The organism is Burkholderia sp. 22088 (genome assembly GCF_052045915.1).
Lineage (GTDB): Bacteria > Pseudomonadota > Gammaproteobacteria > Burkholderiales > Burkholderiaceae > Burkholderia > Burkholderia cepacia.
Map to the genome: position 1 here is coordinate 1 of NZ_JBQEPY010000034.1, position 46,250 is coordinate 46,250.

The following is a 46,250-nucleotide window of genomic DNA, read 5'->3' on the forward strand; positions in this document are numbered from 1 at the left end:
ACAAGTTGCGACTGCGCATGTCTGGCCGTGCCTTCGATTATGGCCGTGGCACCCTGGAGCACATGATTTCCTTCGCCGATCAATGCTTCTTCCAGTGCCCCGCCAAGGACGAAGTCGCCGAGCATTGGGGGGCGATCAACCACGTATATCGCACGGAATTCGGTGTCGACCCGCGAGAATGCCAACCCCGTCCGCAATGCGTCGAGTGCAATCTCGCTTCCGTCGACGGCGAATAGCATCCGCCGTGGCACGTGCTCGGCAACCGACGCGAAACCTTCCGGAACGATGAGCAGCGGGCACCCGACGAGTTTGCCGAGCGGGCCGGAAACCGTCCCTTCGACCCATCCGAGCAAGCCATGATGCTGACGTGCACCGACGATCATGAGTTCGGCCTGCCAGGTTTGCGCGCTGTCGGCCAGTGCATTCACGACATCCCCGCCATGGGCGGCCAGGTCGACGACTTCCGTGTCGATGACGAGGTCGTCGCGATCCAGTGCGGCTTTCGCGCGCGACAGCGCATCAGAAGCATCCCTGAGCAATTCGACGCGCGCGGATTCGAGGAACGCCATGGTTTTCGATCCGAGCGGGAAGAGCGTTCTCGGATTTTCCGCAACGCTGACGATGTGCACCGCTGCATTCGATGGGGAGAGCGCTTTGGCATACGCGAGTGCATGGGCGGATGCGGTCGAACCGTCGACGGCGATCAGCACTCGCTGAGGAGCGCGGATGGCCTGGACGGGTGACGTGCTGGTGTTCATGAATGTCTCCCTATGGCGACTGACGTTCTCGTACACGGTAATTTTTCGCACGGGCGGTTTCTGACAGGTTGACCTTCGTCAACTACTGTAGGCGTTCATTATTAGTGCTAGCCGCGTTCAGAAACGTTGCTAGCGGAAATTCTCAAAGAAGCCTTGGCGAACAGGGGCTTTTTGAAGTTTTCTGGCGGCGGCTTAGCCGTTGCGTTTCTGCAACAGAAATTTGGCCAATGTTCACTAACGTTGCTAGCACGTTGCATGTGTTCTTTAATACTGCTAGCAAACGTTTCGCGTAGATTGATAGGAATCCATATGGCTTCGATCGACGAGCGGGCCGCTCGAGCAGCGAAGATTGCGTCCGTGCTTCGACCGCTTGGCAACGGCGTGCTTTCCCGACAGCAGGCTGAACGAGCAGCACAGCTATTAGGCGTTCACTGCACCACCGTATATCGCCTGCGTCGACGTTTCCTCGCAGATCCGGTCGCCAGCACATTAGAGCCAAGGCAGCCGGGTAGGGCGACCGGGGGCAGACTGGACGCCGCCTTCGAACGCGTCAGCGACGAGGCTGAGCACGAATGGCTCCTGAATTAGCGCCACCTTGCGTATCCTGCAACTGATCTTGTGCTTGAGTGTTCTGAACGACGCCGATGTCACTGCATCACGGTGGAAGAGGGAGTGGCTCGATCCGTCAGCCGACTACTGCCGGGTGCACCACAGCCTGCTCGAGACTGTTCCACAATCGATTTTTGCCAGAGCTCCGAATTTCGACGCCGCGCTGCGGGCGATATCACGTTATCGATGCCCACCGCTCAGGCTGAGCAAAACATTGCGCTAGCAGTATTAGTGAACATTGCTAGCACTCCTTTGGGCGCGGCTAGCATTGATTGTGAACTTCTACAGCATCTGTTCGAGGAACGTTGTTATTTCGGCGTCGCTCCAAAGCTCGCCGGTATACCACTGGTCGGATCGATTGAACAGGTCGAGGCAAAGGTCGAAGATCAGTGGCGCATCGAAATTCGCCCGCGAAAGTGCCACCGCCTCTTCATGAAGGGTTTGTCGTGTCCCAGAGGAATTGAGCAATTCCGCGTCAAGCCCCGGGGCGTCGTCGTCTTGCAGGCAGAAGAAGTGCACATCGCTGACGAGTCCGCGTATCACCGCGGGGGCAATGAACGAGTCATAGCGGATCCAGGTGCCTTCGCGGATCATCGCGTCGAGCTCGGGTAGTCCTGCCGCCAGCAGCGCGTCTCGTTGTTGCGCGTTCTGGTAGAAGTCGTTGATAGCATCCCAGTGAAAATCCGCGTGCACGAGCGAGTACGGTCGGATGCCGTGCGTATGCGCAAATTGCTCCCACACTAGCAGTGCCCAGCGATGATCGTCCATCAGCCAGATGTCCTGGCTCAGCGCGACAAGATAGTTGTCGTCCGGCTGCAGTTGCGCAATTTCGCTTGCGTCCATCTCGTTCCTCGGCCGTTGTGGCGCATCATTGGGCATCGATCTAGCGCCGTGGTGTTCGCTTTCGCAGCAACTCAGATGAGAGCCAATGCGTACATTGGTCGCACCGTCCCCTATTCGATGGGTTGCCGTTGAGGTGCAGATCCCGAATCGCCTCGTTCCGGCATAGTTCTGCGATCGCGTCGCGAACCGAGGTGAGCTCTTCTAGCGTATCGGTCATTGCCCCGGCGCGTCCCGCGCTTGGGCCGCTGGCCTCGAGAGCGACCCGCAGCCAGGTCTGGTGGACCGATGTGGCAGCATCGATGGCGGTATCGAGAAATCTCTCGCTGATCAACGCCATCGCGCCGGTCGACCGCTTGCGTTCGCCCCACAGTCCCGGGTTGGATGCGAACTGGGGTCGCATTGGCGACTAATGCAGAGCGACAGAAGTCGGCTCCAACGCAGTCAGTACTATGCGCCGAAGTTGGGCGGCCGTGGGCTGCGAGCATCGCAGTTGTCGATGAATTTCCGCAACGGTTAGATGACCGAAGGGCTGACGAAACTCGACGCGGCGGGCATCTGCGTCGTGTGATCAGGGAGAACAGCTCTCGGTTCAGTGGCACTTAGTGCTACACTTGCAGTTCGGAGAGCTTTGTTTGGCTACGTTACTGATAAGGGAGTAAAGCGTGGTTTCAATGCACAGCAAAAGGTCACCCGTTATCGAAGCCAAGAGCGAAACGACCAAAGGTCTGCACAAGACAGGTGTACTCGATCAGATTACGCTACGCGAATTCGATCCGCTCTGGCTACCACCGATAGAGCCATTGGAGCCGGCCGAGATCAAACGCATCCGTGAAGGTGCGCATGTCAGCCAGGCAGTTTTCGCGCGCCTGCTCAACACCAGTCTTTCGACAGTTCAGAAGTGGGAGATCGGTCAAAAGAAGCCTGCGGGCACAGCACTCAAGTTGCTGCATCTGGTTCAGAAGCGCGGCCTAGAGGTTATCGCGTGATCGCGGTGCTCCGGCAACACCCGGTCAGGGCGCAAAAGTACAATCCGACCTGTCGCAATCGGGTTCAGCCTGTTGGTGTATCAGCACTTGTCCGGCGGCTCGCAAGAATGGGTGAAATCGCATGAATGCCGATATTCTAAAGAGAGTGGTACGAGCCATCGCCGATGGTTCACAAACGGACCTAGACCGGCTTGCCGGCAAGATCGTCGAAGCGGAACGCAAGACCGGGCACGTCCGGCTTGCCGAACAGCTTGAGGCTATCCTGAAGCAGCCAAAGCCCAAGCGGCCAGCCGCGCCGCTGTCGACGCCCGACATCGACCGCACGCTTAAAGAGCTTCCGTTAAGCCGCCGCCATGGCGAGACGCTGGCTACTTTGGTACCGCACGATCAGCTTGAACATCACATGGTGCTTCCTGAAGTGGTCGAGCAACGCTTCGCGCGCATCGAAGCGGAGTACGCTGCTCGCGATCGGCTTCGCACCTTCGGGCTCAAGCCTCGCAAGACTGTATTGCTCTACGGCCCTCCGGGCTGTGGCAAATCCCTAGGCGCCAAGCGGCTCGCTTGGAACACGGGTTTGCCGCTGATGAAGGTGCGCTTTGATGTTCTGATCTCTTCGTTCTTCGGGGAGTCGGCTCAGAACCTGCGATCGATCTTCAGCAGTGCCCGAGAGAAACCATGCGTTCTGCTGCTCGACGAATGCGACTTCATCGCGCGATCGCGCACGGCCTCCAAGGACATTGGCGAAGTTTCACGCATCGTCAACTCGCTGCTGCAATTGATGGAGGAGTACGACGCTCCTGGCTTGCTTGTGGCGACAACGAACTTGGAGTCAGCTTTGGACCCTGCGCTTTTCAGGCGCTTCGACGATGTCTTCGCCATTCCGTTGCCAGGCCCAGCGGAGATTGAAAAGCTTCTGAAGCTGACGTTGTCCAGTGTGCGGCTGGACAGTCCCATCGCCTGGGAGCCACTAGTAGCCAAGCTAGAAGGTTCATCGGCTGCGATGGTCGTGAAGGCGGCGCAGGATGCCGCGAAGGCCGCCGTGCTGGCCGGCCATAGATCTTTGTCGCAAGACAAGCTCCTGAAGGCTGTTGACGAACTGCAACGGCACGACGCGGCGCAGAGGGCGTAATCAATGCCAGCAGCACACAACTTTGAACACCTTCCGCTGCTCCTTCGCTACCAAGGTAAGGCGCGACTGCGCGGGGGCGGCGACCCCTCGCCGCAAACGCTCGCCAACAAAGGTGTGCAGCGCCAAGCGCACAGCGTCGTGCTTGAAACTGCGGCCCAAGCGATCAGCGCGAATTGGCAGGCGCGCAAGGCACAACGCCAAGCAGCTGGGGAGTCCTTGCCGGACATCCCCGCAGGCATTCCCATCCTATTGCAGATTGACACCGGCCTTGACCTCGATGTCCTGCGGGCCAAGTTTGAATTTGAGATCGTCGCGGAGCAAGAAGAGGGCTATGTGATCGTGGCGTCTGAAGACATTCAGCTCGCCGCGTTCCGGGCAATGGTCCAAGGCTTCGCCGTCACAGTACACGGCTCGGCGACCATCGCCCAAGTCCACACGCTGTTCGATGATCCCGACCAAACAGACCGGCTGGGTCGCATCCTCTCCGAACATCTCATGGCGTCGTGGGGCAATATCGACGACGATCAGCTCTACATCGTCGATATCGGCATCGCCTGCGCCGGCACTCAGGAGATTCCGGCTCGCCCCACCCGCGGCAAGCGGGCGACGGACGCGCAATGGGCGGCCAAAGAGTTCGAGTGGTCGGAAAAGCGTACCAGCGCCTATAACGAATGGGACGACATCAAGTTCGAACGAGAAACTTCCATCCAGAAGTTCACCGAGTTTTACCAAGCGGAAATTCTGCATCTTATCGACAGCGCCGACTTCGATGCAGGCGTTCTTCCTGACAGCTTCACGGTCCGGCTGAAGATCTCGGGGAAGGGGCTCAAGGACTTCGTTCTCAACTACCCCTACATCTTCGAGGTCGTCGAGCCGGAAGACATCGCACTGCCCCAGAACCAGATCCAGCAGGGCGCACAAGCGGCACCAGCTGTAACGCCGGTCGCGCCCGATGTGGACGCGCCCGCCGTCTGCGTCATCGATAGCGGTATTCAAGAAGCCCACGTCCTGCTTCAGCCCGGCATCGATCAAGCCACTTCCCATTGCTTTCTGCCGGGCGAGGCCCCGACGGCCGTCGCGGATGAAGTCGCACCCGGCGGACATGGCACACGCATCGCAGGTGCCGTGCTGTACGGCGAGGACGTGCCAGCCGAAGGTGCGCCTCAGTTATCGTTTTGGATTCAAAACGCCCGCGTGCTGGACGCACAGAACGCGATGCCTGTCGAGTTGTTCCCTCCGGAGGCACTGCGCAAGGCCGTAGAGCGCTTCAACGACGGCCCTCGCCAAACCCGCATATTCAACCACTCGATCAATGCGCGTGGCTACTGCCGCACGCGCTATATGTCCTCCTGGGCCGCAGAGATTGATCAGTTGTGCAACGAGCGGGACATTCTCGTTGTGCAAAGCGCCGGCAATCTCCCGCTGCAGGGCACGTCCCCCTTTTTGGGGATCGCCGACCATCTGAGTGCAGGCCGGGACTACCCCGGGTATCTTGAAGAAAACGCGGCCCGCGTTGCCAATCCCGGCCAGAGCCTGCAGGCGCTGACGGTCGGGTCAATCGCTTACGACACCGCCGAGCTGGGTGCATGGCGGACTTTCGCCACGCAGCCCGCAGGCCCCTCGGCGTTTTCGCGGTCTGGTCCAGGCATCTGGAACGTCATCAAGCCCGAAGTCGTCGAGTACGGCGGCGACGCCGTTCGGACGAACAACGTGCCGCCTGATATACAAGCCGGCGGCCGCATCCCCACGGCTTGTCCGAACCTCGTCCGGTCAACGTTGCATGGGCCCGGACCCGCAGCCGATCGCGACGCCGCGGGCACATCCTACGCGGCACCCAAGGTGGCGCGCATTGCGGCCCAGATCCAGCGCGTATTGCCCCTGGAACCGGCGTTGCTGTATCGCGCCCTCGTCGTGCAATCGGCGCAATGGCCGGCTTGGGCTGAAGACCTCTTGACGCGTCTGCGCAATCCATCGCCGGACATGCCCCAAGCGGAAAAGCAGGCCTTGTTCGCCGCAGCGTCAAGCGCCTTCCGATGCCTCGGCTTTGGCATACCGGACGAAGGGCGGGCCACCACGAACACGGATCATCGAACGACGCTCATCACGAGCCGCGACACTGAGATTCACGCGGGCGGATGCCACATTTATCAGGTGCCGATTCCGGCCGAATTGCGCCAGCAGGCCGACGATTTTGACATCCGCATCGATGTGACGCTTTCCTACGTCGCGCAGCCGCGGCGCACGAGACGCAATCTGCGCCGCTATCTCTCGACATGGGTTGATTGGAAGGCCAGCAAGCTGGGCGAGGGGCTGCGCGACTTCCGTGTGCGTGCCATGAAGAACGCGACGAACGATGAGGCACCGCTGCCTGGCTCGACGCTGCCCTGGGTGCTGCACGACAAGCCGCAGGACGGCCTAATTAGGGACTTCAAGCGCAACAGCGGGACAGTGCAGAAGGACTGGGCCGTCGTTCGCTCGAACAGCTTGCCCGACCACTTCTGCATCGCGGTGGTCGGCCATCAAGGCTGGAGCCATGACCCGGACTCGACTGCTCGCTACGTACTCGCCGTAACCTTTGAAATCTTGGGAAGCGAAATCACGATATACGAACCGCTGCGTGCGGCGATCGCTGAACTTCAAGCTCAAACCGAAGCCGAGATCGAGGCCGACGAAGTACAAGTGGAAATCGAAGCGACCGAATGATGCATGCCCACGCCTGATTGGCCAGGTCGATTTTCATGCGGCGCAGCAGATGTTGCCGTTCGCAGTTTCTGCTAACAGTGACCACAGATACTGCTAATGGGTAAACTCGTGGTAGCGCCGTCAGCAAAGGCTGAGAGCGATGTTCCTTTCGTGTCCGCACGCGTTGCCGGAATGCAACAAAGGGGGGATGTATGTGCGAAGATTTTGCTAATGCACCTTCAAGAGCTTGCAATGTCGGATGTGGCTCACGGGCGGCGCAATGATGAAAGTCGCTCGTGACGAGAGCATGGTGTGCACGTAACCGATGATCAACAACTTGGGTGCATGCGCAACAATATACCTCTCGTCAAAAGGACGGAGGTGCGACTTTAATGCCTGTTTTCCGGGGTGGGGGAGGTTGTCGACATTGAGCCGTGGTGCACGCCCATGTCGCGCTTCAACTCCATCGTTTGGAATTCAGCGCACGTCGACGAAATACCTCGCCAGCGACCTGCCGCTGCTCACTTCCTCAGCTTGACGTTCGCCGCCCCGCATTAGCGGAATTAATGGACACGATTAGCGCACGAACGGACACCATTAGCGGTATCTACGAACTTCAACACCAGTATGCACGTCGCCGCGCTTTCGCGCGTGCGAGGTGCATCGTGTGGGGCCTCGGTCAGGCTCGTCCATGCAATCTGCATGCCCCGTATCGACGTCTGAAGTGACATTTTTACTTCGCGAACGTTGACGACTTTGCTTTGGCCGACGGCTCGACGACGATCAGGCGAAGCAGATGAAAGTCGATCCCGATCCGATCGTCCGGCATTTGGCGCTGTCTCCGAACGACCGCCTCGAATCGGCGCGCGGTTCGGCAATGGACCGCCGACAGGACATCGTACATCAGCAAAACTCTGGCAGTTTTTGCAGATGCGTTGTCATCTTCCACAAATTCATGCTGGCTGGATGTCGATAAAGTACGCATCACGCAGACGCTTCAAAGCACCGACGTGCCGGGTTCCCGTGCTTCGAGCCGGTAGTGAACAAGCGTTGTGCGATGTCGATGGCCCCGATGCGTCATGAACCCATGATGCAGCGCTTCGAGCGCTGCTCAGCACCATCGACGGATTGCCGAGAGATCGACCGTAAGGTCGGGTCAGATTGGGGAGTCAATCATCATGAAACTTGTCATTTCGAAAGTCGCAAAGGCAATCGTGTCCGCGTGCGCCATTCAGAGGGCCGACGTCATGGTCTGCAATTCGGCGGGACAGCAGATCCCGTACGTCATGTTGTTCACCATGTATGGCTTCGTCTGAGCGCGGCGCCACGGCTTCACAAGGAAGGAGATTCTCATGCGCACGACAATTGCAGCGATACTCTGGTTCGTCACGTGCATCCCGTTTGCCGCGAGCGCCGGTGTAGTCGATGCGGGCTGCGCCGCGGCCGTGGTCACGAGCGGAAAGACGCGCGCCGAAGTGCGGGCCGAACTCGTTCAGGCAGAACGCGACGGCTGGATTTCGACTCACTCGCCCAGGCAGCGGACCTATCCGCCCGATATGGCGCAGGCTCGCCGGAATCGGGATGTCCGCGATGCAGGCGCGGTGGCGACGCCATCCTTGCAGGCGTCGAACCAGCAGCCTTGAACAATGACCCTGGCGTCCGCATGCTGGTGCTGCAATATCGCTGCATCGTCATGTAGGCTCCAGGGCGAACCACGCTCAGAACTTATGTCGTATAGCGAGCCGATAAACCATCTGGTGGTTATTCGACGAATCTCCGGAGCCGCCGATGTTGGCGACGGCTGGCGCGCCCGTCGACGATGTGCCCGAAGCGCGCTGCCAGCCGCCGGAGAAGTACACGTCGGTACGCTTCGACAGCAGATAGTCCAGCGTGAACGCCACCTGATTGTAGTGCTGGTTGCCGACGGCATTGCCTTGTGCCGTCGTGACGCTCCGCGCGTTCATGTAGTCGTACGCGACGCCGACGAAAAAGACCGGCGTGACACGGTAGTTCAACCCGATGTCGTAGTTGTTGAAGACGGCGGTACCGTTCATGAACCCCGCACCGAGATTGGCGTATTGAACGTTCGAATACGATGCGCTGATCGTCGCGTTTCCGATCGTGTAGGCCGCCGCGATGACGGCGTCCTGATAGGCCTGCGCGACCTGATAGGCCGAGTTCAGAGAGGAGGCCAGCAGATTGAAGCCGCTTGCATAGTTGGTGAACCATCCGTTGCCTGGCGTCGAGGTCGGGTGTTTGAAGTAATCGAACGCCGCGCCGATCTGAAGCGGACCGTGTGTGTAACCGACTCCAAGCGAATAGCCCGACATCGACGTGAAGTCGCCGGGTACGCCGCCAAGGCTATATTCGACGCCAAAGGAGAAGCCGCGGAAGTCCGGGCTCATGTAGCGCACGGAGTTGTTGAATCGCACGCTGTTGCTGGTGTTGTCGAAATCTCCCGGATGCGCGCTCGGCAGGTCGCCAACCGCCGCGGATCCGGCAAGAAACTCGGGAAAATACCACACCATGTCGTATTGACGGCCGGCGGTGAGAGAGCCGTAAGTGTCGCTGCTCAGTCCGACGAAAGCCTGCCGGCCGAACGCCGTGCCGCCCTGGGCAAACTGTCCGTTGTTCACGTTGATGCCGGACTCGAGCGTAAAAATCGCCTTGAGACCGCCACCCAGGTCTTCCTTGCCGGTCAGCCCCCAGCGGCTGCCGTCGATGCCGTCCAGCGAGTCCATGTAGACGGCTTTGCCGCCGCCTACGTTGGTCTGGTAATGAATGCCGTTGTCGATCTCGCCATAGAGTGTGACGCTGCTCTGGCTATGCGCGACGGAACTGGCCAGCCCCACGAGCGAGCCGACAATGATTTCGATTTTTTTGGTTTTCATGAGATCTCCGCAATCAAAAGGCCATACAAAAGAACGGTTCACTTGACGTTCATCGATTCAGCGAGCGGTACCGGTCAGGCCGAAAAGGATTTCTTCAGGCCGTTCTTCGTCAGGCCATAGCAAGCGCCCATCAGCGCCACGCAAGCCGCTGCAATGAGGATTGGCGCGGCTGCCACGCGAAACATCGCGTCGACGCTCCAGTTGTTCGCGTACAGGACGCCCGCGAGGTAAGTGCCGCCCGCGGCGCCGAGCCGACCGAATCCGTAGGCCCACGCGACGCCCGGGGCGCGCAATTCCGGGCTATAGAACAGCGTGCACAACGCGATCGCGCAGGTTTGTCCGCCGCTGATGCAAAAGCCGCAAAAGAAGATCGTCGTGAGTAAAGCGAGATGCGATGAGCCGATCGCGATGGAGATTGCGTACATCGACACGGCGCCGCCGACGTAGACCGCGGACAGAATTCTGTAAGGGCTCGTGCGATCCATGATGGGTCCCATCAGCAGACTGGCCACCATGCCGCCGATGATCACGGTGATGGTCGCCCAGACCACGAGCGCGGGTGGGAACGAGATGGACGCGAGAACGGTCGGCAGCCAGCTCTGCAGAAAATAGAACGCGGCCAGGTTGATGGCGAATACGGCCCACAGCAGGAATGTCCCCACGCGGAATTGTGCGGAGAACAACCCGAGCACACTTGCGTCTGCCGGCTTCTCTTCGTGAGTGACCAGTTCGCTGTCCGCTTGCAGCGTGAAATCGGGAAAGAGGCGCTTGGTTGCACGAAGCAATTCACCGGGCTGCGCGTTTGCCGACAGGTAGGCCACGGATTCTGGCAGCAGCGGGACGAGCAACACCGTCAAGCCGACTGCCGCGAGCCCGCCCAGCCACAGTGGGCCTTCCCAGCCGAACCGCGGGATCAACGCGCTGCTGCAGATGCCCGCGAAGATGAACCCCAGCGCATATCCCATGTAGACGAGAATGACGAAAGTCGCGCGGGTTCTCTTCGGGCTGAATTCCGAAACGAGGCCCACCGCGCAAGGCGTGGCCGCTCCGAGCCCGATGCCGGTGAGGAACCTCAAGGCGATCAGCTGCGGCACGCTGGTGGCAAAGACGGTCAGGACGGTGAACAGGCCGAAAGCAGCGGTTGCCACGAAAGCGATCTTCTTCGTGCCGAAGCGTCGGGTCGCGAACGGAATGCCGAAATTGCCGATCAGCAACCCGAAGAACACCGCTGAAAAAATCGCGCCGAATACCGCCTTGGGCAGTTGCCATTCTTTCGCGAGAACGGGCACGATGAAGCTGATGACCTGGGTGTCGAAGCCGTCGAAAAGCATCAGCAGCGCGCAGAAGGCGACGATGAAATACTGCCTCCTGCCGATTCTGCGACTGTCGATGATGTCGTAGACGTTGATTTTCCGTATTTCCACATCGTTCTCCTCGCGTTAAAAGAAAAGGTTTTACTTCGGGTATTGCATTTTCTTGCCGGGGTAAAGGTGGTGGCGCGAATGGGCGAGCATTCGGTGCCATTAAAATGTGATTGAAGAATCGACGATTAATGCGACGAATACTTGATTAATTTGCGAAGCTGATTGTTGATGCAAATGCGGCGGCCCGGCGGATTCGATCGACGATCGTGCCGTCCCGTCCCGAACGGGGCAAGCGCCATGCACAATGGTGCGGCGCCATCGTCCGTTCAGTATTGGTGTGAAAGAACTGTCTCGCTTGATTTATTATTCCGTCGCTCCGTATTTCATTGCATTTGAAGAAATCCGGGGCGCCGGGATCGTGAAGTCATCTTGATTGCACGGAGAAATATTGCCGCAGTCCAGGCAGTATTTATTATTCTTGTGTTGCCGCGGCGGTGCTCCGTTCGGCAGATTGTGCGGTGAGAGCGGTCGATCGAAGCGTAATTCGCGGTCGGTGGCCCGCTGAACTTCGCGGTGCCGTCCACGCCGATCTGTTCGACGCCATCGTGGGGTTCGCCCGGCTCGTCGAGCGTGCACGTGACGCGCCACAGCCCATGTACGAAGCACAATCGGGGCCAAACCGGACTGCATGGGCATCGACACCGTCGAACCGCTCACGCGCGAGCCCGGACGTCGGGCGTCCGGGAAGGGGCGGTCTCGCGCAATGAAGTCGTGGCGCCATTCCAGCGTGGCACGTGATGCGGCTGTGCCTGCTTATGCTTCGCATCGTTCGCCACAATTTCAACATGTCGCTAGAATGCCCGATATGAACCGTTACGTTAGCCTTCCTGATTTTGCGGATCCGGACGCGATCGATCGGCCGGCGGTAGCGATGTGCATGCACGTCGACGAGCATGCTGCCGAAATTCCGGTTCACAAGCATCAGAAGGGGCAGCTGGTGCTGGCGTTGCACGGCGCCGTGACCTGCCGGGTCGCGGGCGCGTTCTGGATCGTCCCGCCGCAATGCGGCGTCTGGATTCCCGGCGAGATGCCGCACAGTAACCATGCGACACCCAATGCCCGGCTTTGCTATCTGTTCGCCGAGCCCGGTGTCGTCGACTTGCCGACGGAGTGCTGCACGCTGTCCATTTCGCCGATGCTGCGCGAAATGATTCTGCATCTGGCCGGTGCGCCGCTCGACTACGAGCGGGGCGGCCATACCGACCGGCTTGCGCGCGTGCTGTTGCATGAGCTGACGTTGATGCCGGTCGAGCGCCTCTATCTGCCGGTTACGGATCATCCGCGCATCCGGCAGATGGCGGACGCATTGAACGCCAATCCCGGCGATCGCAGCACCGTCGCGCAATGGGCGAAGCGTCTCGCCATGAGCGAGCGTTCGCTGGCAAGATTCGTCGTCAGTGAAACGGGACTGACCTTCGGCCGCTGGCGGCAGCAGTTGCAACTGCTCGTTGCGGTGCGCGAGCTTGCCGGCGGCGCTTCCGTGCAACGCGTGTCGGACGAGCTCGGCTATGAGTCGGTAACCGCCTTCATCACCATGTTCAAGAAAGCGCTCGGGCATTCGCCAGGCCGCTATTTCGCCGCGCTGGCTCGCACGCAATCGGAGGCCGGGCTCGCGCCGGCGGCTGCGACCGAGATGGACGACCGAGCGGATGGCGCAGCGGACGTTGTGGGCGATGCATGAAGCCGCGCCTTCGCCCATTTTCCCGTCCGTGACGCCGGGTTCTCCATGCGAGACCGCGCGCATCGAATAGAAATGCTGTAGATCGCGCATTCCGCAGAAGGCACTGCAGCCGATACCGCTTTGGCGGCCTTCAATACGACCACACATTCTGCGGCATCCCCCGTAATCTTTGCGCACTCGCCACTGAACTCGCATTGCTTTTACGGAGTTGCAAGATGACCGACTTATCGACGGGGACACCCTCGATCCTTTCCCTGGGCCAGACGAAAGTCGACGACGACCCACTCGAAACCGCCGAATGGCTTGATGCGCTCGATGGCGTGGTTCGGCATGCCGGTGCCGAACGGGCTCAGTACCTGTTCGATCGGCTCGCGGCCCACGCGTCGTCCAACGGTATCGCAACGGCGCGCCTCAATGTCACGCCCTACGTGAATACGATCGCCGTCGCTCAGCAGCCGCCGTATCCGGGAGACTTCGATATCGAAGAAAAGCTTGCCGCCGCGCTGCGCTGGAATGCGCTGGCCATGGTCGTGCGGGCCAATCGCGCCTACGGTGAACTCGGCGGGCATATTGCCAGCTATGCGTCGGCGGCCGACCTGTTCGAAGTGGGCTTCAATCATTTCTTTCGCGGCGCGAACGATGCCAACGGTGGCGATCTCGTCTATTTTCAACCCCATTCCGCGCCGGGCGTTTACGCGCGGGCTTACCTCGAAGGTTTTCTCGACGAAGCGCATCTCGAGCATTACCGACAGGAAATCACCGGTGCGGGCCTGTGTTCCTACCCGCATCCGTGGCTGATGCCGGACTTCTGGCAGTTCCCGACCGGCTCGATGGGCATTGGGCCGATCAACTCGATCTACCAGGCGCGCTTCATGCGCTATCTGCAGAACCGCGGACTGCAACGCACGGAAGGCCGCAAGGTGTGGGGCTATTTCGGCGATGGCGAAATGGACGAACCCGAGGCGATCGGCGCGCTGTCGCTGGCCGCGCGCGAGCGGCTCGACAATCTCGTGTTCGTGATCAACTGCAATTTGCAGCGGCTCGACGGACCGGTGCGCAGCAATGGCCGCATCATCGACGAACTCGAGGCGCAGTTTACGGGGGCGGGCTGGAACGTCATCAAGGTGTTGTGGGGTTCGGACTGGGATCCCCTGTTCGCACGCGATCGCAGTGGGGCGCTGTTGCGCGCGTTCGCGCACACCGTGGACGGCCAGTTCCAGACTTTTTCCGCCAACGACGGTGCCTACAATCGTGACCGCTTTTTCGGTCAGAACGCCGAACTGGCCGCACTCGCCGCGCATCTGAGCAACGACGATATCGACCGCCTGCGGCGCGGCGGCCACGATGTGCGCAAATTGCACGCTGCCTACGACAAGGCGTCGAAACACAGCGGGCAACCTACGGTGATTCTCGCGAAGACGATGAAGGGCTTCGGCATGGGCTCGATCGGCCAGGGGCGCATGACCACACATCAGCAAAAGAAGCTCGACATCGAACAGTTGAAGGCGTTTCGCGACCGCTTTCGCCTGCCGCTCTCCGACGACGATGTCGAACAACTCAAGTTCTACAAGCCGGACGAAAGCAGTGCCGTCATGCAGTATCTGCACGCGCGCCGTGCGGCGCTGGGCGGCTACCTTCCGCGCAGGCGCACAGCGGCGTCGCACGCGCCGGCCGTGCCCGCGATGTCGTCGTGGGGACGATTCGCGCTCGATACCAACGACAAGGAAATGTCGACCACGATGGCGTTCGTGCGCATGCTCGGCAACCTGTTGAAGGACGCCGAGCTGGGGCCGCGTGTGGTGCCCGTCGTCGCCGACGAGGCGCGCACCTTCGGCATGGCGAATCTGTTCCGGCAAATCGGCATCTATTCTCCGCTCGGTCAACTGTACGAGCCGGAAGACATGGGTTCGATGCTTTATTACCGTGAGGATACCGGCGGCCAGATTCTGGAAGAGGGCATCTCCGAGGCGGGCGCGGTGTCGTCGTGGATTGCCGCGGCGACGTCATACAGCGTGCACGATCTGACGATGCTGCCGTTCTATATCTACTACTCGATGTTCGGTTTTCAGCGCATCGGCGACCTGATCTGGGCGGCTGCCGATCAGCGCGCGCGCGGTTTCCTGATCGGCGCGACGGCCGGCAAGACGACGCTCGGCGGTGAAGGTCTGCAGCATCAAGACGGCACGAGCCACCTCGCGGCCTCGACGATACCGAACTGCCGCGCGTACGATCCGGCCTTCGCGTACGAAGTGGCGATGATCGTCGACGAGGGCATGCAGGAGATGATCGCGCGTCAGCGCGACGTCTTTTACTACATGACGGTCACCAACGAAAACTACGCACAACGTTCGTTGACTGAAGCGGATCTCGATCGCGTCCGTAGCGGCGTGCTCAAGGGGATGTACGTGCTGGAGCCCGCACAGATCGAGATCGCGCAGGTGCAGTTGCTCGGCTCGGGCGCGATTCTCGGTGAGGTCCAGGCCGCGGCACGGATGTTGAAAGACGACTGGAATATCGACGCGGCCGTCTGGAGCGTGACGAGCTTTACCGAATTGCATCGCGACGGCGTGTCCGCGGAGCGTGCGCAGCGGCTACTGGATCACGGCGAGCCTGCGGTGGCCTACGTGACGGCCGCCCTGGGCGCCGCACGTGGACCGGTGATCGCCGCGACCGACTATGTGCGCGCCGTGCCCGAGCTGATCCGCGCGTATGTACCGTCCCGCTACGTCGTGCTCGGCACCGACGGCTTCGGGCGCAGCGATACACGTGCGGCGTTGCGTGCGTTCTTCGAAGTGGACCGTGCGTCGATCGTTATCGCCGCGCTGAAAGCACTCGTCGACGAGGGCCGGCAGGACCCTGACGTCGTGCGTCAGGCGATCGACCGATACGGGCGAAGCGGAACCGGGCTGACCGAACCCTGGCTGGTCTAGCCCGTTGACCGGTGAGCGTCGTGCGAGCGGCGCGCGAAGTGGCTGCTCGAAGGCCTTGCGCGTCCATCGGTCCATCGCGGGAAATCCGATCGAATCAAGTGCGTCCGACCTGATGAAGAGGGGGCGTTGACTGTTGAAATGCTTGCTGTTGGAGACGAATGTGCGGGTGACACGAATAGAAGTGCCGGATATCGGCGATTACAAGAACATCCCCGTGACCGAAGTTCTGGTGGGAGTCGGACAACGCGTCGAACGGGAGCAGTCGCTCGTCGTGCTCGAGTCGGACAAGGCGACGATGGATGTGCCCAGTCCCACCGCTGGCGTGATCAAGGAGATGAAGGTCGCCGTCGGCGAGACGGTGTCGCAAGGCACGTTGATCGCGCTGCTCGACAGCGACGGCGAGCGGCAGGACGACGCGGCGCCTGTGCCTGCGGCCGCCTCGGCTGCGCGCGATCTCGCGTGTCCGTCGGCGAATGTCGCGACAGGGCTGGTGCCGGCGCTTGCGCCGGCGCCCGAACTGAACTCCGCATCCGCGCCATTGCATCGCGCGCCGGCGCGCGAAGGCGAGCCGTCTCGCGCCAGCCACGCATCGCCGTCGGTGCGCAAGTTCGCGCGCGAGCTCGGCGTCGACGTCGCGCGCGTGTCGGGCAGCGGCCCGAAGGGCCGCATCACCAAGGACGACATCACGGGCTTCGTGAAGGGCGTGATGTCGGGCCAGCGCGCGGCGCCGGGCGCGGCAGCCGCGCCGGCAGGCGGCGGCGAGCTGAACCTGCTGCCGTGGCCGAAGGTCGACTTCGCGAAGTTCGGCCCGTTCGAGCCGAAGCCGCTGTCGCGCATCAAGAAGATCTCGGGCGCGAACCTGCATCGCAACTGGGTGATGATCCCGCACGTCACGAACAACGACGAAGCGGACATCACCGAGCTCGAAGCGCTGCGCGTGCAGCTGAACAAGGAGCACGAAAAGGCGGGCGTGAAGTTCACGATGCTCGCGTTCGTGATCAAGGCGGTGGTGGCCGCGCTGAAGAAATTCCCGACCTTCAACGCGAGCCTCGACGGCGACAACCTGGTGTTCAAGCAGTACTACCACATCGGGTTCGCGGCCGACACGCCGAACGGTCTGGTCGTGCCGGTGATCCGCGATGCGGACAAGAAGGGCCTCGTCGACATCGCGAAGGAAATGGCCGAGCTGTCGAAGGCCGCGCGCGACGGCAAGCTCAAGCCCGATCAGATGCAGGGTGGCTGCTTCTCGATCTCGTCGCTCGGCGGGATCGGCGGCACGCACTTCACGCCGATCATCAACGCGCCGGAAGTGGCGATCCTCGGGTTGTCGCGCGGGCAGATGAAGCCGGTGTGGGACGGCAAGCAGTTCGTGCCGCGGTTGACGATGCCGCTTTCCCTGGCGTTCGATCATCGCGTGATCGATGGCGCCGAAGCCGCGCGGTTCAATGCTTATCTTGGCGCGTTGCTCGCGGATTTCCGTCGCATCATTCTTTGATGAGAAGAGGGGCTCGCGGGGGCGTGCGTTTTTGTCGGTGCGCCCCGTACTGTCGTTGAACCTGTTTTGCATACGGTCTGCTAGCGTCGCCCCTGCGCGGGGCGGCGGTTACTTTTCTTTGTCTTCCAAAGAAAAGTAACCAAAAGAAAGGCGCGTCCTTGGGCGGACAGCAAAGGTGGTTCTGCCCAGGTTCGCGTTCTCTTGTCAGGCCGTGGCCGGTTCATCGTGCGAGTTTCCATTCCCTCTCTCCGTAGCCAACAAGAAGGGGACGTACATGAGTCTCATCGAAGTCAAAGTTCCAGATATCGGCGATTTCAACGGCATCGATGTCATCGAAGTCAACATCAAACCCGGCGACGTGATCGAAAAAGAGCAAACGCTCCTCACGCTCGAATCCGATAAGGCATCCATGGAAGTGCCCAGCCACATCGCAGGCACCATCAAGGAAATCAAAGTCAAAGCCGGCGACAAAGTCTCCCAAGGCACCGTGATCGCACTCGTCGAAGCGTCCGCAAACGCCACCGCACCGGCGAAAGCACCAGAGCCCGCCAAGCCCGTCGCGGCCGCGGCACCGGCAGCGGCTCCGGCACAGGCCGCAGCCGCTGCCGCTCCGGCGCCGCAAGCCGGCAGCTACGGCGGCTCAGCCGACATCGAGTGCGACATGCTCGTGCTCGGCGCCGGCCCCGGCGGCTACTCGGCCGCGTTCCGCGCCGCCGACCTCGGCATGAAGACGGTGCTCGTCGAACGCTATTCGACACTCGGCGGCGTATGCCTGAACGTCGGCTGCATCCCGTCGAAAGCGCTGCTGCACACGGCGCTGGTCGTCGAGGAAGCCGCAGCGCTCGCGTCGCACGGCATCACGTTCGGCAAGCCCCAAGTCGACCTCGACAAGCTGCGCGACTTCAAGGGCGGCGTCGTCAAGAAGCTGACCAGCGGCCTCGCCGGCATGGCGAGGGCGCGTAAGGTCGAAGTCGTGACCGGCATCGGCGCATTCGTCGACCCGTTCCACATGGAAGTGCAGGGCGACAACGGCAAGAAGATCGTCAAGTTCAAGCAGGCCATCATCGCCGCCGGCTCTCAAGCAGTGAAGCTGCCGTTCATGCCGGAAGACCCGCGCGTCGTCGATTCGACCGGTGCACTCGAGCTGCGCCAGCTGCCCAAGCGGATGCTCGTGATCGGCGGCGGCATCATCGGCCTCGAAATGGCGACGGTGTACTCGACGCTCGGCGCCGAGATCGACGTCGTCGAAATGATGGACGGCCTGATGATGGGCGCCGACCGCGATCTCGTGAAGGTCTGGGAAAAGTTCAACGCGAAGCGCTTCGGCAACGTGATGCTGAAGACCAAGACGGTCGGCGCGGAAGCGAAGGAAGACGGTATCTACGTGAAGTTCGAAGGCGAGAAGGCACCCGCGGAAGCGCAGCGCTACGACCTCGTGCTCGTCGCGGTAGGCCGCAGCCCGAACGGCAAGAAGATCGGCGCGGACAAGGCGGGCGTCGCGGTCACCGAGCGCGGCTTCATCGACGTCGACAAGCAGATGCGCACGAACGTGCCGCACATCTTCGCGATCGGCGATATCGTCGGCCAGCCGATGCTCGCGCACAAGGCCGTGCATGAAGGCCACGTCGCAGCCGAAGCCGCGCACGGCGAAAAGGCGTACTTCGACGCGCTGCAGATTCCGTCGGTGGCATACACCGATCCGGAAGTGGCATGGGCCGGCAAGACGGAAGATCAGTGCAAGGCCGAAGGCATCAAGTACGGCGAGGCGGTGTTCCCGTGGGCCGCATCGGGCCGCGCGATCGCGAACGGCCGCGACGAAGGCTTCACGAAGCTGATCTTCGACGAGGAAACTCATCGCGTGATCGGCGGCGGCATCGTGGGCCTGAACGCGGGCGACCTGATCAGCGAAGTGTGTCTCGCAGTCGAAATGGGCGCGGACGCCGAAGACATCGGCAAGACGATTCACCCGCACCCGACGCTCGGCGAATCGGTCGGCATGGCCGCCGAATTGTATGAAGGCGTCTGCACGGACTTGCCGCCGCCCAGAAAGGCCTGATCGCCATCTCGGCTTGCGTGTCGCAAGTATGACGAGTTGCGGGTTTTCCCGAACGTGCGGCGACAATGACCGTTTTTGGTGATAACTCGACTTTTTATCAGAATTTTCCGCGGAGCTGCCAGGCATAAACTTGTTCATCAGGTGATGTTGTTCGAATGCCTGCTGGAGCGGAAATCGATGTTCTGCCGCGCAAGCGAGCGTTCGAACTTCAGGGCACCGGAGCCTTGTGCAAAGAGGAGACGCGGGCTATGAACGTTGCGCTGGACAGGATAGACCTTAGCATCCTGAGTGAACTTCAGGAGGACTCAAGTTTGACGAATCTCGAACTGGCGGCTCGAGTCAACCTGTCGCCCTCTCCCTGTCTCGTCAGGGTCAGAAATCTGGAGCGTCTCGGTGTAATCAGCCGACGCGTCGCCGTGCTCAATGCGTCCCTGCTCGGCCTGGGCATCATGGCCATCGTCGAGATCAGTCTGGAGCGGCAGGGCATGCAGGCGCGGGAGAGTTTTGCCGACACGGTCAGAGGCATCACCGAAGTCATGGACTGCTTCATGATGACCGGGCAAACCGACTATCTGCTGCGGGTGGTGGCGAGAGATCTCGTCGAACTCGAACACATCATCACGCACAAGCTGACGTCGCTTCCCGGTGTGGCCAGCGTTCGCTCGAACGTCGTCCTGAAACGGCTTGCCAACAAGACGACGCTTCCCATCGACAAGACGCGGCCTATCCAGATTCATGGACTGGCGCAGGCGTCGTGATCACATCGCGTAAGGTGCTCTCATGAGTAACGCAATGTCCGCCGGCCGGCCGGCAGATTCGCGCGCCGACATCGCAACGGCGTTGGAGATTATCGAAGAAGCGCGCGCCGGGCGGATGTTCATTCTGGTCGACGACGAGGACCGTGAGAACGAAGGCGACCTCGTCATTCCCGCGCAATTCGCCACGCCCGACGCCGTCAACTTCATGGCGACGCATGCGCGCGGCTTGATCTGTCTCGCGATGACTCGCTCGCGCTGCGAATCGCTGGGTTTGCATTTGATGAGCCGAATCAACGGTTCGCGGCACGAGACGGCCTTCACGGTGTCGATCGAGGCGCGTGACGGTGTGAGCACCGGCATCTCGGCGGCCGACCGCTCCCGCACGATTTCGCTGGCGATCAATCCGGAAACGGGGCGAGACGAGCTCGTTTCTCCCGGACACGTCTTTCCGCTCATGGCGCGCGACGGCGGCACGCTCGTGCGCGCGGGCCACACCGAGGCGGCGGTAGATATCGCCCGGCTGGCCGGGCTCGCACCGGCCGGTGCGATCTGCGAAATCATGAACGACGACGGCACCATGGCGAGGCTGCCGGACCTCATCGCCTTTTCACGGAGGCATCAGCTGAAGCTGGGCACGATCGCCGATCTCATCGCGTATCGCCGACGAACGGAACGGCTCGTCGAGGCCGTTGAACACGGGAGCTTCACCGAGCCGAATGGACGGCATTGGCGGATCGTGGTCTACCGGAACCGGATCGATCAGGTCGAGCATATCGCCTTCGTCATGGGCGATCTACGGGGCGCCGACCCCGTTCTCGTGCGCATGCATGCGATGGATACCATGAACGACGTCATCGGCGGTCACCACCTCGCGTCCCTGCGCGGCGCGGCGCGTTTGCTGGAGAACGAGAATCGCGGCGTCATCGTGGTGATCCGCGAATCCCGCCCGACGGCCGTGTCCGAGCGGGTGCGTGCCATGATGCATCCCAAGCCTGCCGAGCCGGAACTGCGCGATTACGGAATAGGCGCGCAAATTCTCACCGAACTCGGCGTGAAGAACATGATCCTGCTCTCCAATCATGAAAGAACGATCGTGGGCCTGGAGGGCTACGGTTTGAACATGGTCGAGCAGAGAAAAATAGAGCGAATTCACGACGATCAGGAAGTTTGACGCCATCCGGTCGCGCCGCCGTGCCGATGCAGAAATCGGGTCGTCCCGTTCCGATCGCGGGAGCGTTGTTCCGGATGAAGTCGTGACGCTCATCGCAGGGCGTTTCGTGACCATAAATGCAACTGGAGGAGAGATGAGACACGCAGAAAACCCCGACATCGTCGGCGCGCGCGCGAGCGCCGTGGCCGCGGGGCGGCCCGCATGAAAACGACGGCGGAAAATCCCTATACGATCGGACTCGAGCGCGACCCGGCGAACTTCATTGCCTTGTCGCCGCTGACGTTTCTCGAACGCGCCGCGTCCGTCTGGCCGGAGCGCACGGCCATCGTGCACGGCACGATACGCCGCGACTGGGCCGAAACCTACCGGCGGTGCCGGATGCTCGCCGGCGCGCTGCGCGGGCGCGGCATCGGCAACGGCGATACGGTGGCGATGATCGCGGCCAATACGCCCGAACTGTTCGAGGCACATTTCGGTGTACCGCTTTGCGGCGCTGTCCTGAACACCATCAACACACGGCTCGATGCCGACACGATCGCGTTCATTCTCGGCCACGGCGACGCGAAGCTGCTGATCACCGACCGCGAATTCTCCTCGACGGTGAAGAAGGCCCTGGCGCGGCTCGGCCGCGCCATTCAGGTCATCGACATCGACGACCCACAGTTCGGAGAAGGCGATCTGCTCGGCGAAAAAGACTACGAGGCGTTGCTGCAGGAGGCCGCGCACACAGAATTTTCTGTCGCGATGCCGGAAGACGAATGGCAGGCCATATCGCTGAACTACACATCCGGCACGACGGGCAATCCCAAGGGCGTCGTGTATCACCATCGCGGCGCATATCTGAACGCAGTATCGAACGCACTATCGTGGCATCTGGACGAGGACACGACCTATCTATGGACCTTGCCGATGTTTCACTGCAATGGCTGGTGCTTTCCGTGGACCATGGCGTTGGTGGCCGGCACCAGTGTTTTTCTGCGCCATACGCGGGCCGAGCGGATTCTCGCCGCCATCCGCACCGAGGCGGTTACGCATTTTTGTGCGGCGTCCGTAGTGTTGAACATGATCAATAACGCCGCGCCGGAGCTGAAAGCCAGCATCCGTCATGGAGTCAAGGTCATGACCGGCGGTGCGCCGCCGCCCGCTTCGGTGATCGCCGGCATGGAGCGCATGGGCTGGGACGTGACGCACGCCTACGGGTTGACCGAGTCCTATGGGCCGGTCGTGCAATGCGTGTGGCGCGACTCGTGGAATGCACTCGATCTCGATGCGAAAGCGCGGCTCAAGGCCCGCCAGGGAGTGCGCGGCCCCGCTCTCGAGGCAGTGATGGTAGCCAGCCCCGATACGCTGGAGCCTGTTCCAAAAGACGGGCAAACGCTCGGCGAGGTATTTCTGCGCGGCAACAACGTGATGAAGGGCTACCTGAAGAATTCGGACGCCACCGTGGAGGCATTTTCCGGCGGGTGGTTTCACACGGGCGATCTCGCGGTATGGCATCCCGATGGCTACCTGGAAATCAAGGATCGCTCGAAGGACATCATCATCTCGGGAGGCGAAAACATTTCGTCGATCGAGATCGAGGACATACTGTATTCCCATCCCGCCGTTCTGGAGGCGGCAATCGTCGCGCGTCCCGACGACAAGTGGGGCGAGACACCTTGTGCTTTCATCGCGCTCAAAGACGATTCGGCGGTGACCGAAGCGGACATCATCGCGTTTTGCCGCGAGCGGCTGGCACATTTCAAGGTGCCCAAGACCATCGTGTTCTCGCCGCTGCCGAAGACAGCGACCGGCAAGATCCAGAAGTTCCACTTGAGGGAGCGGGCGCGCCAGCTGTGAAAGGGGCGGCGGCGTAGCGCCAGCCGCCGCGTTTCGATCAGCGCGAGGACGCCTCCTTCTGGTCCACGCGAAACTTGCCGGGACTTTGTCCCATGGTCTTCTTGAACATGGTGATGAACGAGTTCGGACCTTCATAGCCGAGCTCGAGCGCCACTGCGTGAACCGACGCGCCTGCCGACAATCGCTGAAGCGCAATGATGATATGCAGACGCTCGCGCCAGCGCCCGAAGGTCATGCCGGTTTCGCTGCGTACCAGCCGCGCGAGCGTACGTTCGCTCATCGCATATCGGCGCCCCCATTCCGCGATCGTGCTGCGGTCGGCGGGGTTGTCGAGCAACGCCGAAGCGATCTGTTGAAGACGGGGATTGTCGGAGATCGGGAGAAAGACGTCGTCGGGCGCCAGCAGCGCGAGCTGATCCAGCAGCACTCTGGCGAGCCGGCCCACCGGGCCGTCCTTCGGATAGTCGGGCGGAAACCTGGCCAGTGAACGGATCAACTCGCGGATGAGCGGCGTGATCGTAAAGCTGCGGCAGTCGGTGGGCAGGCCGGCCTCGTCGGGCGGAATGAAGATGACGTACAGCTTGGCGAAATCGGAAGCATGATTGCTGTGCGGAATGCCGCCCGGAATCCACACCGCGCCGTTGGGCGGGACGATCCACCATCCGCTCGGCGATCGGCACATGACCGACCCGCTCAATGCGACGACCAATTGCCCCTTGCGATGAACGTGCATCGGCAGCTCATCCTCTTTTCCGCTCGTCTCCAGGAGAACGGAAATGACCGGCAAATCGACGGAGTCCGGATCGAACGGCTGATAGTTGATCTTCACCGGGTCTGTCATGGCTCGCGAAGCGGACATGCCGATTTCAGGATTGTTGGGTTCCACGGTTCACTCGCTTTCTGCGCCTGCCTGGCCTCGGTGAATTCACGTATCGCCGCCCTCGGTGCAACATACGGTGGGCCATCCGACTGACGCGATTTTAATCCGCCGAATCAACGATGGCGCCGGCAAATCAAAATTAAATTTGGCCCCGTCGGACCTACACTGACTCGATGTAAATTCACGAGACATCAGGTATGAAAACCGACGAATTGATTTGCACACGGATCGACGCGGACGTCGTGCAACTGACGATCGACCGGCCGCCGGCGAACGCACTGAACGAACCGCTCATCACCGCATTGATGTCCGTCTTCCGCGACTTCGCTCGACACGACGTGCCACCCGGCATCGTGCTCACCGGGGCGGGAGAGAAGTTCTTTTGTGCCGGCGGCGATATCAATGAAGTGGCGGACCATGAGCTCGCCCTGTCGCGCATGGAAGCGTTCCACGCGTTCCTGGCGCAACTCGAGCAGTATCCGAGCCCGCTCGTGTGCGCGGTCAACGGCTATGCAGTGGGTGCCGGATTCGAAATGGCGCTGCATGCGGACTACGTCGTCGCGTCCGCTGAATCCCGGCTAGGATTTCCCGAGATCAATCACGGCCTGTTGCCCGCGGCAAAAGGCATGCGCCACGCAGCGGCCCTGCTGGGTCGGCGTGCCGCGCGTTCACTGCTTTTCTCCGGTGAACTGATCACGGCCGGAGAAGCGTTGGCGATAGGCGCGGTGGACGCGATCTCCCCGCACGATGAAACGCTGAGAGACGCGCTGGCCAAATGCCGCGCGCTTTGCGCCAAAGATCGCCAGCTGTTCGCCGCCATCAAGCGAACGCTGCGCGAGAGTCCACGGATGAACGACGAAGCTCTGCTGCAGATGACGCTCGATGACCTGCGTGGATATCTCGGCAACGCGCGGACCGCGGACGCAAGATCCATATTTCTGAACCGCAATAAGAAGGCCTGATCGTGAGCAATCTCAAACTGTCGGAAACGCTGCATCTTGCGCGCATGACGTATGAGGGCGTGGCGGCCGCATTGGCCACGCAGTTCGATCGCGTCATCATTCCTTGCGGCGCAATCGAGCAGCACGGCCCCCATCTGCCGCTGAGCATGGATGCCGATCATGCTGACGCGCTGGCCGTGGAAATCGCCACGTTGCTGGGGCGAACCCTGATCGCGCCGACGATACGAGTGGGATGCTCGAAGCACCACATGGCCTTCCCGGGCACGATCTCGTTGCAGGAGCACACGTATGCCGCGCTCTGCCACGATTACTGCGTGAGCCTCGCGGCACATGGATTCAAGTGCATCTATCTGTTCTCGGCGCATGTCGGTAACTTCAATGCCCTTCATGCGATGTTGCCGGAATTGCGACAGGCCGTCGGGCCAGACGTCCAGGTGCTTGCCTATACGGATCATCAGGCGTGGCTGCGCGAATGGCGACTGGCCGTCGAGGAAGCCGGCGGCGATCCGGAATCCGTGGGCGGACACGCAGACATCGCCGAAACCTCCCTGATGATCCACCTTGATCCGGACAGTGTGCGACTCGCTCGACTCACGGCCGGCCACGTGGGTGCCATGACGACCGAGCAATTGAACCGGATGTGGAAGGAAGGCGTGGCGTCGATCTCCCGAAACGGCGTGCTGGGCGATGCGCGAGGATCGTCACGCGAGATCGGCGAGGCCTGTTTGCGTGCGACCGCGAGGCTTCTCGCGTCGGCATTTGCGGCCGAATCGTCGACCTAGAAAAAGACGGAGAGCCGGCAGCATGATCTGCCGGTATCGGCAAGGTTGCGGCATGAAAAGAATAAAAAATGCTGCGGGATGTGCGGCAATATCTATTCACGAAAACAAAAGAGACATCAAGACAGAAAAGGCATCCGGATGGATGAGTATCGCTATCCAATCTGGATGGGCTGTTTCTAAATCAAGTTAAACGACGATGTTAATTGGTTGGCGGCGTGACACTGCCCGAACCTCGGCAGCAGTTCGCGCGCGCCGTGAATTTTCGAATTACGACTGTCAAGGAAAAGAAAATGCCATTGAAATTCGGTTTTTGGTCCGAGCAGGAGACGCAGGTCGGGCATAGCTACTCGAACAGGCTTCGCGAGCTGGTTCGCGAAGCGCGCTTCGCCGAGCAAATGGGTTTCGACTTTGTTGCGTTGTCGGAGCAGCACTTTGCGCTTGGCGGCGTGTCGAGTTCGGCGCCTGAAGTGGTGTTCGGTTATCTCGCGGCCGTCACTTCGCGAATCAAGCTGCGTCCTGCCGTGGCGCTGATGCCGAAGGCCATCAATCACGCGCTGCGTACCGCGGAACGGCTGGCGGCCACCGACATCCTCTCCGAAGGCCGGATGGAGATGTATTGCGGGCGCGCGAACACGACGATCGCAATGCGCGCGTTCAACGTATCGCCGGAGGAAACCCTGCCGCAAATGGAAGAGGGCATGGCGCTGTTGCGCAAAGCGATGCGTGAGGACGTGTTCACCTTCGAGGGAAAGTATTACCAGGTGCCGCCCCGGTCGCTCGTGCCGAAGCCGTTGCAAAAACCGTATCCCGTCCTCGGCGTTGCAGCCACCAGTGCGAACAGCCATGCCTGGGCCGGCTCGGAAGGTCTCGCGGTGATGAGCCATGCGATTTATCAGGGATGGGAGAAACAGAAGGGGCTGCTGGACACCTACTGGAACAGCTGGAAGCGCGATGAGACCGGGCCGTTGCACAAGCCGCGCGCCGGCATGCCGATCTTCATCGGTATCGGCAAGACCGACCAGGAAGCGAAGGACATTTACGCCGGCGCGATCATGAACTATGCGCGCATCTCGACCGATGCGTATCCGCGGCTCGCCAAACTCGCGGACAACTACGCATACATGGCCGAAAGCGTGCCCGCGATGCAGCGCGCCGCCGAAGATTGGGACTACCTGCTGAACGAATCCGCCACCACGGTGTGCGGAAGCCCCGATACCGTCATCCGTCAGTTGGAGCAATACGAGAAGCTCGGAATCGACGAGGTGCTGCTGCATATCGACTCGGTGCCGCACGAGCAGATCATGTCGACGATCGACATGGTGGGCCGTTACGTGATTCCGCATTTCAACGATCGCAACAATATCGTCCGCCCGACCGACGAGTTGCTCGAGAAGATTCGCGCCATGCGTCCGCAGGCCGCCAACCCGAAGCAAAGTCAAGGATGAACCTATGAATACGTCTTCGCGCTATCAGTATCTGAATGTCGAACAACGGTCCTCCGGTGTCGCGATCGTTACGATGAATCGCCCGGAAATCCTGAACGCCATCAATTGGGACATGCACGACGAACTCGAACGGGTATTCGTCGAGCTGGATCACGACAAAGCGGTCAAGGCGATCGTGTTGACCGGCGCCGGTCGCGGGTTCTGCTCGGGCGGCGACCAGAAGTCGATCGACAACGGCAATATCCCGTCGGCGACGCGTGGTGGCCGTCACCTCATAAGAAACATGCTGGAGGTCGAGGTGCCGATCGTGGCGGCGGTCAATGGCGTGGCCGTGGGCCTGGGCGCGACGCTCGCGCTGTTCTGCGACATGATTTATGCGAGCCCGACCGCACGGTTCGCCGATACGCACGTCAATGCCGGTGTGGTCGCGGGCGACGGCGGTGCGGTGATCTGGCCGCTTCTGCTCGGGCCGGTCCGCGCGCGGCACTATCTGATGACGGGCGACTTCGTCAGCGCGGAGGAAGCGCTGACGATGGGGATGATCAACAAGATCGTCGAAAGCGACAAGCTGCTGGAGGCGGCGATCGATTACGCGGAACTGCTCGCGAGCGGCCCGCGCGACGCGATCGTCTGGACGAAGTACTGCGTCAACAAGCTCGTCAAGCAGAATGCCCATCTGCTTCTCGACACGTCGATCGCTCTGGAGACGATCACGTTCAATTCCCCCGAGCGCCGCGAAGCGGTGGCTTCGTTTACCGAAAGGCGCAAGCGCTTTGGAGACAACTGGAAATGAGCGCGGCACCGTGGACTTCCGGCAATCAATTCGCGACCACCACCATTCCGGCCTTGCTGATCGAGCGCGTGAAGAACGACGCCGACGCAAACGCGTTCTTTCAGAGGCGTGCCGGAGCGTGGGTGCCCACCACCTGGAAGGGCTATGCGAACGCAGTCTGTTCCGTATCCGCAGTCCTCGGCGCGGCCGGTGTCGCACGAGGCGATCGGATTGCCATCATGGGCGACGTATCGCAGGAGTGGCTGATTGCCGACATGGCGACGATCTGCTCGGGCGCGGTGACGGTAGGCGTCTATTTCACCGCGTCGGTCGAGGAGGTGCGCTACTACCTGGAGGATTCAGGGGCGACACTCGCTTTTGCCGGAAGTGCCGAACAGCTTCGGGTCATGAAAGCGGCCGATACGTCCAGCCGGCTCCTCAAGATCGTGGTGCTCGATCCGGACTGGAAGCGCTCGCCTGACGAAACCGGCATGAATGTCGTTTCACTCGCCGAGTTCGCGTCGCATTTTGACGGCGACGAAGTCGCTTATCTGCGTGAGCAGTCCGAGCTTGCGCGGCCGACGGACCTGGTGAGCCTGGGTTACACCTCGGGAACCACGGGGGCGCCGAAAGGCGCGATGCTGACGCACGTGTCGATGCTCGCGGGCGCGTTCACGTGGCCGACCTTCTGTCCGGCGATATTGTCCGAACCGCAGCGCATGGTGATCCATCTGCCGCTTTCGCACACGGTCGCGCGCATTCAGGCGACGACGCTGCCGTTGATCGCGAAGACGGTACCTTACTTCGTCGACGTGTCGGCCGATTTCGCGAAGTGCATTCAGGAAGTCAGACCGACGTCCTATATGGCGCCGCCGCGCTTCTATCAGAAGTTCGCGACCCAGATCATCAACCACGTGAACGGCAGCAGCGAAGCCGAGCGGAGAAACTACACGCTCGCGCTCGGCATCGCGCGGGAAGTGCTGGCCGATCGCCAGGATGCAGGCACGGGCGACCCGTTCAAGGAACAGCTCTACGCCATCTGCCGTGAGCACGTGTTCAAGCCGTTGCTGGCCAGAATCGGCTTCGACGATTTGCGCTATCCGTACACGGCCTCCGCTCCGGTGCCGCCCGAGGTCGTCACGCTGTTTCAGTTGTGGGGCGTCAACCTGAAAGAGAATTACGGGCAAACGGAGATGGTCGGCGGCAACCTCGCGCAGGTGACCGACTGGTCGGGGCCCGGCAACTCCGGCGTCCCGCTCGACGACCCCGCCTGGGAAACCCGCGTGTTGCCGGACGGCGAAATGATCGTTCGGGGGCCGGGGCTGTTCATCGGCTACTGGAACAAGGAAGCCGAAACGAAGGCCGCGCTGCGGGACGGCTGGCTGTACACCGGCGATATCGTCGACGTCGGCGCGGACGGGTCGTACAAGCTGATCGATCGAAAGAAGGAGCTCATCAATACGGCCGCCGGCAAATCGATCAGCCCGGTGCAGGTCGAAAACGAACTGCGCCAGAGTCCGTACATTACCGAGGCACTCGTGATCGGCGAAGGGCGCAAGTATCTGACGGCGTTGATCGAAGTCGACGGCACGCTCGCCATGGACTGGGCCAGGACGCACGACCCGTCGGTCACGCAGTACGCCGATCTGGCCAGTTCGCAGCCCGTTATCGACCTGATCCGTGAAGAAGTGGAAAAGGCAAATGCGAGGTTGGCGCGCGCGGAGCAGATCAAGGCGTTCAGGATATTCCCCGAGGAACTCACACCGGAAAACGGCGTGATGACCGCCACGCGCAAGAAACGCCGCAAGGCATTGATGGCACGCTACGCGCACATTATTGCCGGCCTTTACGACGATGCCGAAGAGCAGTTGATCAAGGAGCAGCTCGTCGGTTCAGGGACAGCAGCGTCCGTTCACCGGCAATAGGAATCGCCGGCAGCGCAATTGGCCACGAGAACCCGTCGACGGTGCGGCGTGGGTGATGAACGGTGCAACGCCACGGGTACTTCGCCACGCATGCTTCATGCAAGGACCCGTGGCGCGCCGCCACGAAGCCGCACCGCCGTTCCGTCCACCGAGAGAGGTACCGCCGTGATAGCACTTTCCCCCGACCGCACGACCTTCCGCGAAGCCATGTCCCGTATCGGCGCAGCGGTGAATATCATCACCACCACGACACCTTCCGGCGATGTCGGCATGACGGTGTCCGCGGTGTGCTCCGTCACCGACGATCCTGCTACGGTGCTCGTTTGCATAGGCCGGTCCAGCCGTCAATATGGACACTTCAGCAAGGCGGGCATCATCTGCGTCAACGTTCTTTCCCATGAGCACGAGATGCTTGCACCGATCTTCGCGGGCAAGGGCGATGTCCAGATGACCGAGCGCTTCACGTACGGCGAGTGGATCCGTCTCGTCACGGGTGCGCCGGTGCTGGCCACAGCGGCCGCGAGTCTCGACTGCACGGTGGACCGGAGCATCGACATCGGCACACATACGGTCTTTTTCTGCGCCGTGCAGGCGCTACATCTCGGCTCCGCGTGTACGGGCCTCGTCTATCACGGGCGCGCTTATCATCGGCTGCCGCAGCAGCATGCGTGACACGGCGCGGCCGTTCCCCAGCGACCACAAGGCCAGGCCGATTGTTGCCGTTCGAAGTTTCTGCTGACAGTGTCCGCCGATACTGCTGATGGGTGCGTTTGCGGTGGCGTAGTCAGCAAAGGACGAGAGCTACACCGGGACGATTGTAGGCGTTCATTATTAGCGCTAGCCGTGTTCAGAAACGTTGCTAGCGGAAATTCTCAAAGAAGCCCTGGCGAACAGGGGCTTTTTGAAGTTTTCTGGCGGCGGCTTGGCCGTTGCGTTTCTGCAACAGAAACTTGGCCAATGTTCACTAACGTTGCTAGCACGTTGCACGTGTTCTTTAATATTGCTAGCGCACGTGTCGCGTGGATTGATAGGGATCCATATGGCTTCGATCGAAGAGCGGGCCGCTCGAGCAGCGAAGATTGCGTCCGTGCTTCGACCGCTTGGCAACGGCGTGCTTTCCCGACAGCAGGCTGAACGAGCAGCACAGCTATTAGGCGTTCACTGCACCACCGTATATCGCCTGCGTCGACGTTTCCTCGCAGATCCGGTCGCCAGCACATTAGAGCCAGGGCAGCCGGGTAGGCCAACCGGGGGCAGACTGGACGCCGCCGTCGAATGCGTCATTGACGAGGCTGTGCACGAATGGCTCCCAGATCAGCGGCACCTTGCGCATCCTGCAACTGATCTTGTACTTGAGGTGAAACGTCGCTGCAGCGTTGCAGGTCTATCGCCTCCAAGCAGGTCAACAATTGCTCGACGGTGGCTCTCCTATCGCGAGCAGGATGCTTTGGCGCGAGCTGCGCTCCCGAACGCTGCAGTTGCCCCAGGCACATTCCAGGTCCGACATCCGTTAGATATCGTGCAGGTTGATCACACGCAAGCGGACATCCTGCTCGTTAGCGAACTGGACGGACAGATTATCGGTCGACCGTGGCTGTCTGTGGCTCTCGACGTTGCTACGAGATGTGTGCTTGGCTTTTATGTCGCAATGGAGAGGCCGGGGGCTGCGACGGTAAGCTTGCTCCTCTCGCGCGTAGTTCTGCGGAAAGAGCCGTGGCTCGAAAGACTAGGCGTCGAGGCTGACTGGCCGATGCACGGTATCCCTCGAACGCTGCATCTTGATAACGCGGCCGAATTCAAAAGCCGTGCCCTTCGCAGTGGATGCCGCGAGTACGGCATTGAACTGATGTACCGACCGGTGGGCAAGCCGCACTTTGGTGGCCACATCGAGCGGCTGAACAGGACCTTGATGGAGCGCGTGCGTGGCCTCCCTGGTTCGACTGGATCGTCAGTCAAAGGGCGCAAGGCGCGCCAGGCCGAAAAGACAGCCTCACTTACGTTGAAGCAGTTCGAGCAGTGGCTGGCTGTCGAGATCGGCAGGCGTTATCACTGCAGCCCCCACCGCGGTTTGTTGGGACTTCAGCCCGCGCAAAAGTGGCAGGAAACATGGCGAGCAGCGGATTCACGATGCTTGCCAGCTCAACCGGATGCCGAACTGAAGTTTCTGATCCGGTTCCTGCCAGTCGCATCCCGGACCATTCAGCGGGACGGCCTCAAGCTCTTCCTGATCCGCTATTGGCATCCCTTGTTCGCGGCATGGCGGGAAACACGCCGGTCCGTGACGATCCGCTATCACCCAGAAGATCTCTCGCGCATCTTCGTAAGCGCTGGCAGAGGCAGTTTAGTTGAAGTGCGATACGCGGACTTGCGTCGGCCTCCCATCTCGCTGTTCGAACAGCGGGCAGCTTTGCGAGCTATCCGGGCTAGGGGACAACGGGCAGTATCGGAGAGGGAGATATTCGAGACTGTTGAGCAGCAGCGACAACTGGTCGTCACTTCCCAGCGCGCTACTCGAGCGCGACGCCGCATGGCACGTCAAGCTGGCGGTTTGGTTCCGAAGAGCAGCATCGAAGATCTTTCACTCACTGAACAGCGGCAGGTCGAGCAGGTGAACTACGACGCACCAGTTACCGCGTATGACGTTGAACAGTGGTAGGGGGCCAGCATGAAGCAAGGTGATTTCGCGCATCTGCTACCCGCAGCAAGAGATCAGGTCCTACTCGGAAAAGAGGATCGCATAAAGGGTCTACTACGTGACCGGTGGATCGACTATCCCCGAGCGACTGAAGCCTTGCAGCTACTGCAGCGGCTCTATGACACGCCGAGACGTGAGCGCATGCCGTGTCTTCTGCTGCACGGCGACTCGAACATCGGGAAAACCAAGATAACGGCCAAGTTCAGGCGAGCGCACCCCAGCGAGTTCGACGAGAGAACCGGGGTAGAGCGGTGTCCGGTCGTGAGCGTACAGATGCCTCCCACCCCCGATCAGCACCGCTTTTACGCCGCCTTGCTCTTTGAGCTCGGTGCGCCACATAACCCCGCCGCGGGGCTTGCCACACTCGAGCGGCTCGCTCGCGACATCTTGCGGCGGATGTCGCCGCAGATGCTAATCGTAGACGAGGTTCATCACCTGCTCGCCGGAACGTACCGTGAGCAACGCGCCTCTTTGAACCTTCTAAAATACCTCGCCAACGACCTGCAGATTAGCATGGTCCTTGTCGGTACGCGCGATGCCGTTCTAGGGCTTCAGACCGATTCACAGATGATCAGCCGCTACAGACCATTCGAGATCCCAAGGTGGAGGGAAAGTGAAAGTCTTCGCAGGCTCATGGCTGCGTTCGAGAAAGTCTTGCCGCTACGAAAACCATCGAATCTGTCGCGACGTGAGATTGTCCAGCTCGTTCTCGAGATAAGCGGAGGGCTGACTGGCGCCATATCTACGATCCTCAACGAAGCAGCAGAGTTGGCGATCAGGAACGATGACGAGTGCATCGATATCGCCCACCTTGAACGAGTTGCCCGCGCGCATGTCTGAAACCCACAGACCGTGGCCCATCGCACCTCGCCCCTTCCTGGAAGAGGCGTTTGGTAGCTGGTTGGGTCGCATCGCGGCGCGGTATCAGACGAGCGTAGACTTGATCTGGGAATCGGGCACAGGCGTAGCGATGCCTAGCCTGACCAAGGCCGGCTGGATCCTCTTTCCCCCAGTTCCCTCCCCAACCCTGAGCCGTCTATCTCGCGCAGCGCGGCTCAACGACGGTATTCTGAGCATGATCCAGACGCCGCATGAGTGGGTCTTCGATCAGAAGTACTTGGTGTATTGCTTCAGATGTCTTGTTCTGAACGACGCCGATGTCACTGCGTCACGGTGGAAGAGGGAGTGGCTCGATCCGTCAGCCGACTACTGCCGGGTGCACCACAGCCTGCTCGAGACTGTTCCGCAATCGATTTTCGCCAGAGCTCCGAATTTCGACGCCGCGCTGCGGGCGATATCACGATATCGATGCCCACCGCTTAGGCTGAGTAAAACACTACGCTAGCAATATTAGTGAACATCGCTAGCACTCCTTTGGGCACGGCTAGCATTGATTGTGAACTCCTACAGTTGGTGCTTATCCGAAACATACCGAAACGCGGCGACGCGACTGAAATGGGAATGCGCACACGGCCATCGCTGGGAGGCTGCCCCAGCAGCAATCGTTCGGGGGCATTGGTGCCCCGTGTGCAGCCGCGACGCGGTCAAGCTTGGGCTTGAGCTGATGAACAGGATCGCGGTCGAGCGCGGTGGGAAGTGTGTCTCGGCGACCTATGTGAACAGCGCAACCAGACTCGAGTGGGAATGTGCCCAGGGCCATCGATGGTTTGCCACACCGAATACGATTCGACGTGGCCACTGGTGTGCTCGGTGCTATTTCGTCAGCGTCACGACGACCGAAAAGACTCGCCGCAAGCGGCGGCATGAGGCGGTCCGGAAGTGAGACTGTACAACTGGCTCGGCAACATGCATGAGCCCTGCACCGCAGTGATCCGTTTCCCGGCCATTGTCCCTATTGGATATGTAGCGCCGCACGATCGCTCACGACAGGCTGTTTTGCTACGCTCTGGTTTGGCCGCTCACGCAGTTTGTGCAGAGTAAACGGGATGGCCTGCAAAAAAAAGTGGCAAGTCTCGGCATCCACGTTACGGACGGCATCGGGATATCCCGGCCAAACCCCTATCAGCGATCACCAGCCACACACCAGGCCCGGTGACAACCCCCCCCTATAAGGACTGCGACTGGCAGCAAGAATCATGCCGGGCCTAGCTGGCCAAAGCCCCGATTATCGGGGCATGAAGATAGTAACGGGGCGTCGAGACGCGTCGTCGCGGATGACGACGCGAAATTGACGCCGCTCGGCATGACGAGGCGCGGAACATGAAAATACGATGTCATGAAAGCGCAGTTTTTATGTGCGAGGTTACGAGGTGACAAAGCGAATGTCGGCGTGCCAACCGCTTTCCGCTCTCGCGCACAGGGTGTCGTGTCGTGATTTGTATCAAGTCGTGACATAAGAATTCGGATCACAATACGACTGACCTGTGGCTCAATGCGTGTCGGCCGACGGTCGGTCGTCCTTTACAACCGGTATTTCACCTCCTTAAATAATCAGGGTCTACCAAAAGACCGGAAAAACGAGATCCCCATGAGCCATTTCCTGGACAGATTGCGTTACTTCTCCACCACGCGGCCACGCTTTTCCGACGGGCACGGCGCCGTCACGGACGAAGACCGAAAATGGGAAGACGGCTACCGGATGCGCTGGCAGCACGACAAGATCGTCCGCTCGACCCATGGCGTGAACTGCACGGGTTCGTGCTCGTGGAAGGTCTACGTGAAAGGCGGGATCGTCACGTGGGAAACCCAGCAGACCGACTATCCGCGCACGCGTCCCGACATGCCGAACCACGAGCCGCGCGGCTGCTCGCGCGGCGCTTCGTACTCCTGGTATCTATATAGCGCGAACCGCCTCAAGCATCCGCTCGTGCGCAGCGCGCTCGTCAAGCTGTGGCGCGAACGCCGGCGTACGCTCGGCCCCGTCGAAGCCTGGCGTTCGATCGTCGACGACGACGCAGCGCGGCATGCGTACCAGAGCCGGCGCGGGCTCGGCGGCTTCGTGCGCGCGAGCTGGGACGAGGTCAACGAGATCGTCGCGGCGGCCAACGTGCACACGGTGGAGCGGCATGGCCCCGATCGCGTGGTCGGCTTCTCGCCGATTCCGGCGATGTCGATGGTGTCGTATGCGGCAGGTTCCCGCTACCTGTCGCTGATCGGCGGCGTGTGCCTGAGCTTCTACGACTGGTACTGCGACCTGCCGCCCGCGTCGCCGCAGACGTGGGGCGAGCAGACCGACGTGCCGGAATCGGCCGACTGGTACAACTCGACGTTCATCATGATGTGGGGCTCCAATGTCCCGCAGACGCGCACGCCGGACGCGCACTTCCTCGTCGAGGCGCGTTATCGCGGCACCAAGGTCGTGTCGGTGTTCCCCGACTACGCGGAAGGCGCGAAGTTCGGCGACCTGTGGCTGCACCCGAAGCAGGGCACCGACGCGGCGCTCGCGCTCGCGATGGGCCATGTGATCCTCAAAGAGTTCCATCTGGCGGGGAAGAGCGACTACTTCACCGACTACTGCAAGCGTTATACCGACATGCCGTGCCTCGTGCGCCTCGTGCCGCACGGCGACGGCTACGTGCCCGAGCGCCTGGTGCGCGCGTCCGACTTCGACGACGCGCTCGACGAGGCCGCGCACCCCGACTGGAAGACCGTGATGATCGACGACGCGACCGGCGAGTTCGTCGTGCCGGTCGGCTCGGTGGGTTTCCGCTGGGGGCAGCAGAACGACGCCGACAAGGGCAAGTGGAACCTGCGCGGCGAGACGTCGAAGGGCGCGGCGCTGTCGCCGCGGCTGTCGTGCACGGACGCGCACGACGACGTGGTCGACGTGCTGTTCCCATACTTCGGCAACCAGCCGCACGCGCACTTCAACTCGACGCAGCATGCTTCCGAACTGTCGCGCCGGATCGGCGTGCGACGCATTGCGACGCGTGACGGCGACATGCTGGTCGCGACCGTCTACGACCTGTTCGTCGCGAACTACGGGCTCGACCAGGGCCTCGGCGGCCGCGACGTGGCCGCGAGCTACGACGACGACCTGCCGTACACGCCTGCCTGGCAGGAGGCGATCACCGGCGTGAAGCGCGCGGACGTGATCGCGGTGGCGCGGCAGTTCGCGGAGAACGCGCACAAGACGCAGGGCAAGTCGATGGTGATCATCGGCGCGGGGATCAACCACTGGTTCCACATGGACATGTCGTACCGCGCGATCATCAATATGCTGATCATGTGCGGTTGTATCGGCAAGCCGGGCGGCGGCTGGTCGCACTACGTGGGCCAGGAGAAGCTGCGGCCGCAGACGGGCTGGACCGCGCTTGCGTTCGCGCTCGACTGGAACCGCCCGCCGCGCCAGATGAACGCGACGTCGTTCTTCTACGCGCATACCGACCAGTGGCGCTACGACCCGATGGACCCGGCCACGCTGCTGTCGCCGCTCGCGGACAAGTCGCAGTTCCACGGCGCGCCGATCGACTACAACGTGCGCGCGGAACGGATGGGCTGGCTGCCGTCCGCGCCGCAGCTCGCGGTGAATCCGCTGAAGGTCGGCGCGGCGCTTGCCGATCCGGCGCACGCCGGCACCGATATCGCGCGGCAATTGAAATCGGGCGCGCTGACGATGGCGAGCGAGGATCCCGATGCGCCCGGCAACTTCCCGCGCAACCTGTTCGTGTGGCGCTCGAACCTGCTCGGCTCGTCGGGCAAGGGGCACGAGTATTTCCTGAAGCACCTGCTGGGCACGACCAACGGCGTGCAGGGCGAGGATCTCGGCGCGACGGGCGGCACGCGCCCCGAGGAAGTGACGTGGCATGACGAGGCGCCGCGCGGCAAGCTCGACCTGCTCGTGACGCTCGACTTCCGGATGTCGACCACCTGCATGTATTCGGACGTCGTGCTGCCGACCGCGACGTGGTACGAGAAGGACGACATGAACACGTCCGACATGCACCCGTTCATCCATCCGCTGTCGGCGGCAGTCGATCCCGCGTGGGAATCGAAGAGCGACTGGGAGATCTTCAAGGGGATCGCGAAGCGTTTCTCCGAGCTGTGCGACGGGCACCTCGGCGTCGAGCGCGACGTCGTGCTCGCGCCGATCGCGCATGACACGCCGGGCGAACTCGCGCAGCCGTTCGACGTGCAGGACTGGAAGCGCGGCGAATGCGAGCCGGTGCCGGGCCGCACGATGCCGGCCGTGACCGTCGTCGAGCGCGATTATCCGAACACCTATGCGCGCTTCACGTCGCTCGGGCCGCTGATGGACAAGCTCGGCAACGGCGGCAAGGGCATCGGCTGGGACACGAAGGACGAAGTGAAGCTGCTCGGCGAGCTCAACTACAAGGTGGCCGACGGCGTCGCGCAAGGGCGCCCGCGCATCGATACGGCGCTCGACGCGGCCGAGGTGATCCTCGCGCTCGCGCCGGAGACCAACGGCGAAGTGGCGGTGAAGGCGTGGCGCGCATTGTCCGGCATCACCGGCATCGACCATACGCACCTGGCCGCCGCGCGCGCGGACGAGAAGATCCGCTTCCGCGACATCCAGGCGCAGCCGCGCAAGATCATCTCGTCGCCGACGTGGAGCGGGATCGAATCCGAGCACGTGTCGTACAACGCCGGCTACGTGAACGTGCACGAACTGGTGCCGTGGCGCACGATGACCGGCCGCCAGCAGCTTTACCAGGATCACGCATGGATGCGCGCGTTCGGCGAATCGCTGTGCGCGTACAAGCCGCCGGTGGATACGGGCAGCTATGCGCATATGGTCGGCAAGCGCTCGAACGGCAATCCCGAGCGCGTGCTGAACTTCCTGACACCGCACCAGAAGTGGGGGATCCACAGCACGTACACGGACAACCTGCTGATGCTGACGCTGTCGCGCGGCGGCCCGATCGTGTGGATGTCGGAGGACGACGCGAAGGCGATCGGCGTGGCCGACAACGACTGGATCGAGTGCTACAACTCGAACGGCGCATTGTGCGCACGGGCCGTCGTCAGCCAGCGGATTCCGTCCGGGATGGTGATGATGTACCACGCGCAGGAGAAGATCGTGAACACGCCGGGCTCCGAGATCACCGGCACGCGCGGCGGCATCCACAACTCGGTCACGCGCATCGCGCTGAAGCCGACGCACATGATCGGCGGCTACGCGCAGTTCGCATACGGTTTCAACTACTACGGCACGGTCGGCTCGAATCGCGACGAGTTCCTGATCGTGCGCAGGATGAACAAGATCGACTGGCTCGATGGTGAAGAAACCGCGGTCGACCCGACAACGCAGGCACGGGTAGGAGAAACGTCATGAAGGTACGCGCACAGATCGCGATGGTGCTGAACCTCGACAAGTGCATCGGGTGCCATACCTGCTCGGTGACCTGCAAGAACGTATGGACGAGCCGCGAGGGGATGGAGTACGCGTGGTTCAACAACGTCGAGACGAAACCGGGCATCGGCTACCCGAAGGACTGGGAGAACCAGGACCGCTGGCGCGGCGGCTGGCAGCGGCGCGCGGACGGCAAGATCGAGCCGCGCCTCGGCGGTAAGTGGCGACTGCTCGCGCAGATCTTCGCGAACCCGCACCTGCCCGAGATCGATGACTACTACGAGCCGTTTACGTTCGACTATGCGCATCTGCAGGAAGCCGGCAACACGCGCGCGATGCCGGTCGCGCGGCCGCGCTCGCTCATCAGCGGCCAGCGGCTCGAGAAGATCGAGTGGGGGCCGAACTGGGAGGAAATCCTCGGCGGCGAATTCGAGAAGCGCGCGAAGGACTACAACTTCGAATCGGTGCAGAAGGACATCTACGGGCAGTTCGAGAACACCTTCATGATGTACCTGCCGCGCCTGTGCGAGCACTGTCTGAACCCGGCGTGCGTCGCGGCGTGCCCGTCGGGCTCGATCTACAAGCGCGAGGAAGACGGCATCGTGCTGATCGACCAGGACAAGTGCCGCGGCTGGCGCATGTGCGTGTCGGGATGCCCGTACAAGAAGATCTACTACAACTGGCAGAGCGGCAAGGCCGAGAAGTGCATCTTCTGCTATCCGCGCATCGAGGCCGGCCAGCCGACCGTGTGCTCGGAAACCTGCGTGGGCCGCATTCGTTATCTCGGCGTGCTGCTGTACGACGCCGACCGGATCAGCGAAGCGGCCAGCGCGGAGAACGAAAAGGACCTGTACGAATCGCAGCTGTCGCTGTTCCTCGACCCGGAAGACCCGGCCGTGATCGCGCAGGCCGAACGCGACGGCGTGCCGGCCGCGTGGCTCGACGCCGCGCGGCGTTCGCCGGCCTACAAGATGGCGATCGACTGGAAGATCGCGTTCCCGCTGCATCCGGAATACCGGACGCTGCCGATGGTGTGGTACGTGCCGCCGCTGTCGCCGATCAACGCGGCCGCGAACAGCGGCGCGCTCGGGATGAACGGCTACCTGCCGGACGTCGAATCGCTGCGCATTCCGCTGCGTTATCTCGCGAACCTGCTGACGGCCGGCGACGAGGCGCCCGTGAAGCTCGCGCTCGAGCGGCTGCTCGCGATGCGCGCGTTCATGCGTGCGCGTCACGTGGACGGCGTCGATGCGCGCGGCGTGCTCGACCAGGTCGGGCTGTCGCTCGCGCAGGTCGAGGAAATGTATCGCTACCTCGCGATCGCGAACTACGAGGATCGTTTCGTGATCCCGACGACGCACCGCGAGTATGCGGAGAACGCGTACGACCTGCGTGCATCGTGCGGCTTCTCGTTCGGCAACGGCTGTTCGGACGGTCGTTCCGAAGCGAGCCTGTTCAGCACGAAGAAGGGCACGAAGACGATTCCGATTCACGAGGCCTCGCGATGAGCACCGCAACCGATCCAACTTATGCGGCGCTCGCGGCGCTGCTCGACTATCCCGACGATACGCTCGTCGCCGCGCTCGATTCGATCGAAGCGCATCTGCGCGACGGTGCGCGTTTGCCGAAAACGGTGCGCGCGGGCCTCGACCGGTTCTTTGGCTACGTGCGCGAGCGCGATTTGCTCACGCTGCAGGAGAACTATGTCGGGTTGTTCGACCGCGGCCGCGCGACATCGCTGTACCTGTTCGAGCACGTGCACGGCGAATCGCGCGACCGCGGGCAGGCGATGGTCGACCTGCTGCAGATGTACGAGCGGCACGGGCTGTTCCTGAACCGGGGCGAGCTGCCCGACTACCTGCCCGTGTTCCTCGAATACCTGTCGCGGCTGCCAGCGCCCGACGCACGCAAGCTGCTCGCCGAAACCGGCGAGATCCTGCGCGCGCTGGCCGGCGCGCTCGCGCAGCGCGGCAGCCATTACAGCTTCGTCGTCGGCGCGCTGCTGCCGATGGCCGGCCTCGCGCCGGTCGACGCGCCGGATGCCGCCACCGACGACGTGGCCGCCGAGCGGCCGAGTGCCGACGATTACCGCGCGCTCGATGCGTCGTATGCGGACGAGGCCGTGCGCTTCGTCGGCGCCGCGACACCCGCCGAGCAGACGGTTCAATTCCACGACAAGCGGCCCGCCCGCGGCGCTTAAGCGCGGGCCCAACTGGGGAAACACATGAACGACACTCTGCATCAGTTCCTGTTCGGGATCTACCCGTACATCTGCCTCGCCGTGCTGCTGGTCGGCAGCCTGATCCGCTTCGACCGCGAGCAGTACACGTGGAAGAGCGATTCGTCGCAGCTGCTGCGCCACGGCATGCTGCGGCTCGGCAGTATCCTGTTCCACTGGGGCGTGCTCGTCGTCGTGCTCGGGCACTTCGGCGGCTTCCTCGCGCCGCACTGGCTCGTGTCGCCGTTCCTGTCGGCGTCCGGGCACCAGCTCGTCGCGATGGTCGCGGGCGGTGCCGCCGGCGTCGCGGCGATCATCGGGCTGACGCTCCTGATCTGGCGGCGTCTCGGCGACCCGCGCATCCGCCGCAACAGCCGCAAGTCGGACATCCTGATCGTGCTGATGCTGTGGGTGCAGCTCGCGCTCGGGCTCGGCACCGTCGTGCTGTCGACGCGGCACATGGACGGCGCGATGTTCGAACAGCTCACCGACTACGTGAAGGGCGTCGTCACGTTCCGGCCGGACATCGCGAGCCTGCTCGTCGGCGTGCCGCTCACGTACCGGCTGCATATCCTGCTCGGCTTCACGATTTTCCTCGTGTCGCCGTTCACGCGGATGGTGCATATCTGGAGCGGGATCGCGTCGGTCGCGTACCTGATCCGCCCGTACCAGCTCGTGCGCAAGCGCTGAGGAGGCCGCATGAACGACGTTCTCTCCGACGCGCCGGTCGCATTGAGCATCAACGGTGTCGCGATCGACGACGACGCAATCGCGGCTGAGGCGGCTGCGCATCACGGCGACGCACTCGATCCGATCGATGCGGCACGGCGTTCGCTCGCGGTGCGCGAGCTGCTGCGGCAGCGCGCGGTATCGCTCGCGCTGCTCGACGAACGCGCGCCGCTCGACGACGCGGCCGTCGACGCGTTGCTCGAGCGCGAGCTGACGCACGTGCCCGAACCCGACCGCGCGGATTGCGAGCGCTACTACGCGCAGTATCCGGCGCGCTTTCGCCGCAACGACATCGTCTATGCGAGCCATGTGCTGTTCGCGGTGACGGACCGCGTGCCGCTCGCGCCGCTGCGGCAGCGCGCGGAAAGCGCGTTGGCCGACGTGGTCGCCGCGCCCGATACGTTCGAAGCGGTCGCGCGCGCGTCGTCGAACTGCCCGTCGGCGGAAATCGGCGGCAGCCTCGGGCAACTGCTGCGCGGCGACACGGTGCCGGAATTCGAGGCCGCGCTGTTCGATACCGATGGGCTCGGCGTGCTGCCGAAACTGGTCAACACGCGCTTCGGCTTCCACATCGTGCGGATCGAGCGCCGCGTGCCGGGCGACGCGGTGCCGTTCGACGAAGCCGCCGCGCAGATCGCCGCGTATCTGTCGGAACGCGTGCGGCAGCGGGCGATGCGGCAGTACGTGGCGATTCTCGCGGGCAGTGCGCGCGTCGAAGGCGTCGAATTCGACGGCGCGAACGGGCCGCTGGTCCAATAACGGGGTTTTGCATATGGCAACTCAACAAGGTAACGCCGGGTCGGTCGCGAACGTGCCGGCCATCCCGCTGCGCGCGTGGTCGGTGCTGGCCGCGAGCACGCTCGCGTTCATGGTGTGTTTCGTCGTGTGGATGATGTTCGGCGTGCTCGGCGTGCAGTTGCGCACCGATCTCGGGCTGAACAGCACGGAGTTCGGGATGCTCACGGCGACACCCGTGCTGACCGGCGCGCTGATGCGTCTGCCGCTCGGCACGTGGACCGACCGCTTCGGCGGCCGCATCGTGATGACGGTGCTGCTCGTCGTGTGCGCGGTGCCCGTCTATATCGTCAGCTATGCGACGCAGCTCTGGCAGTTCCTGCTGATCGGGCTGTTCCTCGGCTGCGTCGGCGCGTCGTTCGCGGTCGGCACGCCGTATGTCGCGCGCTTCTTCCCGCCGCAGCGGCGCGGGCTCGCGATGGGCGTGTTCGGCGCGGGCACGAGCGGCGCGGCGGTCAACCTGTTCGTCACGCCGCTGCTGCTCAATGCGTACGGCTGGCGCTTCGTGCCGCGCGTGTATGCGGTCGCGCTGCTCGTCACGGCCCTGATCTTCTGGTTCGCGTCGGCGCCCGATCCGGGCGCGGGCAAGCGCGGCGGTTCGTGGCTCGATTCGTTCAAGGTGCTGCGCGACCCGCGCGTGTGGCGGCTCTGCCAGTACTACTCGATCACGTTCGGCGGCTTCACCGCGCTGTCGCTGTGGATTCCGCAGTACCTGAAAAGCGAATACGGGATGTCGCTCGTGATGGCGTCCGCGTTCGCGGCCGGCTTCTCGCTGCCGGGCTCCGTGCTGCGCGCGCTCGGCGGCGCGCTGTCCGACCGCTTCGGCGCGCATGCGGTCACGTGGTGGGGGCTGTGGGTCGCATGGATCACGCTGTTCCTGCTGTCGTATCCGGCCACCGACTTCGTGATCCACACGATCGACGGCACCGCGACGCTGAACATGTCGATGCCGGTGGCCGGCTTCGTCGCGCTGACCTTCGCGCTCGGCGCGGTGTTCGCGTTCGGGATGGCGTCGACCTTCAAGTACGTCGCCGACGATTTCGCGGACAACATGGGCGTCGTCACGGGCATCGTCGGCCTCGCGGGCGGGCTCGGCGGCTTCCTGCTGCCGATCCTGTTCGGCGTGCTGCTCGACCTGCTGCGCGTGCGCACGACCTGCTTCATGTTCCTGTACGGGATCGTGTGGGTGTCGCTGATCCTAATTTATTTTTCTGAAGTCAAACGGATTCCGGTTGCCGAGGGCTCGCATTGGGGTTGAGCCGCGTGATTGCATCACGCGGCGTGCTTCCGGACCCGTTGCGATTGGGGTGACCTAATTCGTTAGCAATTCATGTGAGGGCGTCGCGTGCATTCGGCGCCAGCACCTTTGCGTTCGCGGTCCGGATGACGTTTGCGATTCTCGGCATTCCGCTCAAGCAGCAGTTGCAACTGATAGACACGTAGTTCGAACTGATTACGGCCATGCCGGTGCTGACGGACTCGCTCGCCAGCGTGCCGCTCGGCATCTGGACCGACCGGTATGGCGGCCACATCGTCTTTCTCTGCACGATCGTGCCGATCCGGCTCATTTCGTACGCGACGGCGCTCTTGCAGCTCCTCGTCCTAGGCCTGTTTTTCGGTATCGCGAGGGCTTCGTTTTCGGTGGGCACGCCCTATGTTGCCCGCTGGCTTCCGAAGGCGCGCCAAGGTTTTGCGATGGGCATATTCGGCGCCGGCAACTCGGGCGCCGCGCTCAATAATTTCGTCGCGCCGGTGCTGATGGTGGCGGCAGGCATATGGACCATCGTGCCCAAGGTCTATTCGGTGGAGATTCTGCTCACGGTCGTCGGCTTCTGGCTCGTGTCGGTTTCCGACCGTTCCCATCGAGCGGCCGTGGCGCAAAGCTTCAGCAGCCAGATGGCCGTACTGAAGGACCGGCGGGTGTTGCGTTACTCGCAATATTACGTCGTCGTACTCGGCGGCTACGTCACTCTGTCGCTGATCCGCTTGGTTTTCCGGACCGGATCTAGAGCGAGTTTGGCGGCGATACGGATCGCAGCGGCTCGTCCGGTGGTCCGGCATGCGTATCGTCGGTTGTCTTTGTGATCTTGTTGTTTGGGAAGCGTCGCGTGTCGTATTTCTTGGCCGCGCCACCTATCAACCGCCGACGAGCGACATGCGCACGGTCGGATAGCCTTTTCCCGGCCGCCGCGCGCCGAGGGCGGCTCGAAGTTCCGAGTACCGGTCGTCGCGGTGCAGCCAGCGGCGGCGTACCGCGGCAGCCAGTTGCTCGACGGGCGTCGTATCGGCGAGCCACGGGCGGAGATCCGTGCCGTCGGTCGCGAACAGGCACGTGTACAGCTTCCCGTCGGCGGACACGCGCGCCCGCGTGCACGCGCCGCAGAATGGATGCGACATGCTGGCGACGAACCCGACTTCGCCGGCGCCGTCGGCGTGGCGATAGCGGATCGCGGTTCCCGCGGGATCTCCGTCGCCGACCGGCATTAGCGGATAGGCCGATTCGATGATCTCGCGCATTTGTATCGCGGTCAGCACCTTGTCACCCGACCAGAAGCGCGCGCCGCCGACGTCCATGTATTCGATGAAGCGCACGGCCACGCCCGTATGCCGGAACTGGCGAACCAGCGGTAATATCTGGCTATCGTTGACGCCGCGCTCGATTACCGCGTTGACCTTGACCGGTGCGAGCCCGGCCGCCTGCGCGGCTTCGATGCCGGCGAGTATGCGCGAAACGGGCACGCTGGCGTCGCTCATGCGGCCGAAGATCGCGTCGTCGACGGCATCGAGGCTGACCGTCACGCGACCGAGGCCCGCATCGCGAAGCGAGCGCGCTTTCGCGGCGAGCAGCGAGCCGTTGGTCGTGAGTGCGATTTCGACTGGCTGGCCGTTCAAGGCCGGCAATGCCGCGAGCGACTCGATCAACGATTCGAGCCCGCGCCGCAGCAACGGCTCGCCTCCCGTGATGCGGATCTTCTCGACGCCGAGCGACGTGAATGCACGTGCGATTTTGATCATCTGCTCGAATGGCAGCCACTGCGACGACGGCAAGAATGCGTAGTCGGCGCCGAAGTTTGCGCGCGGCATGCAGTAAGTGCAGCGGAAATTGCATTGATCGATGACGGACAGCCGCAGATCGCGCAATGGGCGCGCGAGCGTGTCTAAGGACGGGGCGTCTGCCGGTGCATTGCGGTAGGACGCGATGTCGATCGGCAGGGCGGGTGCGATGGAATTCACGATCGGTTCGTCTGCCCGGGTAAGGTAGGGTGGAAGAGCGGCCACGTGCATGGCCGGCAGATGACGCGTTGGCGACGGTATGCGTAGTCGGGGCGCGCGTTCGTGTGATGATACGGGCAGATGCGCAATTTCGCGCTAATCGCGGCAAGGCGGTGCGACATGTGCAGGCTAGCTGTGAAGCGTCAAGAGGTTGTTTCTCGACGCGGGAAGTCTGGCCATCGGCGCAACGCCGCCGATGGCGCTATGGGCACGATGCCAGTTGTAGTGGTGCTGCCAACTCGCCAAGG

33 protein-coding genes and 2 pseudogenes are annotated in these 46,250 nt (G+C 62.2%); 28 read left to right on the top strand and 7 right to left on the bottom strand.

Annotated features, from left to right (window positions below; translation table 11 throughout):
- Together ACTJLD_RS40405 and ACTJLD_RS40410 are read right to left on the bottom strand one after the other, a co-directional pair.
- Positions 1–758: universal stress protein (locus tag ACTJLD_RS40405; RefSeq protein WP_440661651.1), on the bottom strand; the 758-nt coding region annotated here is incomplete at its 3' end.
- An 891-nt stretch (positions 759–1,649) separates the two neighbouring features.
- Positions 1,650–2,210 carry a UPF0489 family protein gene (locus ACTJLD_RS40410; RefSeq protein WP_440661652.1) on the bottom strand — a complete coding sequence of 187 codons (561 nt, stop codon included), beginning with the start codon at positions 2,208–2,210 and terminating at the stop codon, positions 1,650–1,652.
- 671 nt (positions 2,211–2,881) lie between these two features.
- On the opposite strand from ACTJLD_RS40410, the gene ACTJLD_RS40415 reads away from it, so the two are divergent.
- The 5 genes from ACTJLD_RS40415 (at position 2,882) to ACTJLD_RS40435 (ending at position 8,650) form a co-directional block, all read left to right on the top strand.
- Complete coding sequence (locus ACTJLD_RS40415; RefSeq protein WP_060369393.1) at positions 2,882–3,196, top strand: helix-turn-helix domain-containing protein; 315 nt, start codon at positions 2,882–2,884, stop codon at positions 3,194–3,196.
- A gap of 121 nt (positions 3,197–3,317) precedes the next feature.
- Positions 3,318–4,325, top strand: a complete 1,008-nt coding sequence (locus ACTJLD_RS40420; protein ID WP_440661653.1) for an AAA family ATPase — start codon at positions 3,318–3,320, stop codon at positions 4,323–4,325.
- A 3-nt stretch (positions 4,326–4,328) separates the two neighbouring features.
- Positions 4,329–7,028, top strand: coding sequence for a S8 family peptidase (locus tag ACTJLD_RS40425; RefSeq protein WP_440661655.1), 2,700 nt, complete (start codon positions 4,329–4,331; stop codon positions 7,026–7,028).
- Between the two features lie 775 nt (positions 7,029–7,803).
- Positions 7,804–7,983 (top strand): hypothetical protein, encoded by a 180-nt coding sequence (locus ACTJLD_RS40430; protein ID WP_124675975.1) that lies wholly within the window; start codon positions 7,804–7,806, stop codon positions 7,981–7,983.
- 376 nt (positions 7,984–8,359) lie between these two features.
- Positions 8,360–8,650 carry a DUF4148 domain-containing protein gene (locus ACTJLD_RS40435; protein WP_011548544.1) on the top strand — a complete coding sequence of 97 codons (291 nt, stop codon included), beginning with the start codon at positions 8,360–8,362 and terminating at the stop codon, positions 8,648–8,650.
- A 75-nt stretch (positions 8,651–8,725) separates the two neighbouring features.
- Here ACTJLD_RS40435 and ACTJLD_RS40440 read toward each other — a convergent pair whose 3' ends face one another.
- Entirely contained in the window at positions 8,726–9,898 is a 1,173-nt protein-coding gene (locus ACTJLD_RS40440; RefSeq protein WP_011548543.1) for a porin, read from the bottom strand.
- A gap of 74 nt (positions 9,899–9,972) precedes the next feature.
- Complete coding sequence (locus tag ACTJLD_RS40445) at positions 9,973–11,322, bottom strand: MFS transporter (protein WP_059686293.1); 1,350 nt, start codon at positions 11,320–11,322, stop codon at positions 9,973–9,975.
- 703 nt (positions 11,323–12,025) lie between these two features.
- Here ACTJLD_RS40445 and ACTJLD_RS40450 point away from each other — a divergent pair.
- The 7 genes from ACTJLD_RS40450 (at position 12,026) to ACTJLD_RS40480 (ending at position 23,252) form a co-directional block, all read left to right on the top strand.
- On the top strand, positions 12,026–13,003 hold the full coding sequence (locus ACTJLD_RS40450; RefSeq protein WP_440661667.1) for an AraC family transcriptional regulator: 978 nt from the start codon (positions 12,026–12,028) through the stop codon (positions 13,001–13,003).
- Between the two features lie 215 nt (positions 13,004–13,218).
- Entirely contained in the window at positions 13,219–15,933 is a 2,715-nt protein-coding gene (gene mdeB, locus ACTJLD_RS40455; RefSeq protein WP_431643644.1) for an alpha-ketoglutarate dehydrogenase, read from the top strand.
- A gap of 160 nt (positions 15,934–16,093) precedes the next feature.
- Positions 16,094–17,428 (top strand): dihydrolipoyllysine-residue acetyltransferase, encoded by a 1,335-nt coding sequence (aceF, locus tag ACTJLD_RS40460; RefSeq protein WP_431643645.1) that lies wholly within the window; start codon positions 16,094–16,096, stop codon positions 17,426–17,428.
- A gap of 274 nt (positions 17,429–17,702) precedes the next feature.
- Complete coding sequence (gene lpdA, locus ACTJLD_RS40465) at positions 17,703–19,484, top strand: dihydrolipoyl dehydrogenase (RefSeq protein ID WP_059686297.1); 1,782 nt, start codon at positions 17,703–17,705, stop codon at positions 19,482–19,484.
- A 248-nt stretch (positions 19,485–19,732) separates the two neighbouring features.
- On the top strand, positions 19,733–20,242 hold the full coding sequence (locus ACTJLD_RS40470) for an Lrp/AsnC family transcriptional regulator (RefSeq protein WP_011661374.1): 510 nt from the start codon (positions 19,733–19,735) through the stop codon (positions 20,240–20,242).
- Between the two features lie 22 nt (positions 20,243–20,264).
- Positions 20,265–21,413, top strand: coding sequence for a 3,4-dihydroxy-2-butanone-4-phosphate synthase (gene ribB, locus ACTJLD_RS40475; protein ID WP_011548535.1), 1,149 nt, complete (start codon positions 20,265–20,267; stop codon positions 21,411–21,413).
- Between the two features lie 201 nt (positions 21,414–21,614).
- Entirely contained in the window at positions 21,615–23,252 is a 1,638-nt protein-coding gene (locus ACTJLD_RS40480; RefSeq protein ID WP_226219084.1) for an acyl-CoA synthetase, read from the top strand.
- Positions 23,253–23,289: 37 nt separating this feature from the next.
- On the opposite strand, the gene ACTJLD_RS40485 is transcribed toward ACTJLD_RS40480, so the two are convergent.
- Entirely contained in the window at positions 23,290–24,111 is an 822-nt protein-coding gene (locus tag ACTJLD_RS40485; protein WP_011694458.1) for an AraC family transcriptional regulator, read from the bottom strand.
- Positions 24,112–24,329: 218 nt separating this feature from the next.
- On the opposite strand from ACTJLD_RS40485, the gene ACTJLD_RS40490 reads away from it, so the two are divergent.
- From ACTJLD_RS40490 to ACTJLD_RS40565, 16 genes and pseudogenes are all read left to right on the top strand, one after another.
- Entirely contained in the window at positions 24,330–25,094 is a 765-nt protein-coding gene (locus ACTJLD_RS40490) for an enoyl-CoA hydratase/isomerase family protein (protein ID WP_111940765.1), read from the top strand.
- Between the two features lie 2 nt (positions 25,095–25,096).
- Entirely contained in the window at positions 25,097–25,876 is a 780-nt protein-coding gene (locus tag ACTJLD_RS40495; RefSeq protein WP_059686305.1) for a creatininase family protein, read from the top strand.
- Between the two features lie 290 nt (positions 25,877–26,166).
- On the top strand, positions 26,167–27,321 hold the full coding sequence (locus ACTJLD_RS40500; protein WP_011548530.1) for an LLM class flavin-dependent oxidoreductase: 1,155 nt from the start codon (positions 26,167–26,169) through the stop codon (positions 27,319–27,321).
- 4 nt (positions 27,322–27,325) lie between these two features.
- Positions 27,326–28,114 (top strand): enoyl-CoA hydratase/isomerase family protein, encoded by a 789-nt coding sequence (locus ACTJLD_RS40505; RefSeq protein WP_011548529.1) that lies wholly within the window; start codon positions 27,326–27,328, stop codon positions 28,112–28,114.
- Positions 28,111–30,018 (top strand): AMP-dependent synthetase/ligase, encoded by a 1,908-nt coding sequence (locus ACTJLD_RS40510; RefSeq protein ID WP_431643578.1) that lies wholly within the window; start codon positions 28,111–28,113, stop codon positions 30,016–30,018. The genes ACTJLD_RS40505 and ACTJLD_RS40510 overlap by 4 nt, the downstream gene beginning before the upstream one ends.
- Before the next feature lie 165 nt (positions 30,019–30,183).
- On the top strand, positions 30,184–30,690 hold the full coding sequence (locus tag ACTJLD_RS40515; RefSeq protein WP_226219082.1) for a flavin reductase: 507 nt from the start codon (positions 30,184–30,186) through the stop codon (positions 30,688–30,690).
- A 367-nt stretch (positions 30,691–31,057) separates the two neighbouring features.
- Positions 31,058–32,674, top strand: a complete 1,617-nt coding sequence (locus tag ACTJLD_RS40520; RefSeq protein ID WP_440661661.1) for a Mu transposase C-terminal domain-containing protein — start codon at positions 31,058–31,060, stop codon at positions 32,672–32,674.
- Positions 32,675–32,683: 9 nt separating this feature from the next.
- The gene (locus tag ACTJLD_RS40525) at positions 32,684–33,553 is read left to right on the top strand and encodes a TniB family NTP-binding protein (protein ID WP_112751254.1); all 870 of its coding nucleotides are present in this window, start codon (positions 32,684–32,686) and stop codon (positions 33,551–33,553) included.
- Positions 33,546–34,058: a TniQ family protein gene (locus tag ACTJLD_RS40530; RefSeq protein WP_080465451.1), complete on the top strand. Its 513-nt coding sequence runs from the start codon at positions 33,546–33,548 to the stop codon at positions 34,056–34,058. The genes ACTJLD_RS40525 and ACTJLD_RS40530 overlap by 8 nt, the downstream gene beginning before the upstream one ends.
- Positions 34,059–35,201: 1,143 nt before the next feature.
- Positions 35,202–38,969: a nitrate reductase subunit alpha gene (locus tag ACTJLD_RS40535; protein WP_431642892.1), complete on the top strand. Its 3,768-nt coding sequence runs from the start codon at positions 35,202–35,204 to the stop codon at positions 38,967–38,969.
- Positions 38,966–40,495: a nitrate reductase subunit beta gene (narH, locus tag ACTJLD_RS40540; RefSeq protein WP_226212706.1), complete on the top strand. Its 1,530-nt coding sequence runs from the start codon at positions 38,966–38,968 to the stop codon at positions 40,493–40,495. Before ACTJLD_RS40535 ends, narH begins: the two co-directional genes overlap by 4 nt.
- Positions 40,492–41,187 carry a nitrate reductase molybdenum cofactor assembly chaperone gene (gene narJ / locus ACTJLD_RS40545; RefSeq protein ID WP_431642894.1) on the top strand — a complete coding sequence of 232 codons (696 nt, stop codon included), beginning with the start codon at positions 40,492–40,494 and terminating at the stop codon, positions 41,185–41,187. Before narH ends, narJ begins: the two co-directional genes overlap by 4 nt.
- 24 nt (positions 41,188–41,211) lie before the next feature.
- Positions 41,212–41,895: a respiratory nitrate reductase subunit gamma gene (gene narI, locus ACTJLD_RS40550; RefSeq protein WP_431642896.1), complete on the top strand. Its 684-nt coding sequence runs from the start codon at positions 41,212–41,214 to the stop codon at positions 41,893–41,895.
- A gap of 9 nt (positions 41,896–41,904) precedes the next feature.
- Positions 41,905–42,693, top strand: a complete 789-nt coding sequence (locus tag ACTJLD_RS40555) for a peptidylprolyl isomerase (protein ID WP_226212709.1) — start codon at positions 41,905–41,907, stop codon at positions 42,691–42,693.
- A 13-nt stretch (positions 42,694–42,706) separates the two neighbouring features.
- Positions 42,707–43,987, top strand: coding sequence for an MFS transporter (locus tag ACTJLD_RS40560; RefSeq protein WP_226212710.1), 1,281 nt, complete (start codon positions 42,707–42,709; stop codon positions 43,985–43,987).
- Positions 43,988–44,112: 125 nt separating this feature from the next.
- A pseudogene (locus tag ACTJLD_RS40565) lies at positions 44,113–44,709 on the top strand (MFS transporter); the annotation flags it as partial.
- Between the two features lie 156 nt (positions 44,710–44,865).
- Here the strand turns inward: ACTJLD_RS40565 and moaA are convergent.
- Both moaA and ACTJLD_RS40575 read right to left on the bottom strand, forming a co-directional pair.
- A complete protein-coding gene (moaA, locus tag ACTJLD_RS40570; RefSeq protein WP_226212711.1) occupies positions 44,866–46,014 on the bottom strand; it encodes a GTP 3',8-cyclase MoaA in 1,149 nt (382 codons plus the stop codon).
- 117 nt (positions 46,015–46,131) lie between these two features.
- Positions 46,132–46,250, bottom strand: a pseudogene (locus tag ACTJLD_RS40575) (IS481 family transposase); the annotation flags it as partial.

Coding starts and splice junctions, on each gene's coding strand:
- ACTJLD_RS40410 (WP_440661652.1), bottom strand. CDS start 2,210: ATGGACGCAAGCGAAATTGCGCAACTGCAGCCGGACGACAACTATCTT.
- ACTJLD_RS40415 (WP_060369393.1), top strand. CDS start 2,882: ATGCACAGCAAAAGGTCACCCGTTATCGAAGCCAAGAGCGAAACGACC.
- ACTJLD_RS40420 (WP_440661653.1), top strand. CDS start 3,318: ATGAATGCCGATATTCTAAAGAGAGTGGTACGAGCCATCGCCGATGGT.
- ACTJLD_RS40425 (WP_440661655.1), top strand. CDS start 4,329: ATGCCAGCAGCACACAACTTTGAACACCTTCCGCTGCTCCTTCGCTAC.
- ACTJLD_RS40430 (WP_124675975.1), top strand. CDS start 7,804: ATGAAAGTCGATCCCGATCCGATCGTCCGGCATTTGGCGCTGTCTCCG.
- ACTJLD_RS40435 (WP_011548544.1), top strand. CDS start 8,360: ATGCGCACGACAATTGCAGCGATACTCTGGTTCGTCACGTGCATCCCG.
- ACTJLD_RS40440 (WP_011548543.1), bottom strand. CDS start 9,898: ATGAAAACCAAAAAAATCGAAATCATTGTCGGCTCGCTCGTGGGGCTG.
- ACTJLD_RS40450 (WP_440661667.1), top strand. CDS start 12,026: ATGAAGTCGTGGCGCCATTCCAGCGTGGCACGTGATGCGGCTGTGCCT.
- mdeB (WP_431643644.1), top strand. CDS start 13,219: ATGACCGACTTATCGACGGGGACACCCTCGATCCTTTCCCTGGGCCAG.
- lpdA (WP_059686297.1), top strand. CDS start 17,703: ATGAGTCTCATCGAAGTCAAAGTTCCAGATATCGGCGATTTCAACGGC.
- ACTJLD_RS40470 (WP_011661374.1), top strand. CDS start 19,733: ATGAACGTTGCGCTGGACAGGATAGACCTTAGCATCCTGAGTGAACTT.
- ribB (WP_011548535.1), top strand. CDS start 20,265: ATGAGTAACGCAATGTCCGCCGGCCGGCCGGCAGATTCGCGCGCCGAC.
- ACTJLD_RS40480 (WP_226219084.1), top strand. CDS start 21,615: ATGAAAACGACGGCGGAAAATCCCTATACGATCGGACTCGAGCGCGAC.
- ACTJLD_RS40485 (WP_011694458.1), bottom strand. CDS start 24,111: ATGTCCGCTTCGCGAGCCATGACAGACCCGGTGAAGATCAACTATCAG.
- ACTJLD_RS40490 (WP_111940765.1), top strand. CDS start 24,330: ATGAAAACCGACGAATTGATTTGCACACGGATCGACGCGGACGTCGTG.
- ACTJLD_RS40500 (WP_011548530.1), top strand. CDS start 26,167: ATGCCATTGAAATTCGGTTTTTGGTCCGAGCAGGAGACGCAGGTCGGG.
- ACTJLD_RS40505 (WP_011548529.1), top strand. CDS start 27,326: ATGAATACGTCTTCGCGCTATCAGTATCTGAATGTCGAACAACGGTCC.
- ACTJLD_RS40510 (WP_431643578.1), top strand. CDS start 28,111: ATGAGCGCGGCACCGTGGACTTCCGGCAATCAATTCGCGACCACCACC.
- ACTJLD_RS40520 (WP_440661661.1), top strand. CDS start 31,058: ATGGCTTCGATCGAAGAGCGGGCCGCTCGAGCAGCGAAGATTGCGTCC.
- ACTJLD_RS40525 (WP_112751254.1), top strand. CDS start 32,684: ATGAAGCAAGGTGATTTCGCGCATCTGCTACCCGCAGCAAGAGATCAG.
- ACTJLD_RS40530 (WP_080465451.1), top strand. CDS start 33,546: ATGTCTGAAACCCACAGACCGTGGCCCATCGCACCTCGCCCCTTCCTG.
- ACTJLD_RS40535 (WP_431642892.1), top strand. CDS start 35,202: ATGAGCCATTTCCTGGACAGATTGCGTTACTTCTCCACCACGCGGCCA.
- narH (WP_226212706.1), top strand. CDS start 38,966: ATGAAGGTACGCGCACAGATCGCGATGGTGCTGAACCTCGACAAGTGC.
- narJ (WP_431642894.1), top strand. CDS start 40,492: ATGAGCACCGCAACCGATCCAACTTATGCGGCGCTCGCGGCGCTGCTC.
- narI (WP_431642896.1), top strand. CDS start 41,212: ATGAACGACACTCTGCATCAGTTCCTGTTCGGGATCTACCCGTACATC.
- ACTJLD_RS40555 (WP_226212709.1), top strand. CDS start 41,905: ATGAACGACGTTCTCTCCGACGCGCCGGTCGCATTGAGCATCAACGGT.
- ACTJLD_RS40560 (WP_226212710.1), top strand. CDS start 42,707: ATGGCAACTCAACAAGGTAACGCCGGGTCGGTCGCGAACGTGCCGGCC.
- moaA (WP_226212711.1), bottom strand. CDS start 46,014: ATGCACGTGGCCGCTCTTCCACCCTACCTTACCCGGGCAGACGAACCG.